The 57,671-nt window shown below is 40.6% G+C and carries 58 protein-coding genes (2 of these 58 cut by a window edge); 43 read left to right on the plus strand and 15 right to left on the minus strand.

Annotation, left to right across the window (positions count from 1 at the left end; translation table 11 throughout):
- The 15 genes from fabV to cyoE all read left to right on the plus strand — a co-directional run.
- Positions 1 to 565, plus strand: the 3' end of a protein-coding gene (gene fabV / locus FLM47_RS04205; RefSeq protein ID WP_010391087.1) for an enoyl-ACP reductase FabV. 629 nt of this gene lie to the left of the window's left edge; only the last 565 of its 1,194 coding nucleotides appear in the window; its start codon lies off the left edge, out of view; it ends in the stop codon at positions 563 to 565.
- Positions 566 to 919: 354 nt separating this feature from the next.
- Positions 920 to 2,263 carry a Na(+)-translocating NADH-quinone reductase subunit A gene (locus FLM47_RS04210; RefSeq protein ID WP_054202028.1) on the plus strand — a complete coding sequence of 448 codons (1,344 nt, stop codon included), beginning with the start codon at positions 920 to 922 and terminating at the stop codon, positions 2,261 to 2,263.
- A 1-nt stretch (position 2,264) separates the two neighbouring features.
- The gene (locus tag FLM47_RS04215) at positions 2,265 to 3,470 is read left to right on the plus strand and encodes an NADH:ubiquinone reductase (Na(+)-transporting) subunit B (protein ID WP_008111893.1); all 1,206 of its coding nucleotides are present in this window, start codon (positions 2,265 to 2,267) and stop codon (positions 3,468 to 3,470) included.
- Positions 3,463 to 4,212, plus strand: coding sequence for a Na(+)-translocating NADH-quinone reductase subunit C (locus tag FLM47_RS04220; protein ID WP_024601889.1), 750 nt, complete (start codon positions 3,463 to 3,465; stop codon positions 4,210 to 4,212). The genes FLM47_RS04215 and FLM47_RS04220 overlap by 8 nt, the downstream gene beginning before the upstream one ends.
- Positions 4,212 to 4,844 carry an NADH:ubiquinone reductase (Na(+)-transporting) subunit D gene (locus tag FLM47_RS04225; RefSeq protein WP_006791491.1) on the plus strand — a complete coding sequence of 211 codons (633 nt, stop codon included), beginning with the start codon at positions 4,212 to 4,214 and terminating at the stop codon, positions 4,842 to 4,844. The genes FLM47_RS04220 and FLM47_RS04225 overlap by 1 nt, the downstream gene beginning before the upstream one ends.
- A 10-nt stretch (positions 4,845 to 4,854) precedes the next feature.
- The gene (gene nqrE / locus FLM47_RS04230; protein WP_006791490.1) at positions 4,855 to 5,463 is read left to right on the plus strand and encodes an NADH:ubiquinone reductase (Na(+)-transporting) subunit E; all 609 of its coding nucleotides are present in this window, start codon (positions 4,855 to 4,857) and stop codon (positions 5,461 to 5,463) included.
- 17 nt (positions 5,464 to 5,480) lie between these two features.
- Positions 5,481 to 6,704, plus strand: coding sequence for an NADH:ubiquinone reductase (Na(+)-transporting) subunit F (gene nqrF / locus FLM47_RS04235; protein WP_008111899.1), 1,224 nt, complete (start codon positions 5,481 to 5,483; stop codon positions 6,702 to 6,704).
- A 99-nt stretch (positions 6,705 to 6,803) separates the two neighbouring features.
- Positions 6,804 to 7,826 (plus strand): FAD:protein FMN transferase, encoded by a 1,023-nt coding sequence (locus FLM47_RS04240; protein WP_055011636.1) that lies wholly within the window; start codon positions 6,804 to 6,806, stop codon positions 7,824 to 7,826.
- A gap of 97 nt (positions 7,827 to 7,923) precedes the next feature.
- Positions 7,924 to 8,136, plus strand: coding sequence for a (Na+)-NQR maturation NqrM (gene nqrM, locus FLM47_RS04245; RefSeq protein ID WP_010391098.1), 213 nt, complete (start codon positions 7,924 to 7,926; stop codon positions 8,134 to 8,136).
- A gap of 320 nt (positions 8,137 to 8,456) precedes the next feature.
- Entirely contained in the window at positions 8,457 to 8,891 is a 435-nt protein-coding gene (locus FLM47_RS04250) for a hypothetical protein (RefSeq protein ID WP_372239237.1), read from the plus strand.
- A gap of 328 nt (positions 8,892 to 9,219) precedes the next feature.
- The gene (cyoA, locus tag FLM47_RS04255; RefSeq protein ID WP_178955361.1) at positions 9,220 to 10,173 is read left to right on the plus strand and encodes a ubiquinol oxidase subunit II; all 954 of its coding nucleotides are present in this window, start codon (positions 9,220 to 9,222) and stop codon (positions 10,171 to 10,173) included.
- A 2-nt stretch (positions 10,174 to 10,175) separates the two neighbouring features.
- Positions 10,176 to 12,164 carry a cytochrome o ubiquinol oxidase subunit I gene (gene cyoB / locus FLM47_RS04260; protein WP_178955363.1) on the plus strand — a complete coding sequence of 663 codons (1,989 nt, stop codon included), beginning with the start codon at positions 10,176 to 10,178 and terminating at the stop codon, positions 12,162 to 12,164.
- The gene (gene cyoC, locus FLM47_RS04265; RefSeq protein ID WP_008111916.1) at positions 12,161 to 12,793 is read left to right on the plus strand and encodes a cytochrome o ubiquinol oxidase subunit III; all 633 of its coding nucleotides are present in this window, start codon (positions 12,161 to 12,163) and stop codon (positions 12,791 to 12,793) included. The genes cyoB and cyoC overlap by 4 nt, the downstream gene beginning before the upstream one ends.
- Complete coding sequence (gene cyoD, locus FLM47_RS04270; protein ID WP_008111918.1) at positions 12,793 to 13,149, plus strand: cytochrome o ubiquinol oxidase subunit IV; 357 nt, start codon at positions 12,793 to 12,795, stop codon at positions 13,147 to 13,149. Before cyoC ends, cyoD begins: the two co-directional genes overlap by 1 nt.
- A gap of 9 nt (positions 13,150 to 13,158) precedes the next feature.
- Positions 13,159 to 14,043, plus strand: a complete 885-nt coding sequence (gene cyoE / locus FLM47_RS04275) for a heme o synthase (RefSeq protein WP_178955365.1) — start codon at positions 13,159 to 13,161, stop codon at positions 14,041 to 14,043.
- 79 nt (positions 14,044 to 14,122) lie between these two features.
- Here the strand turns inward: cyoE and FLM47_RS04280 are convergent, their stop codons facing one another.
- Complete coding sequence (locus FLM47_RS04280; protein WP_178955367.1) at positions 14,123 to 14,710, minus strand: FMN-binding negative transcriptional regulator; 588 nt, start codon at positions 14,708 to 14,710, stop codon at positions 14,123 to 14,125.
- Positions 14,710 to 15,285, minus strand: a complete 576-nt coding sequence (locus FLM47_RS04285; RefSeq protein WP_010391105.1) for a GNAT family N-acetyltransferase — start codon at positions 15,283 to 15,285, stop codon at positions 14,710 to 14,712. The genes FLM47_RS04280 and FLM47_RS04285 overlap by 1 nt, the downstream gene beginning before the upstream one ends.
- Before the next feature lie 106 nt (positions 15,286 to 15,391).
- Between FLM47_RS04285 and FLM47_RS04290 the strand changes: the two genes are divergently transcribed.
- Positions 15,392 to 16,855: a PLP-dependent aminotransferase family protein gene (locus FLM47_RS04290; protein WP_178955369.1), complete on the plus strand. Its 1,464-nt coding sequence runs from the start codon at positions 15,392 to 15,394 to the stop codon at positions 16,853 to 16,855.
- A gap of 3 nt (positions 16,856 to 16,858) precedes the next feature.
- Here the strand turns inward: FLM47_RS04290 and FLM47_RS04295 are convergent, their stop codons facing one another.
- The 4 genes from FLM47_RS04295 to FLM47_RS04310 all read right to left on the minus strand — a co-directional run bounded on the left by FLM47_RS04295 (position 16,859) and on the right by FLM47_RS04310 (position 22,981).
- The gene (locus FLM47_RS04295) at positions 16,859 to 17,536 is read right to left on the minus strand and encodes a hypothetical protein (protein ID WP_041709101.1); all 678 of its coding nucleotides are present in this window, start codon (positions 17,534 to 17,536) and stop codon (positions 16,859 to 16,861) included.
- A 135-nt stretch (positions 17,537 to 17,671) separates the two neighbouring features.
- Positions 17,672 to 19,624, minus strand: coding sequence for a phytase (locus tag FLM47_RS04300; RefSeq protein WP_178955371.1), 1,953 nt, complete (start codon positions 19,622 to 19,624; stop codon positions 17,672 to 17,674).
- Positions 19,625 to 19,635: 11 nt separating this feature from the next.
- The gene (locus FLM47_RS04305; RefSeq protein ID WP_178955373.1) at positions 19,636 to 20,610 is read right to left on the minus strand and encodes a metallophosphoesterase; all 975 of its coding nucleotides are present in this window, start codon (positions 20,608 to 20,610) and stop codon (positions 19,636 to 19,638) included.
- Positions 20,611 to 20,674: 64 nt separating this feature from the next.
- The gene (locus FLM47_RS04310; RefSeq protein WP_178955375.1) at positions 20,675 to 22,981 is read right to left on the minus strand and encodes a TonB-dependent siderophore receptor; all 2,307 of its coding nucleotides are present in this window, start codon (positions 22,979 to 22,981) and stop codon (positions 20,675 to 20,677) included.
- A 286-nt stretch (positions 22,982 to 23,267) separates the two neighbouring features.
- Here FLM47_RS04310 and FLM47_RS04315 point away from each other — a divergent pair, with 286 nt between their 5' ends.
- Entirely contained in the window at positions 23,268 to 24,176 is a 909-nt protein-coding gene (locus tag FLM47_RS04315; protein WP_109875604.1) for a GGDEF domain-containing protein, read from the plus strand.
- On the plus strand, positions 24,160 to 25,158 hold the full coding sequence (locus tag FLM47_RS04320) for an AraC family transcriptional regulator ligand-binding domain-containing protein (RefSeq protein ID WP_178955377.1): 999 nt from the start codon (positions 24,160 to 24,162) through the stop codon (positions 25,156 to 25,158). Before FLM47_RS04315 ends, FLM47_RS04320 begins: the two co-directional genes overlap by 17 nt.
- Here the strand turns inward: FLM47_RS04320 and FLM47_RS04325 are convergent, their stop codons facing one another.
- From FLM47_RS04325 to ettA, 3 genes are all read right to left on the minus strand, one after another.
- A complete protein-coding gene (locus FLM47_RS04325; protein ID WP_178955379.1) occupies positions 25,159 to 26,067 on the minus strand; it encodes a histone deacetylase in 909 nt (302 codons plus the stop codon).
- Positions 26,068 to 26,124: 57 nt separating this feature from the next.
- Positions 26,125 to 26,487, minus strand: coding sequence for a PilZ domain-containing protein (locus FLM47_RS04330; RefSeq protein WP_054202042.1), 363 nt, complete (start codon positions 26,485 to 26,487; stop codon positions 26,125 to 26,127).
- A gap of 137 nt (positions 26,488 to 26,624) precedes the next feature.
- Entirely contained in the window at positions 26,625 to 28,298 is a 1,674-nt protein-coding gene (gene ettA, locus FLM47_RS04335; protein WP_178955381.1) for an energy-dependent translational throttle protein EttA, read from the minus strand.
- A 377-nt stretch (positions 28,299 to 28,675) separates the two neighbouring features.
- Here ettA and FLM47_RS04340 point away from each other — a divergent pair, with 377 nt between their 5' ends.
- From FLM47_RS04340 to metH, 4 genes are all read left to right on the plus strand, one after another.
- Positions 28,676 to 29,326 (plus strand): outer membrane beta-barrel protein, encoded by a 651-nt coding sequence (locus FLM47_RS04340; RefSeq protein ID WP_178955383.1) that lies wholly within the window; start codon positions 28,676 to 28,678, stop codon positions 29,324 to 29,326.
- A gap of 193 nt (positions 29,327 to 29,519) precedes the next feature.
- Positions 29,520 to 30,467 carry a homoserine O-succinyltransferase gene (gene metA / locus FLM47_RS04345; RefSeq protein WP_008111930.1) on the plus strand — a complete coding sequence of 316 codons (948 nt, stop codon included), beginning with the start codon at positions 29,520 to 29,522 and terminating at the stop codon, positions 30,465 to 30,467.
- Positions 30,457 to 31,527, plus strand: coding sequence for a homocysteine S-methyltransferase family protein (locus FLM47_RS04350; protein WP_178955385.1), 1,071 nt, complete (start codon positions 30,457 to 30,459; stop codon positions 31,525 to 31,527). Before metA ends, FLM47_RS04350 begins: the two co-directional genes overlap by 11 nt.
- Positions 31,528 to 31,537: 10 nt before the next feature.
- Positions 31,538 to 34,168: a methionine synthase gene (gene metH, locus FLM47_RS04355; protein WP_178955386.1), complete on the plus strand. Its 2,631-nt coding sequence runs from the start codon at positions 31,538 to 31,540 to the stop codon at positions 34,166 to 34,168.
- A 107-nt stretch (positions 34,169 to 34,275) separates the two neighbouring features.
- Here the strand turns inward: metH and FLM47_RS04360 are convergent, their stop codons facing one another.
- Positions 34,276 to 34,824 carry a hypothetical protein gene (locus FLM47_RS04360; RefSeq protein WP_178955388.1) on the minus strand — a complete coding sequence of 183 codons (549 nt, stop codon included), beginning with the start codon at positions 34,822 to 34,824 and terminating at the stop codon, positions 34,276 to 34,278.
- 778 nt (positions 34,825 to 35,602) lie between these two features.
- Here FLM47_RS04360 and FLM47_RS04365 point away from each other — a divergent pair.
- From FLM47_RS04365 to FLM47_RS04385, 5 genes are all read left to right on the plus strand, one after another.
- A complete protein-coding gene (locus FLM47_RS04365) occupies positions 35,603 to 35,983 on the plus strand; it encodes a hypothetical protein (protein WP_178955390.1) in 381 nt (126 codons plus the stop codon).
- Positions 35,984 to 36,052: 69 nt separating this feature from the next.
- Entirely contained in the window at positions 36,053 to 36,808 is a 756-nt protein-coding gene (locus FLM47_RS04370; RefSeq protein ID WP_178955392.1) for a hypothetical protein, read from the plus strand.
- A gap of 57 nt (positions 36,809 to 36,865) precedes the next feature.
- The gene (locus FLM47_RS04375) at positions 36,866 to 37,309 is read left to right on the plus strand and encodes a hypothetical protein (RefSeq protein ID WP_178955394.1); all 444 of its coding nucleotides are present in this window, start codon (positions 36,866 to 36,868) and stop codon (positions 37,307 to 37,309) included.
- A gap of 115 nt (positions 37,310 to 37,424) precedes the next feature.
- The gene (locus FLM47_RS04380) at positions 37,425 to 38,120 is read left to right on the plus strand and encodes an aspartate/glutamate racemase family protein (RefSeq protein ID WP_178955396.1); all 696 of its coding nucleotides are present in this window, start codon (positions 37,425 to 37,427) and stop codon (positions 38,118 to 38,120) included.
- Positions 38,121 to 38,207: 87 nt separating this feature from the next.
- Positions 38,208 to 38,738: an ankyrin repeat domain-containing protein gene (locus tag FLM47_RS04385; protein WP_178955398.1), complete on the plus strand. Its 531-nt coding sequence runs from the start codon at positions 38,208 to 38,210 to the stop codon at positions 38,736 to 38,738.
- A 110-nt stretch (positions 38,739 to 38,848) separates the two neighbouring features.
- On the opposite strand, the gene FLM47_RS04390 is transcribed toward FLM47_RS04385, so the two are convergent.
- The 5 genes from FLM47_RS04390 to flgA all read right to left on the minus strand — a co-directional run bounded on the left by FLM47_RS04390 (position 38,849) and on the right by flgA (position 42,957).
- Positions 38,849 to 39,046, minus strand: coding sequence for a CsbD family protein (locus FLM47_RS04390; RefSeq protein WP_008111942.1), 198 nt, complete (start codon positions 39,044 to 39,046; stop codon positions 38,849 to 38,851).
- Between the two features lie 321 nt (positions 39,047 to 39,367).
- A complete protein-coding gene (locus FLM47_RS04395) occupies positions 39,368 to 40,885 on the minus strand; it encodes a DUF3360 family protein (RefSeq protein WP_008464416.1) in 1,518 nt (505 codons plus the stop codon).
- 507 nt (positions 40,886 to 41,392) lie between these two features.
- Complete coding sequence (gene flgN / locus FLM47_RS04400; protein ID WP_178955400.1) at positions 41,393 to 41,815, minus strand: flagellar export chaperone FlgN; 423 nt, start codon at positions 41,813 to 41,815, stop codon at positions 41,393 to 41,395.
- The gene (flgM, locus tag FLM47_RS04405; protein ID WP_010391138.1) at positions 41,812 to 42,102 is read right to left on the minus strand and encodes a flagellar biosynthesis anti-sigma factor FlgM; all 291 of its coding nucleotides are present in this window, start codon (positions 42,100 to 42,102) and stop codon (positions 41,812 to 41,814) included. Before flgM ends, flgN begins: the two co-directional genes overlap by 4 nt.
- Positions 42,103 to 42,195: 93 nt before the next feature.
- Positions 42,196 to 42,957, minus strand: a complete 762-nt coding sequence (gene flgA, locus FLM47_RS04410) for a flagellar basal body P-ring formation chaperone FlgA (protein ID WP_178955402.1) — start codon at positions 42,955 to 42,957, stop codon at positions 42,196 to 42,198.
- Positions 42,958 to 43,016: 59 nt separating this feature from the next.
- Between flgA and flgB the strand changes: the two genes are divergently transcribed.
- From flgB to fliD, 16 genes are all read left to right on the plus strand, one after another.
- Positions 43,017 to 43,436, plus strand: coding sequence for a flagellar basal body rod protein FlgB (gene flgB, locus FLM47_RS04415; protein ID WP_010391142.1), 420 nt, complete (start codon positions 43,017 to 43,019; stop codon positions 43,434 to 43,436).
- Positions 43,436 to 43,852, plus strand: a complete 417-nt coding sequence (gene flgC, locus FLM47_RS04420) for a flagellar basal body rod protein FlgC (RefSeq protein ID WP_010391144.1) — start codon at positions 43,436 to 43,438, stop codon at positions 43,850 to 43,852. The genes flgB and flgC overlap by 1 nt, the downstream gene beginning before the upstream one ends.
- A 4-nt stretch (positions 43,853 to 43,856) precedes the next feature.
- The gene (locus FLM47_RS04425) at positions 43,857 to 44,510 is read left to right on the plus strand and encodes a flagellar hook assembly protein FlgD (RefSeq protein ID WP_178955404.1); all 654 of its coding nucleotides are present in this window, start codon (positions 43,857 to 43,859) and stop codon (positions 44,508 to 44,510) included.
- Between the two features lie 18 nt (positions 44,511 to 44,528).
- Positions 44,529 to 45,857, plus strand: coding sequence for a flagellar hook protein FlgE (locus FLM47_RS04430; protein WP_178955406.1), 1,329 nt, complete (start codon positions 44,529 to 44,531; stop codon positions 45,855 to 45,857).
- 11 nt (positions 45,858 to 45,868) lie between these two features.
- The gene (locus FLM47_RS04435; protein WP_010391152.1) at positions 45,869 to 46,600 is read left to right on the plus strand and encodes a flagellar basal body rod protein FlgF; all 732 of its coding nucleotides are present in this window, start codon (positions 45,869 to 45,871) and stop codon (positions 46,598 to 46,600) included.
- Between the two features lie 14 nt (positions 46,601 to 46,614).
- Positions 46,615 to 47,400 carry a flagellar basal-body rod protein FlgG gene (gene flgG / locus FLM47_RS04440; protein ID WP_010391154.1) on the plus strand — a complete coding sequence of 262 codons (786 nt, stop codon included), beginning with the start codon at positions 46,615 to 46,617 and terminating at the stop codon, positions 47,398 to 47,400.
- Between the two features lie 2 nt (positions 47,401 to 47,402).
- Positions 47,403 to 48,125: a flagellar basal body L-ring protein FlgH gene (locus FLM47_RS04445; protein ID WP_256729652.1), complete on the plus strand. Its 723-nt coding sequence runs from the start codon at positions 47,403 to 47,405 to the stop codon at positions 48,123 to 48,125.
- An 18-nt stretch (positions 48,126 to 48,143) separates the two neighbouring features.
- Positions 48,144 to 49,253, plus strand: a complete 1,110-nt coding sequence (locus FLM47_RS04450) for a flagellar basal body P-ring protein FlgI (RefSeq protein WP_010391158.1) — start codon at positions 48,144 to 48,146, stop codon at positions 49,251 to 49,253.
- Between the two features lie 11 nt (positions 49,254 to 49,264).
- Positions 49,265 to 49,726 carry a rod-binding protein gene (locus tag FLM47_RS04455; RefSeq protein ID WP_055011657.1) on the plus strand — a complete coding sequence of 154 codons (462 nt, stop codon included), beginning with the start codon at positions 49,265 to 49,267 and terminating at the stop codon, positions 49,724 to 49,726.
- A 6-nt stretch (positions 49,727 to 49,732) separates the two neighbouring features.
- Positions 49,733 to 51,040, plus strand: coding sequence for a flagellar hook-associated protein FlgK (flgK, locus tag FLM47_RS04460; RefSeq protein ID WP_178955410.1), 1,308 nt, complete (start codon positions 49,733 to 49,735; stop codon positions 51,038 to 51,040).
- A gap of 11 nt (positions 51,041 to 51,051) precedes the next feature.
- Positions 51,052 to 51,948, plus strand: a complete 897-nt coding sequence (gene flgL / locus FLM47_RS04465) for a flagellar hook-associated protein FlgL (protein WP_178955412.1) — start codon at positions 51,052 to 51,054, stop codon at positions 51,946 to 51,948.
- 27 nt (positions 51,949 to 51,975) lie between these two features.
- Entirely contained in the window at positions 51,976 to 53,001 is a 1,026-nt protein-coding gene (locus FLM47_RS04470; protein ID WP_178955414.1) for a flagellin, read from the plus strand.
- A 175-nt stretch (positions 53,002 to 53,176) separates the two neighbouring features.
- The gene (locus FLM47_RS04475; RefSeq protein WP_178955416.1) at positions 53,177 to 54,094 is read left to right on the plus strand and encodes a flagellin; all 918 of its coding nucleotides are present in this window, start codon (positions 53,177 to 53,179) and stop codon (positions 54,092 to 54,094) included.
- Between the two features lie 291 nt (positions 54,095 to 54,385).
- Positions 54,386 to 55,234: a flagellin gene (locus tag FLM47_RS04480; protein ID WP_178955418.1), complete on the plus strand. Its 849-nt coding sequence runs from the start codon at positions 54,386 to 54,388 to the stop codon at positions 55,232 to 55,234.
- 292 nt (positions 55,235 to 55,526) lie between these two features.
- Positions 55,527 to 56,453, plus strand: coding sequence for a flagellin (locus FLM47_RS04485; protein ID WP_178955420.1), 927 nt, complete (start codon positions 55,527 to 55,529; stop codon positions 56,451 to 56,453).
- Positions 56,454 to 56,576: 123 nt separating this feature from the next.
- Positions 56,577 to 57,671, plus strand: partial view of a flagellar filament capping protein FliD gene (gene fliD / locus FLM47_RS04490; protein ID WP_178955422.1) — the 5' portion only. The gene runs 204 nt beyond the window's last position; 1,095 of the gene's 1,299 nt are visible here — the first part of the coding sequence; the start codon lies at positions 56,577 to 56,579; its stop codon lies beyond the right edge, outside the window.

The following is a 57,671-nucleotide window of genomic DNA, read 5'->3' on the forward strand; positions in this document are numbered from 1 at the left end:
CGCTGATGTACTAGCAGATAACTTTAAAACAACGGCTTACACATACATTGGTAAAGAACTAACTTGGCCAATATATGGACATGCAACCATAGGTAAGGCAAAAGAAGATCTAGACCGTGCCACTGCAGCTATTAAAGCCGCTACCCAAGATTTAAATGGCGAAGCTTACGTTTCTTCACTTAATGCGGTTGTTACCCAAGCAAGCTCGGCAATCCCAATAATGCCGCTTTACATTTCGGCACTATTTAAAGTGATGAAGGCTGATGGCACTTACGAGGGCACAATTGAGCAAATTCATGCGTTATTTAATGAAAACCTATACGGTGATTCACCTCGTTTTGATGAGGGCGGACATTTATTCCAAAACTACAAAGAGCTGGAAGATGACGTTCAAGCACGTGTTCAAACTATTTGGGATAGTGTAGACACAAGTTCAATTGATGAGTTAACGGATTACGTGGGCTACCATAATGAGTTTTTACGCCTATTTGGTTTTGGCATTGATACGGTTGATTACGAGCAAGATGTTAATCCTGTTGCGCCAATTGCAAATATGATTGATTAATCTGTAGCTAGTAATGCAATTTTGAAAAAGTCGCCTAGTGCGACTTTTTTGTTTTTTAACCTTGATTTGAAAAAAAATTTGCTATTTGTTGGTTTATTTACCACTTTGGTCTAGCTTGTATTTTATTAATTGTTAATTACAAAACTAAATAAACGTTTCTCTCGTATAATTTTCATAAATACACTCGCATAGTCAGTCACAATAATGTTAAAATCAAAGCAATATGTGAGGAGTTTTTACTGCGCTGCTTGTTTGGTATCTATAGCGAGTCATTTTATAGCTTGCAATAATACAAATAGCGGCGTGGTTGGTACGATTTTTCAGTTTCTTTCCGTTAATGTAGTGCAAGTGCGTATGATCAATATAAAAAAAGGTCTGGATTTACCCTTAGAGGGCGCACCTCAGCAAGTTATTCATGATGGTTCTGCCGTCAAACGTGTAGCTGTGCTAGGTGAAGAGTTTATCGGTATGCGTCCAACCATGCATGTTCGTGTGGATGACCAAGTCAAAAAAGGCCAGGTACTTTTTGAAGATAAAAAGAACCCCGGCGTATTATTTACTGCACCAGCTTCTGGTACAGTAAAAGAAATTAATCGCGGTGCTAAACGTGTTCTGCAATCTGTTGTTATTGAAGTAAACGGCAGTGAGCAAATCACCTTTGGTTCTTTCTCGGAAACTGAGCTTAACAGCTTAGACCGTGAAAAAGCTAAAGAAGTACTAGTTCAATCGGGTCAATGGACAGCACTTCGTGCTCGCCCATTTAGTAAAATAGCGGCGTTGGATGCAAATCCTAGCTCTATTTTTGTGACAGCTATCGATACCAATCCACTTGCTGCAGATCCTGCAGTAGTTATTGCTGAAAATGCGAAAGCGTTTGAAGCAGGTTTGGCTGTTGTGTCACGTTTAACCGATGGCAAAGTATTTGTTTGTAAGCAAGCAGGCAGTCAAGTTCCTAGTTCACCTATTGCTCAAGTAGAAGTACATGAGTTTGGTGGCGTGCACCCAGCTGGCCTTGTTGGCACTCATATCCATCACCTTGACCCAGTATCTGCTAGTAAGCAAGTTTGGCACATTGGTTACCAAGACGTTATTGCGTATGGTCACCTTTTCCTTACTGGTGAAATTTACACAGACCGTGTGATTTCGCTTGCAGGTCCGCGTGTTAAGAATCCTCGTTTAGTGAAAACACAATTAGGTGCTTCATTAGATGACTTAGTAGCAGGTGAATTAGAAGACGGTGATAACCGTGTTATTTCTGGTTCTGTACTTGCAGGTGCTACGTCGTCTGGTGTTCATGCATTCTTAGGCCGTTACCACGTTCAAGTATCTGTATTACTTGAAGGTCGCGAAAAAGAATTGTTTGGCTGGATTGCACCAGGTAGTGATAAATTCTCTGTAACGCGTACATTCTTGTCTCACCTTACACCGAGTCGTTTATTTAAAATGACAACGTCTACAGGCGGTTCAAAACGTGCCATGGTTCCACTTGGAAGCTATGAGCGTGTTATGCCACTTGATATTTTGCCAACGCTTTTATTACGTGACTTATTGTCTCGTGATTTAGACAGTGCAATTTCATTAGGTGCGCTTGAATTAGATGAAGAAGATTTAGCGTTATGCACCTTCGTTTGTCCTGGCAAATACGAGTACGGCGCAGCCCTACGCGATTGCTTAACTACGATCGAGAAGGAAGGCTAAAATGGGCTTAAAAACTTTCTTAGAAGATATCGAACCACATTTTGAACCAGGTGGTAAACATGAGAAATGGTACGCGCTGTATGAAGCTGCTGCGACTATTTTTTACACGCCAGGTTACGTAAATAAAGGTTCAACTCACGTTCGTGATAACATCGACCTAAAACGCATGATGATTTTAGTGTGGATGGCGACGTTCCCTGCCATGTTCTTTGGTATGTTCAATATTGGCCATCAAGCTGCAATTGCACTTGGTAATGGCTTTGAGCTAGCGAATATTTGGCAAGTAGGTTTATTCCAGTTACTTGGCGGTGAATTAACCGTTGATGCAGGCTGGGGGGCGAAAATGTTCTACGGAGCCTGTTTCTTCCTACCTATTTATGCAACTACCTTTATTGTTGGTGGTTTCTGGGAAGTGTTATTTGCTTCTGTGCGTAAGCATGAAGTTAATGAAGGTTTCTTCGTAACTTCTGTATTGTTTGCATTAATTCTGCCTGCAACGATTCCTTTATGGCAAGTTGCGCTAGGTATTACTTTTGGTGTAGTTATCGCAAAAGAAATATTTGGTGGTACAGGCCGTAACTTCTTAAACCCTGCGCTTGCTGGTCGTGCGTTTTTATTCTTCGCATACCCTGCACAAATTTCAGGTGACACAGTATGGACTGCCGTAGATTCATTCTCTGGCGCGACTATGCTTGGTCAAGCGTTTGCTGGTACGTTAAATTACGCGACTGATATTGAGCTTTGGTGGAATGCGTTTTACGGATTCATTCAAGGTTCTATGGGTGAAACGTCTACACTAGCTGTACTAATTGGTGGTTTATTCCTAATTTACGTGCGCATTGCGTCTTGGCGTATCGTGCTAGGTGTATTCCTAGGTATGGTAGTAACCTCATCAATACTGAACACCATTGGTTCTGAAACCAATGCAATGTTTGCTATGCCTTGGTACTGGCACATGGTATTAGGTGGTTTTGCATTCGGTATGTTCTTTATGGCAACTGACCCTGTATCTGCTGCATTTACTGATAAAGGTAAATTAGCATACGGTGCGCTTATTGGCTTTATGGTTATCATGATCCGTGTTGTTAACCCTGCATACCCAGAGGGCATCATGCTAGCAATCTTATTTGCTAACTTGTTTGCACCTTTATTCGATCACTTTGTAGTGCAAGCTAATATCAAGCGGAGGTTGGCACGTAATGTCTAGTAATAACGAATCAATTGGCAAAACGCTAGCTGTTGTTGTCTCATTATGTTTAGTGTGTGCAGTTATTGTATCGCTAACATCTGTACAACTACGCCCTCTGCAAAAAGCAAATAAAGCAAAAGATATTCAAAGCAATATCTTAGCTGCTGCTGGTATTGGCAAAGTTGATAACGTTGCAGAAACGTTTGAAGCTAAAATCGAAACCCGCTTTGTTGATATGCAAAGTGGTGAGTTTGCTGAGCCGGTAGAAGATTTTGACTTTGAAAAAAGCAAATACGATGCTGATTTAAGTAAATCTTTAAAAGAGAATGGTATTAAAGACATCGCCGGTATTCAACGTATTACCAAGCGTGCGCCTGTTTATATCTCTAAAAAAGACGATGGCTCTACTGATGCAATCATCCTTCCTATTCAGGGTTATGGTTTATGGGGTTTAATGTACGGTTTTATCTCGCTTGAAAGCGATGGTGAAACTATTAAAGACATTATTTTCTACAAACATAACGAAACACCTGGTCTAGGTGGTGAAATTCAAAACCCACAGTGGACTGCAACGTGGGAAGGTAAAGAGTTACCAATCCAAATCGTTAAAGGGACTGCAGCCGGTGATGAGCATAAGATCGACGGTCTTTCAGGTGCTACATTAACGTCTAATGGTGTTGACCATGCAGTTGATTTTTGGACTGGCGAAAATGGCTTTGGCCCTTTCCTTGCGAAAGTACGTAAAGGAGCATTGAACTAATGGCTGATACTAAAGAAATGAAGGCGGTCCTATTTGGTCCAGTTTTCGCTAACAACCCAATCGCATTACAAGTACTTGGTATTTGTTCTGCGCTAGCGGTAACGTCTAGCTTAAAAAATGCATTAATCATGTCAATTGCATTGACCTTGGTAACTGCATTCTCTAGCCTTTTTATCTCGACTATTCGTAACCATATCCCATCATCAGTACGTATCATCGTACAGATGACGATTATTGCATCATTAGTAATCGTGGTTGACCAAGTACTACAAGCTTTCTCTTACGCTACGGCAAAAGAGTTATCAGTATTCGTTGGTCTAATCATTACTAACTGTATCGTAATGGGTCGCGCTGAAGCTTATGCAATGAAGTCGCCGCCATTAATGTCTTTCCTTGATGGTATTGGTAATGGCTTAGGTTACTCTGTAGTGCTACTTACTGTTGGCTTTATTCGTGAGTTATTCGGTAAAGGTTCACTATTCGGTGTTGATATTATTCCATTAGTACAAAATGGTGGTTGGTACCAACCTATGGGTCTATTGATCTTACCACCGAGTGCATTCTTCATCATTGGTTTATTCATTTGGGTACTTCGTACTTATAAGAAAGACCAAGTAGAAGCTAAAGCGTAAGGGGCGATAAGTGGAACATTATATTAGTTTATTTGTAAAAGCCGTTTTTATTGAAAACTTAGCGTTAGCATTCTTCCTAGGTATGTGTACTTTCTTAGCCGTGTCTAAAAAAGTAACTACATCAATTGGCCTAGGTGTAGCGGTTATTGTTGTATTAGGTATTTCAGTACCGGTTAACAACTTGGTTTACCATGCGGTATTAGCACCAGGTTCACTAGAGTGGCTTGGTTACCCAGAAGCAGATCTTAGCTTTTTACGTTTCTTAACTTTCATTGGTGTTATTGCAGCACTAGTGCAAATTCTTGAAATGGCATTAGATAAGTTCTTCCCACCGCTTTACAACGCATTAGGTATTTTCTTACCACTAATCACAGTTAACTGTGCAATTTTTGGTGCGGTAGCCTTCATGGTTGAGCGTAACTATAACTTCGGCGAGTCTGTTGTTTATGGTATTGGCGCTGGTGTGGGTTGGGCGCTTGCAATTACATTACTTGCAGGTATCCGTGAGAAAATGAAGTATTCAGACGTACCAGATGGTTTACGTGGTTTAGGTATTACCTTCATCACTGTTGGCTTGATGGGTCTTGGCTTTATGTCATTCTCTGGTATTTCACTGTAATAATAGCGAGGTCAATCATGGATATTTTCTTAGGCGTTGGTGTTTTTATCGCTATCGTTGTAATACTAGTTTTAATCATCATTGGTGCTAAATCTAAGCTAGTTGCAAGCGGTGATATCATCATCGGCATTAATGGCGATGCAGACAAAGCCATTAAAACATCAGCAGGTAGTAAGCTATTAGGTGCACTATCTGAGTCAGGTATTTTCGTATCTTCTGCATGTGGTGGCGGTGGCTCTTGTGGCCAGTGTCGCGTACACATTAAAGAAGGCGGCGGTGATATTCTGCCAACTGAACTTGACCACATCTCTAAAGGTGAAGCACGTGAAGGTTGTCGCCTAGCGTGTCAGGTTAATGTTAAAAACGACATGGAAATTGAACTTGAAGAGTCAATTTTCGGTGTTAAAAAATGGGATTGTGAAGTTATCTCTAACGATAACAAAGCGACGTTCATTAAAGAACTTAAGCTACAAATTCCTGATGGCGAGTCAGTGCCGTTCCGTGCGGGTGGTTACATCCAGATCGAAGCGCCAGCTCACCATGTTAAATATGCAGATTTCGATATTCCTGAAGAGTATCGTGGCGATTGGAACCATTTTGGTTTCTTCGATCTGGAGTCAAAAGTAGACGAAGAAACAATTCGTGCTTACTCAATGGCTAACTACCCAGAAGAAGAAGGCATCATCATGCTTAACGTGCGTATCGCTACGCCGCCGCCAAGAAACCTAAGCCTACCATGTGGTAAAATGTCTTCGTACATTTGGTCACTTAAAGAAGGTGATAAAGTAACTATTTCTGGTCCATTTGGTGAGTTCTTCGCTAAAGACACAGACGCTGAAATGGTATTCGTAGGTGGTGGTGCAGGTATGGCACCAATGCGTTCACATATCTTTGACCAACTTAAGCGTTTAAACTCTAAGCGTAAAATTAGTTTCTGGTATGGTGCGCGTTCTAAACGTGAAATGTTCTATGTTGAAGATTTTGACGGCCTAGCTGAGCAAAACGAAAACTTCGTTTGGCACACTGCGCTTTCAGATCCGCAACCAGAAGATAACTGGGAAGGCTACACTGGCTTTATCCATAACGTGTTATTTGAGAACTATCTTAAAGATCACGAAGCGCCTGAAGATTGTGAGTTCTACATGTGTGGTCCTCCAATGATGAATGCGGCTGTTATCACTATGCTTAAAGACTTAGGTGTTGAAGAAGAAAACATCTTACTAGATGATTTCGGTGGCTAATACCCAAACTGATTAAATTTAGTTAAAATACCAGCCTCGTCGCATTTTATGTGACGAGGCTTTTTTATATTAATTTTTAACCTATTAAGTAGGGTTGTTATGAACAAAGTAAATACTCCCCAGGGCATAATCGCCTTATTTATAATCACGCTGACTTTACTATTATCTGGATGTGGAAAATCAGTCCCAGAGGAAACCTACTTAGAAGGTAAAACGATGGGTACAACTTACCACATTAAGTTTTACGCTGAGCAAGTTGACCCTCAAGCAGTACAAGCAGAAATCGATGCGGTTTTAGTTGATATCAACCAGTCTATGTCGACCTATATTAAAGATTCTGAAATAAACACCTTTAACCGTTTAGATGCCAACGAAGTAATGCCAATCAGTGATGATTTCAGGGCAGTTATTAGTGAATCTATGCGTATAGGTAATTCAACTAAGACCCTAGATGTGACTATGGGGCCGTTGATAGATTTATGGGGGTTTGGCCCAGATAAAAAACCAACAAAGCGCCCAACGAATGAAGCTCTGGCAAATATGATCAATAACATTGGTATAGATAAGCTGGTCCTTAACGAGCAAGGCTTAGCAAAAACGATGGCTGATTTAGAATTGTCGTTTTCAGCTACAGCAAAAGGCTATGGTATTGATAAAGTGGCTGAGCTATTACAAAGCAAAGGCATTACAGATTACATGGTTGAGATTGGCGGGGAGTTACGTATTGCTGGTACAAAACCAGACAATCAAGCATGGCGAATAGCAATTGAACAACCTGATGCTAACCCAGGTGAGCGAAAAGTACACCGTGTACTTGCACCAGGTAATAACGGTATTGCCACCTCGGGTGATTATCGAATCTTTTATACAATGGATGGCGAAACCTATACTCACCTTATTGATCCTATGACAGGGATGCCAATTAAGCATGACTTAGTTTCTGTTACAGTTTTACACCCTAGCGCTATGACGGCCGACGGTTTAGCGACTGCTTTAACGGTTATGGGAATGGAAAAAGCACAACGTTATGCGCAGCAGCATGATTTACCAGTGTATTTAATTGCTAAATCGCCTGATGGTTTAGTCACTTATTCAAGTCCTGCGTTTAAGCCTTATTTATAGTCTTTAGGTTTATATCCTTAGCATGAGGGTATATAATGTAAGGAGCTCAAATACGCTATTTGAGCTCATTTTATTGCTGAACAATAGGGGCTAAGCAATGTCACTTTTTTTTCTAACCTTTGGCTTACTTATTTTAATTGTCGCTGCGATGGCGATAGGCATGATAGTTCAAAGAAAATCGATGGCGAGTAGCTGCGGAGGCTTAGGCTCTGTAGGTATTGATAAAGCATGTGATTGCGATGATCCATGCGATAAACGCAAAAAGCGTCTAGCCAAAGAGCAAGTATGGAAAGAAAACCAAATTCTTTAAATAGATTTATTTCTGTTTAAACAAAAAACCTCTCGTAGCTCACTACGGGAGGTTTTTTATTTATATCGCCATAAATAAATCATCAGCTGATAAAATAATCGTGTTTTTATCTTGAACAGAAAACTCTCTTTGTTATACTCATGCCCGAACTTTCAGTAAGTTTTGAAAGTTCTATTGATGCTGATCAAAACTAGCTTAGCCAAATAGTGCTAATGCGTTGAGACTGTATTTCATGTCACTGTATAAGGCTTTACGGCTGCAACCTGTTTTTGTTGCCACGGTGTATGCCAAATTTTGTTATTAGTCATTTTAATAGGTTAATGTTTTTGAACTCATTTTTTTTGTTTCATACCAGCGCTTTGCTTACCTTAGATAAGTCAGTGTTGCATGAGCGCTTTAATAAAGCGAAAAGAGGCGTGAGTGTGGCTATAACATTATTAGTTTTTAATGCCGTTATGTTGCTTAGTGGCGCTATTGAGGATGCCTTTAGGCTTGAAGCATTGATCAGTGATGGCTTTTTTATAGAGCCATTATTACTGACTATTGCCGAATTCTTAGCTCATCCTATCTTATCGTGTCAGTTACTTATTGGCCTTTGTTGGCTATTGTTCCACATGTTTCCAGCGCGTCGTGCTGGAATAATCCTCCGTAAAGCAGCCTTTGCTTTTAGCGAGGCTAAAGTTCAGCAACCCGTGCAAGCTGCACATGGTTGTCGTGCTCCACCTAGCTTTACAGGTTGTCTGTTTACCCATTAATTTTTATGGGTATAGGTTACACCTGTGGTATCTAATTATTTATTCTTGCTGTAAATAACGATTACTTTCAATGTAGCTTAGTGTTTTACTCACTCTCAGCCAACCACACCTCACCCAAGTTAATTTTTATTGCGTTATATTAATGTGTTTAAAAAAGCTGGGTTGGTTCTGCTAGGTGTTTTTTATTAAGCCAGTGGTCAATACTTTATGCTTGCATGCGCTCTGCATTATTTGTAATTCAATTTTAATTAACTTGGGTTTTTATCAAATATCGTTGCTAACTATTTTTGGCAGCTAATAAAAACTCTTTAGGTTTTAGGATAGTCCCTTGTTAATTCGTAACCTTTTTAATATTGCTTTAGCTAGTATGGCGCTGATTTTATCAGGCTGTAATGGCGGGGTACTCGACCCAAAAGGGCAGATAGGTATTGATGAGAAAAATCTGATCATCATCGCCACTGTGCTTATGTTGTTAGTTGTGATCCCCGTTATTGTGATGACTTTATATTTTGCTTGGAAATACAGAGACACACAAAACCATGAAATTTACGCACCAAAATGGGCTCACTCTAATAAGATTGAGGCTGTTGTATGGGCGGTTCCTATTGTTATTGTTGTTATTTTAGGTGTGATCACCTGGCAGTCAACTCAAGAGCTTGACCCTTATAAACCGATAGAGGGTAAAGGTGAACACTTAACTGTTGAAGTGGTGTCACTTAATTGGAAATGGTTATTTATTTACCCTAAACAAGGTATTGCCACGGTAAACGAATTGGTATTTCCTGCTAATGTTCCGGTTGAATACAAAATCACGTCAGAAAGTACCATGAACTCGTTTTTCATTCCCCAGTTAGGTAGTCAAATTTACTCAATGGCGGGCATGGAAACTAAGCTGCATTTAATCGCTAATGAGCCAGGCACGTTTAAAGGCTTTTCGGCTAATTACAGTGGTGCGGGTTTTACTGGTATGAAATTTAATGCCATCGCAACGCCAACAAAAGCTGACTTTAACCAGTGGGTTGAACAGGTTAAAACCAACGCTAATAGCCTTACTCATGCCAATTATGTTGAGCTTGCCAAAGCGAGTGAAAACAATCCTGTCGCTTATTATGGCAAGGTTGATGACGGTTTATTCCATACCATAGTGATGAAATACATGCAGGCGCATGGCGATATGAACAAAAAACACCACTCGATGGGTAAACATCAGCAGATGAGTAATGAGCATCAGGCAATGGGTAATCATACAATGCCATCATCACACAGCCAGGGCGAGGAATAATCATGTCGTTTTTAGGTAAATTATCTATAGATGCAATTCCGTTTCATGAACCTATTATCATGGTGACCATGGCGGTGATTGCTATAGTCGGGCTTATTATAGCTGGATTAATAACAAAATATAAAAAATGGGGTGTGCTTTGGCGCGACTGGATCACCTCGGTTGATCATAAACGCTTAGGCGTTATGTACATTCTATTAGCGCTAATAATGCTGTTTCGTGGTTTTTCTGATGCTATTATGATGCGTGCGCAGTTAGCGCTTGCTACCAGTGGCGCGCCAGGTTATCTGCCACCAGAACATTACGACCAAATATTCACCGCTCATGGCGTTATTATGATCATATTTATGGCGATGCCATTTATGATTGGTTTAATGAATATTGTTGTACCACTGCAAATTGGTGCTCGCGATGTGGCTTTTCCATTTTTAAATAATTTAAGTTTTTGGTTTACTGCCAGTGGCGCCATTTTAATAAATTTATCACTTATATTTGGTGAGTTTGCTAAAACAGGCTGGGTTGCTTACCCACCGTTGTCGGAGTTGACCTTTAGCCCTGGGGTGGGGGTCGATTATTATATTTGGGCCTTGCAAATATCGGGGCTCGGTACGCTATTAACCGCTGTTAACTTCCTAGTGACAGTATTTAAAATGCGTGCCCCTGGTATGACACTGATGAAAATGCCAATTTTCACATGGGCATGTACATGGGCAAATATCTTAATTGCAGCATCATTTCCAATTTTAACCGCAGTGCTGGCCATGCTAACGCTAGACCGTTATTTAGATTTCCACTTCTTCACTAATGAAGCCGGCGGTAACGCCATGATGTATATCAACCTGTTTTGGGCATGGGGTCACCCAGAGGTATACATTTTAGTATTACCAGCTTTTGGTATCTTCTCTGAAATAGTGTCGACCTTCACTGGTAAACGTTTATTTGGTTATAAATCGATGGTATATGCCAGCGGTGCCATTTCTATTCTTGGTTTTATTGTATGGTTACATCACTTCTTTACTATGGGCTCAAGCGCTAATGTAAATGCTTTCTTTGGGGTGATGACCATGGTCATAGCTGTGCCTACTGGGGTTAAGTTATTTAGTTGGTTGTTTACTATTTACCGTGGCCGTTTGCGCATTACTGTTCCCGTACTGTGGACGCTTGGTTTTATGGTTACCTTTAGTATTGGTGGTATGACGGGAGTATTACTGGCAATCCCTGGTGCCGATTATGTATTGCATAACAGCTTATTTTTAATCGCTCATTTCCATAACACCATCATTGGTGGCGCAGTATTTGGCTACTTAGCCGGGTTTGTTTTTTGGTTTCCAAAAGCAATGGGCTTTAAGCTTGATGAGCGTTGGGGTAAAGCGTCATTTTGGTGTTGGTTAATCGGTTTCTTCGTAGCCTTTATGCCATTGTACGTACTCGGCTTTTTAGGCATGACGCGTCGCTTAAACCACTCTAATAATCCTGATTGGAATATCTGGCTTTATATTGCTGCGGTGGGTGCCGTGATTATTATGTTCGGTATTATTTGCCAAGTTATTCAGCTATATGTGAGCTTTAAAAACCGCGAAGCGCTTGATGATACCACTGGCGATCCTTGGAACGGTCACACCCTTGAATGGTCAACGTCATCACCACCGCAGTACTATAACTTTGCTGAAATCCCGCATGTTGATGATATTGATACATGGACTGACATGAAAGAAAAAGGCCTAGCTTATCAAGGTAAATCTAGCTATAGCCCAATTCATATACCAAAAAATACCGCATCGGGTGTGTTTATTGCTGCGAGTTTAACGGCGTTTTGTTTTGCCATGATCTGGCATATTTGGTGGCTAGCAGGGCTTGGTTTTATTGGCGCGATTGCGCTGTTTATTAACCGTGCTTACACCAGTGATGTAGATTACTACGTGCAAAACGATGAAATATTACAAATTGAAGGCGCGCATATTGCCAGTAACACGAAGGAGGTAAGCGCATGAGTACGTTATCTGCAACTCAAGGCCATGTAAATTTAGAGCCTCATAGCGTAAGTCATACGCATGAACATCACGATACCTCAGGCGATACAATCTTTGGCTTTTGGCTTTATTTAATGACCGATTGCCTTTTATTTGCCTCATTTTTTGCAACCTACGCAGTGCTTTATATGAACACCGCAGGCGGTGTATCGGGCAAAGATATTTTTGAGCTTGATTTTGTTGCCGTTGAAACTGCGGCGCTACTTATAAGTAGTATTACTTTTGGTTTTGCCATGATTGCCGCTCAAGGGCAAAAAAAGGCGCTGACGCTTGGTTGGCTCGCGGTCACTTTTTGTTTAGGCGCGGTGTTTATTGGTATGGAAATTTATGAGTTTCATCATTTAATTGTTCATGGCAATGGCCCACAGCAAAGTGCTTTTTTAACATCGTTTTTCTCATTAGTGGGCTTGCATGGTTTACATGTAACTGCAGGCCTTATCTGGATGAGCATAATGATGATTGAGGTGATTAAGCGCGGTTTAGGTAAACAAACCGTCACGCGCTTAAGTTGCTTAAGCTTATTTTGGCACTTTTTAGATATTGTGTGGATTTGTGTATTTACCGTTGTTTATTTAATGGGGGCAATGTAATGAGCCATAGCGAAACACATGCTTTAGAGCAAATGCAAAGCCAACATCATGATCAGTCACATGGTAGTGTTAAAACATACCTGATTGGCTTTGTCTTATCTGTGATTTTAACGGCCATTCCATTTTGGATGGTGATGGAGGGCGACTTTTCAAAGGTCACCACACTCTGGAGTATCGTTACTTTAGCAATCGTGCAAATTTGGGTGCATTTAAAATACTTTTTACACCTTAATTTCACCACTGATGAAGGTAAAGCAAATACCTTTACCTTCTTGTTTAGCGCGTTGATCATCGTCATGGTGGTTGGACTGTCTGTTTGGATCATTTATGAATCAAACGCAATGATGATGTATTAGAGGTTTCAGATGTTTCGTCGTTATTTAGCTGTTACTAAGCCAGGTATTATTATGGGGAATTTGATCAGCGTTGCCGGTGGTTTTTTACTCGCCGCCCGCGGTGATATAGACCCATGGTTAATGTTGGTTACCTTGGTTGGTTTATCGCTTGTTGTTGCATCGGGATGTGCCATAAACAATGTTATTGATAGAGACATTGATGTTGCCATGGCGCGTACTCGCTCACGTGTGACTGTAACGGGCGAAATGTCTGCAAAAGCCGCTTTAAGCCATGGCGTGTTATTAGGGCTAATTGGCTTTGGCTTATTAATTGCCTTTACCACTCAAGCGGCGGTATTTTTTGCCGTCTTTGGCTATGTCATCTATGTAGGGGTTTACAGCCTCTACATGAAACGCAACTCTGTTTACGGTACCTTTATTGGTAGTCTGTCGGGCGCAGTTCCACCTGTTGTTGGCTATTGCGCCGTTACGGGTGTGTTCGATATGGGCGCATTAATACTGCTGGTGATGTTTAGTTTGTGGCAAATGCCGCACTCATATGCAATTGCTATTTTTCGCTTTAAAGATTACCAAGCCGCTAATATTCCAGTATTGCCCGTGGCACAAGGTGTTAATAAAGCTAAGCGCCATATTGTGCTTTATATTGCCGTATATGCTTTAGTGGTGATGCTATTGCCAATTAGTGGTTATACCGGTGCTGCCTTTATGGCCGTTGCCTGTATCACCAGTTTTTGGTGGTTACTTATGGCACTTAGAGGGTATCGCTACAACATAGACACCACCCGTTGGGCACGCCAAGTGTTTGCGTTTTCAATTATTAATATTACCGCTTTGAGTATTGCCATGGCGGTAGACTATCAAACAATTGCGCCACAGTTAGTGGCGCTAAACTGATCTAAAACGATCAATGAACCGAGTTAATTCCCAAAGTTAACCAAAGGCTCTGAGCATTGCGAGGAGCCTTTTTTCATTCCTAAAATAAGGCCGCTATTGAGTGCTTATTGGCATCTACCAGACTTTGTTTTATTTTATTTCTTATAGCGGCTGATTTATTTTGACTGAGTTTGAAGTTACCTTGCCAGTGAGTTGGCGTAAGCTCTATAAAACTCAGGTGTTGATACATTGTATTGCGATGCTGCTCAGGCACTTCATCAATTTTCCACTCAGGCTCAAATGTTTTCTCAAAATGACTAGTAAGGGTTCGCATTACGAGATCTTTTTTTAGCTCATCTTTAATAATATGTACTTTTGCAGTCACTAACACCGATGCGTAAAGCCAGCTAGGCAATGTTTGATTATCCGCATAGGAGGGTGATAAATAGCAATTGTCACTATTAAAGAGTAAATTCACCTGTTTATTATCAAGCTTTGATAGTGGATTATGCTTTGCTACATGTGCAATAAACATATTTTCTAAAGAGTTGAATAACATAGGTACATGACAAATGTTATTTAATTGACTATTTGAGCAGGGCATAAAAATTGTTGCTAATGGAAAATTATTAATAAGCGCATGCAATTGCTCGGTATTTTTTTGCATAAAGTGCTCGGGTGGGTACATTATAATAGCTCCTCAAGTCGTAACTTTATAGCTGGCCATTGCTCGTCAATAATGCTGAATTTTGCGGTGTTGCGATATGAACCATCTTCTAGACGTCGGTCTTTTTGGGCTATTCCTTCATACTTAGCGCCTAAACGGGCAATGGCATTGCGTGATTGTTGATTGTGCTCATGGGTATTAAAACTAATCCGTACTAAATTAAGTTGATTAAATGCATATCTCAGAAGTAAATATTTTGCATGCGTATTTACGTATGTTCGCTGTGCAGTGAAGCTAATAAAAGTATGGCCAATTTCAGCGCTTAAGTTGTTACTGTCTAACCTAAATAAACGGGTTGTGCCAACAACTTGCTGTGAATGTTTATCAATAATGGCAAAAACCACTTGCTCGTTTTGATTAAACTGCGCGCTATGTGTAAACCATTGCTCCAACTTAACTTGGGTTTGTGTGTAATTACTTAATACCCACTGCCAAACTTGTGGGTGTTTACCTGCTTGATATAGACCCTCGAGATGTTTGAGTTTAAGTGGCTCTAAGGCAACCTTGTTGGTTTGATGAATTTGCGTTGTGAACATTATAAGCCCCATATTTTGCTATTTATTCATAACAAATGTACGCTTTATTGGTTTGTTAAAAACAACCAAAATTTAATTTTTACCTATACCAGTTTGGAAGGTGTTTATGCAGCCACTTAATATAAAGCTCACTAGCCAGAGTAAAGCTAAATACCTGCAAATAGCAGATGCACTTAGGGAGTCGATTATAAAAGGGGACATTCTCGCTGGCAGCAAACTCAGCTCTGCACGCGATATGGCACAAGCGTACGGATTAAACCGTCATACAATAATGAATGCCCTACAACTTCTTGTCGCAGAAGGATGGTTGGAATCCTATGAACGATCAGGCTACAGCGTTACCAATACATTGCCTATTCAAAACAGTATAAACACTGCCCAGTCTCAAGCATTGGCTCCTAAGCCGTATCGATTTGCTACCACGCTTACGGTGTCAGAACCTACAATGGACTTAAATCACTATGCTTATAACTTTGCTGGAGGCTTACCCGATTTAACACGCTTTCCCTATAAAGAATTTAAACGCTCTGTAAGTCATGTGTTTAATCATTTAGATACCAGCCAATTTCACTATGGCAATGTGGCTGGGGAGCCTAATTTAAAATTGCAAATTAGTCATTATTTACACAAAGCACGAAACCTAAAAACAGCCGACATTCTTATGTGTAATGGCTCTCAAGAAGCGCTTTTTTTAGTATCAAAAGCCTTTATTAATAAAGGCGATTATGTTGCAACCGAAACCTTAGGTTACCCGCCTGCTCGTAAAGCATTTGCAGCATGTCGCGCGCAGCTTATAGATATAAAACAAGATGATGAAGGGTTGTGTGTTGATGATTTTAAAACTCAGCTTGAACGCTATCCCATTAAACTTCTGTATTTAACGCCACTGCATCAATACCCAACGACGGTGACCTTATCACCCACCCGGCGCTTACAAATTTATCAGCTGTGTTATGCCCATAATGTGATGATTATTGAAGATGACTACGACCATGAATTTCACTACCGTTGCCAGCCTTTGCAACCCATGGCTGCCGATGACCCCGCAGGCATTGTGATATATCTATCAACGTTTTCAAAAATTATGTTTTCAGCAGCAAGGATTGGCTATATCTGTGCAGCGCCTGGGGTAATCGCACAATTAACCGCATGGAAGCAGCTAACGAACCATAAAAATGATGTGGTTATGCAATTAGCTGTCGCACACTGGATGAAAGAAGGTGGTTTTGAACGCCATTTAAAGCGTATGACAAAGCTCTATAAGCAGCGCTATGAAGCGATGGGTGATTATCTAACGCAGCTGCAATTATCAGGCTATCCAATTGAATATATAAAACCCGACGGTGGCATGGCGATGTGGGTTAATTTAAATAAACCGGTGGACCAATTAAAGCAAGTACTGCAAAGTAAAGGCGTGTATGTACAGGTTGAGCCTGAATTTTACTTTAAAGACTCAGAACGTAGCTTAATACCTAAGCAACACAGTTATGTACGTTTAGGATTTGCTGGGCAATCAACTTTGGCGATGCAAGCTGGACTTGAATTGATTGCTGAACACGTTTTCAAATAAAGCTTATTTGCTTAAGCTTTCAGCATCATAAAACATCGGTTTCAATGTGCCACAATTTATAAACTTATAATTGAGCTCACCAGCAGAGGGCACTTCAGTTGAGGTGCGAAACTTTTGTAAACAGGCACCACTTAAATCAACAAACATAATATGATGATAGCTTGGTGGCTGAGTTATTTGGTGAATGTAAATGCGCTCGTTATTTTTTAGCGTAACCATGTCGTACTGTTGCCATTTCGAGGCTGGACTTAAATCAGTTAGCTCACGAGTAAATAACTGCTCGCTAAGCTCTATTAATTTATCACTGTAAACTAAGCTACCTCCTTGTCTATAATCTCCAAGATACACATCTGCGGTAATTGCGACTTCTTCGCCTCGCATTAAGCGTTGAATATTAAACGGCTTTGATTTTACGGTAACTAACTCAGCATCACGTACTAAATCTAAAAATGGAATATCAGATACATCTACCTTGTACATAACATGCATATCAAAGGGAAGCTCAAAGCTTGGAATGTTAATGGCGTATACACTTGAACCTTTATTAACCAATACCATGGCATGCTCTGCTTCATATTTGGGGTTTAATGGCGGAAGTTCTGGTGGCTCTTCGGCACTAGCAAGCGAGCTGGTACAAAATACAATGCTGATAAATAAAGATACGAAGTAGGGTAGCCGCATAATAACCTCAATTAATTTATAGATATAAAGTGTAGTATACATTTATAAAAAATTATCTTTAGTTAAATTTTAGTAAGGCTTAAACGTGATACACACTAAAACTTTAGTGTGTATCAGTATATTTAGAGTTAGCTATTATTTAATTGCTTTTTTCACTTCGCGCCAGTCAATAACTTTAAAGTTTTGTGGTTGTAATGGCATGCGGTTGTAGCCGTCTTGCACTATAAGCATGCCCTCAGGGTAACCTGGTAAAGCTTTTGCTGTAACGGTTAAGCCGTCCGTTTCACCTACGCCATCAATGCCTTTATCTAGGTTAGCAATTACATTAAATTTACCTGCAAAGCTTAGATTAGGCTGTGTGTCATCTGATATGTTGTAAAGCACATAGCTATTATCGCCTTGGCTTGAGACTACTAAATAGCGCCCATCATTAGCATGATAAATTTCCATACCTTCTACATCTGCCACCAGTTGCTCATTAACACTTTGTAGCTTTACTGCTTTGTTACCAGCGGTAGGCTCTGCACCGATATACCAAATACCTGCATCTTCTTCACCTGCAAATAATTGGCCTAGTTTATCATCAGCACTACAGCCTTCAGGTTGGCTTGGTAGGGTAAACTCTCTAACCAGTTCACCGCTTAGGTTATCTTGATCACCAGTGAGTTTATACTGCTGGAATAAACCTGATTTATCATTAACAAACACGTAATGGCCAGAATCAGACGAATACATACACATACCGTAAATCTCAGGTAGGTTAGTGGCTATTTCTGTTACATGGTTTACTTTGTTTTCTCCATCAACAGTAAATACGCTAATACTGTTAAGCGTACGGTTGCTGGCAGTGATCCACGTATGGGTTTCGTTGTTTATACCTTGATGTTGGCGCACATCAACATTATTTAAACGCCCTATATTGAGCGACTGTACTTTGTTGCCAGCAAGGTTATAAACCATCAAGCCGCGGCGTTTATCTGTGCCTAAAATTAAGCTGTTTTTAGCATCTTGCTCATTTATCCAAATTGCTGGGTCATCTGCTGCATCACCAAACGCTGCAACCGGTGTGGTTTGTGCGCTGGCATGGAGATGAGTCATAGCAACTTTGCTATTTGAGACAGAAGTTTGCGCTGCGTAGTTAACGTTTGCTTGAATGTAAGCGCCTGTTTCATCATCAATTAATACCAGCTGGGCTTGACTGTCATTGATAAAGCTCGCTGCAACAGACTCAATAGTGTGCTCACCTGCCAGTGACCATTGGCTAAGCGTGTCTGTTTGAGCTTGGTAAGCATAAACCACATTACCATCAGTGGCACTCAGCCATAAAGTACCATCTTGTGATACTGATAGGGCACCAATCTCACTGTTTAATTCGCCGTATGGCTGTACTAAAGCCACAGGCTGCTTATTGGCATCTGATTCTGCATCAGCATTAATGGCCCACACTCCGAGCTCTGCCTCACCCACATACAGGGTTTTTGTGTCATCATTAACAGCACAGCCTGAAGCCTCAGTGACCGCAGAGAATTCACGTACTGCGATATTTTTAGCTTGGTTAGTGGCTAAATCATATATAACCGTTTCGCTGATCAAGCCGCGAACATCTGGCACAAACGCTGATACAGTCTCGGTATTGCTGTTTTTAAATAAACACACAGCATCAGGTTGAGCTTGAGGCGGACTAATACGAGTGAGTTCATTTAGCTGCCAAGTTTGGCCATTTTTTGTAAGCTTAAAAATGGCTACGTTGTCTTGGCTTTTATCAAGGCTGGCGAGTAAAAACTGCTGCGCTGATAATTGCTTTAGTGAAATTGACTCAAAGTTACCGGCTAACAACACACTGCTTTTCTCGTTATCGGTAAGTAATAAGCCCTGGCTTTCGCTCGCCATTAGCCATTGATTATTACCTAGCGCTGCTGCTTGTGAGCCTTGCATGTTTTGTTGTGGGCCAAATAACTTAGCCTCAACAGCCAGCTTTGCTATTTCTGTCGTGTTTTGGTTATCGTCATTACTTGTACAACCGCTAAGCGCAGTTACAAGCACAGCACTTGATAGTACCGCTGAAATTGTATTTAGTTTAAAGTTCATTATTTTATCCTTTACTTATCTATGTGCTTTTCAGTGTTAAAACGTACTTCACCAAGGTGATTAATCGCGCTTACACTGAGAGTTTCGCCATTGATAGAGATACTTAAAAAACCAGGTGTTGCTTCTGCGTAGCGGGTAAATTCACGTTGTTTTACAAACCGCGCTTCGCTGCCACCACCAGAGACAAAGTGAGCCACCTTGCTATTTTTTGGTTGGTTGTATTGCAAGTCGTGCTCGTGCCCTGCGATATAAGCGTGCACGTTATGACGCTCCAAAATAGGTTCTAAAATGTCGCGAAGCCCTTGGTTGCGGCCAAAGCGTTTACCACTTGAATAAAGCGGGTGATGGCCTACCACAATTTTCCATTTTGCGTTACTGCCAGCAAGTTGGGTTTCAAGCCAAGTAAGTTGGGTTTTATAGTCTTGTCCTTGGGTTGAACGGTATTTATCACGGTCTTTATATTCAGGCTGAATTGGGTTGGTATCTAAAAACACCATTAACACTTGCTCGTTGTTTTCAAGCGAAAATGTTTTACTGTAGTACCTTGCAGGTAACTGCCAACGTTGACTTTTTTCGGTGTAGTCAATTTGTGCTTGGGCATTACCCAAGTAATCGTGATTACCTAAAACAACATACCAATCTTCAAATGTGTGCGGGCCATGGTATATGTTCTCAAAGGCTGATTGCCAAAGAGGATCGTTCACACTTGCCACGCCATTTGGGTAAAAGTTATCGCCAGTCGAGACAATAAAATCGGCATCGGTTTGATACATAGCAATTTCTAGCTGATGAGCGACTTCTTTTTGGTAAAAGTGGCCGTTGTGTCCCCAATCACCAATAACCATAAAGTTAAGGCTATTAGGCAACGTAGTTAACTTAGCTATTTTTTGTTGTTGGTATAGCGCATCTTTATAAACAACAGGCTCGTCTGCACTAAGCGCTGATGAGCACAGTATCGCGGCCATTATGAAAGACAATTTAAACATGTTTTAACTCCAAAAAAGCACGCGATGGTTTGCCATTACGTGCTTAAAATGACAATACGTGTGATTAGAATGCGTAACGCAGCATTACTTGAATCACAGGGCCTGCTTCTTCCGATTCAAGCTCGTACTCATCAAAGGCGCGATTGTTTTGATCATCAAGCGAGTCAAACTTATTGAAAACTTCGTCTTTGCTGGCATCCAGTAAGTTTGAACCGACAAGGCGTAGAGTGATGTCATCCCAGCGCTTTTCAACGAAAAGCTCTAAATCAGCACCGTAAGAGGTTGTCACTTCTTCACCCACGAAGCGTCCGTATGCATCACCTTGGTTACGATACGTTGCCCCAAATGATGCGCGTAGTGTTGGTAAATCTTGGATAAAGCCAACGTTATAAACATAATCCGATTGGTCATTAAATTTGCGCTTACCAAAACTGTCTTCAACTTCACTGTCGAGCCAAGAGTAATTTAAGAAGATACCTGTGTTAGGCATGTTTAAGGCGCTCAGTGGGGTTGATAAATCAAATTCAACACCTTGTACTGTGCCATCACCAGTATTTTGTGGTTGCAGTACAAATGTGCCTTCGCCTTCTGAGCCTTCAACACCTGTACTGGCAATTTCAATAAGGTCGCTAACGTCACGGTAAAATACGTTTACACCGACAACGCCACTTTTACCTAAACGGTATTCGTAACCTAAATCGATACCCCAAGATGATTCTGGTTTAAGGCTTGGGTTGCCTAAAAAGTCATTATCAGCGAGCTCTTCTTCAAGTAGGGCGGGTGTCATGTAGTCAAAGTCAGGGCGACGTAAGCTGCGAGCAACAGAGGCGCTGACTCGTCCGTTATCACTGACGCTGTAACGAAAGTGAGCCGACGGTAAGAAAAAGTCATAATCGTTTTCGGCAGTAACGCCTTCATTTGTATCGGTAATGCTTGAGTCAGTTGACTCCCAGCGCACACCCATCTCCCACGAGAACACATCCGCTTCGTGTTTGATTAGCGCAAATAAATCAAAACGGTCTTCTTCAAGTTTATTAACCCCGCCGTCTACTGGTTCAAATTCGTTATTAAAACCGGCAAGAGTCAGTGGATTCTGAGAGAATTGATCCCAATTGGTAAAGTCTTTTTCCAGCTCATCTTCAGCGACAAAAATGGCGGTATCGCGCTCTTTACCTTGCACAAAAGCACCAAACTGAACTTCTTTCGAGTCACCTACCAGTAAGCTGTGCTGCCATTGTAATGACCACTCTTTATCATCAATATCAACGGTTTCTTCAGCTTCTTCAAACACCATTGGGAGCTCTGACGTATCAAGTTCAACCTCTTGCTCATACACTGATTCTTCAAAGCTGGCATAACCTAACTTAAATTTGCTGGTACCGCCCAGTAGTGGTAATTCATAGCCAGAATTAATGTTGTAGTTGGTTTGATCAATAAACGAAACGTTTGCGTTATCTGAGATTAAATTACCACCCTCAACGACAGAGCCTGAGGTTGCAGATGCGTCGTCGTATTCAAAAGAGCGCTCATCTTCGGTACGGTCGGTATCAACCCACATGGCGCTAATATCAAACTTGCCACCGTTATCAAACACCTTTTCAAAGCTGGCATTTAAAGAGGTGTCATCGCCATCACGGATATCAGATTGATCTTCACGGTTATCAAAATCGTCTGTAGCGTAATTAGGGTTATTTTCAGGGCTATCGCCATAACGTCTGCTTGATTTTTGTTTTGGGTTATAACGACCTTGTAAATTGGCACCTACGAGTAAACGGCCACCTGCAAATTCAGTACCGTAAACGCCCGCAAAGCTTTCTTTTAGTTCGCCGTCATCGTAACGTAAGCCACCAGCGCGAATATAACCACCGTCTAAGCTGTAGCCATCGCGAAGTACAATATTAAGTGTGCCTGCTATGGCATCGGCAGAGCGGTTGGCACTAGATGAACGAATAATTTCTACACGCTCAATTAATTCTGCTGGGATACGGTCCACAAAAAATGAACGGTCAGCACCGGCACCCGGAACTTCTTCGCCATTAATAAGTACTTTTGTGTAAGCAGGGCTTAAGCCGCGCATACGAGCGCCGTCTGATTCAAGTACGTCAGATAAAAAAGTAACACTAGGAACACGCTTTAGTGCATCACCGGCGGTGAGTGGTTCAAAACGTTGAAAGTATTCTTGTGAATATTCAAGCGTTGGCGCTAGTTCTTGCGAGCGGTTGCGATAACCAATCTCACCATAGACCACAAGTTCTTCAGAAACCTTTACTTCAGGTTCTCTTGGTGGTGTTTGTTCTTGTGCATTCACGATAATACTAAATTGGCTCAGTGCTAATGCCGCCACAACAGCATTTAACTTAAATTGTTTCATTGATTTGCTCCGGTTGTCCTTGGTTTGGTGAGCAAACTAAAAAAAGTTAATGACGCTAATGTGACAGTTTTACAGTTAATTCCTGACAAAACGCCAACTTAGCGCTTTTTAAACAGACATTTGAGCTGTTTAAACACGGCTCCAGCGCACTAAAAATGGTTATTACTAGGTTAAATACCTAAAAACTTTAATCTCAATGTCATATCAATGAGCCAAAATGACTCTGCCTAATAAATCAGTACCGCGCTAGCATACGTAATAGTGTAAATCTTAGAAGACTTAAACAATGCGATATAACCCATTTACCAGCCATGCAAAATTAACCAACACCATAATTTTATTATTGGTTATTGCTGTAGCAATATGCGCTTACTTTGGCGAACTTAAGCAATGGCAAGAAATTGCGTGGCTCGATATTGTTGGTGAGGGCGGTATAGTGTTGATGACCCTCAGCTGGATAGTTGCGTTACTAATTTCACGCCCGTCAGGCAAAGTAACTACCTTATTAGTATTAGGTTTAGGTTTGTTTATGTTCTCAGCCACACTCGATTTACTTGATGAGTGGTTAAAACAACCTTCACAATTATGGCTCACCTGGTTTGAGTCACTACCAGCGCCGTTTGGTATGTCGCTTACCAGCGCAGGGCTTTATTATTGGCATCAAGAGCAATTTGTTTTAAATCGTCAATTGCGTCGTCGTGAAGCGCATCTTCGAGAGCATGAAAAAGTCTGTCCGGTAACAGGGTTATACCGAGTTAACTACTTACATTCACTCATGCAGCAACAACAAACAGAGCAACAAGGCGGCACTTTAGGTGTTATTGATATTCGTGATTTTGCAAAGTTTAATGCGCAGTTTGGTTTTAGTGAAGGTGATAGGTTACTAAGAGAGATTAGTGATTTATTAGTAATGAATTGCCGGTTAAATGATGTGCTTTGTCGCTATGCTGGCGATTGCTTTATTGTGCTTATGCCGAATACCAGCCAAAGCCAAGCCAAAGAATTACTAGCGCAAATGAAAGCGGCGCTTAACCATTGTGCGTTTAAAGTCGCAAAAAGCAAAGGCGCACAGTTTCAGCATATTTTAACCGCCACCATGGCAATGGATTTAGCGCAAGATCCAGTGCAGCAAACCAGCCTGTTACATCAACAATTACAACAAGAAAAGGCGCTTGTAGGTGCAGCAGTATATTAGCCTAGATGATAAATACCTCAGCGCGGAGGGAATGATCACTGCGCTGGTGGAACTTGCTCAAGGGCGAGGGATCCCGCTGCATAAATTGCTGCGTGGTACGGGTATTTTTGAGCAAGATTTATATGATCTATCACAGCGCTTTAGTTTATCGCAGTTATTGGCTTTAATTAGCCAGTTTAAAGCCTTAATGAAGAGTAATGATAGTGGCTTTTTACTGGGTCATCAATTGGTTAATGACGTTAGCCCAGCAGTGCAAAGTGTGCGTTTAAGCCCCAGTTTAGGTATGGCTTTGAAGCAATTACAACAAATTAGTACCGTTATTGCCCCTTTATTATTTACCCGTAGGCATATATTTAAAGACGATTTATATCTGTACTTGCAACCGAGTATCGGTATTGACGAGTCATTAAAAAATTATTGTTTTGAAATATACAGCGCTGCGTTAATGAGCTTACTAAAACGAGTATGTAATGTGTATCCACATTGTTATTTTGACTTTACCTGTAAACGCCCTCGGCATATTCAAGAATATGAGCAGCACTTAGGCTTACGAATACGGTTTGAACAACCCTATACCCGTTGGCATTTTAATAAACAACTACTTAAGTGCACAAACCCAGAGGCTAGTCAGCTTAGGTGGCTGCAGTGCATAGCGCAAAGTGAGTTACATAAGAATGTATCACAGTCTTTTGTTGAGGCTGTGTGCCAGCGCATTTACCGTGATAAAAACAACAGCCTTGCTAACAGTGCTGAGCATTTTGCCATGAGCTCTGCTACGTTTAAACGTAAGTTAAAACAACACGGTGTCAGTTACTCTCAATTACAAGATGAGCAAAATAAACTTAAAGCTCTGCATTTACTGGGGGTGTGCCAGCAAGGTAATGAACGAGTGGCTGATCGGCTTGCATTTTATGATATTCCTAACTTTCGCCGAGCATTTAAGCGTTGGACCGGCATTACGCCAAGTCAGTTAAAAATATAATTAAAAACTAGCCGCTTGCTCTATAACAATGCCATGGCGCTTTGCTAGGCGCTGATGATCTCTGTCATAGCCTCCACCAATCACAGTGGCAACAGGAGTATTATTTGCAAGGCAGCGTTTAAGCACTAAGTGATCGCGCTTTTCTATCCCTTGCCAACTAATATCCAGTTTGCCTAAGCCATCCTCTTGCCAAATATCAACGCCAGCATCGTATAAAACAAGATCCGGGTTAAGCTCGTTTAATAAAAATTGCAGTGTATCGTCAACAATACCTAAATATTCAGCGTCTTGCATATTATTAGCTAAACCAATATCTAAATCGCTAGGGGACTTTCTAAATGGGAAGTTTTTTTCACAGTGTATTGAACAGGTAAACGCATATGGTTGATGAGCCAGCATAGCTGCGGTGCCATCGCCTTGGTGAACATCTAAATCAAAAATCAGTACGTTGGTAACTTCCCGGTTTTGAATTAACGTTTGTGCGGTAAAAGCTAAATCGTTAACCATACAAAAACCCGAGCCAAAATCACTGTGGGCATGATGAGTGCCGCCTGCTAAGTGGCACGCAAGTCCAGTTTCAAGTGCTAAACGCGCGGTTTGCAGTGTTCCCAACGGAGCGGTAAATGTGCGGTTCATTAGTGCTTGTGACCAAGGCAAGCCAATACGGCGCATGGCTTTTTCATCTAGGCGGTTATGCCATAAATCGTGAATGTAGTTTTCACAATGTACTATTTCTAGCTCTTCTACACTACCATGTGGTGGTTCTGTGATATTACTGCCAGCAAGTCCAAGGGTTTTAACATGCTGGTGTAGCTGAGCAAATTTACTCATTACAAAGCGATGCTTGGGATCAAAACTAAACGAGTAGTTAGGATGATAAACTAAAGGTAGATTGGGGTTCAAACTCATATCTGCGTCGTTTAATTATTTTTGGTTATGGTAATCAACTTCACGCAGTGCGTCTATTTATGTTTGGTGAATAAGCGTTTCAAGCTCGCGGTGTAATAATGTTTCATCGGCAAGGTTTAGCTCAACTAAACGCTTTAAATGCGTGATACTGTCTATATCAATACTGTGGCATTTAAGACCAATATGATTTTCTTCTATGTGACGAATAACCACCGGCATTTTTATTTCAATATCGCTTTGTGGCAAAGTAAAACGTAGTACTGCTTCGTCATTTTTGTTCCCAGTAAATGTATCGCTTTTAGTAATAAGCGCACCATGTAAAGAGATATCTAATAGAGTGCATTCATACTGGCTGCTAGCCATAACTAATTGCGCTGCAGTAGAGAACATAATACGAGAAAATTGCCGACGGTTTTGCATAATAATCTTATAAAGCTGTTATTTATAATAAGCATAGCTGGTAATGCCCAACACGCCAATTTGCTTAAAGATAAAAATAGCTCGTATAAAAAAGCCCCGCATTAAATGCAGGGCTTTTAACTTATTCACTGTGGCTGTTAGCCAATTTTTTTATACTTTATGCGCTTAGGCTGTGCAGCTTCTGCTCCAAGAGTCTTTTTAAGCCACTCTTCGTATTCAGTGTAGTTACCATCAAAGAAGTTAATTTGGCCTTCGTCGCGGTAATCTAAAATGTGTGTAGCAATACGGTCAAGGAACCAACGGTCATGCGATATACACATTACACAACCTGGGAATTCTAAAATAGCATTCTCAAGAGCACGTAATGTTTCAACGTCCAAGTCATTAGTTGGCTCATCCAGAAGCACTACGTTGCCGCCTGCTTTTAACAGTTTAGCTAGGTGTAAACGGTTGCGCTCACCACCAGATAAGTCTTTAACAAACTTTTGCTGATCGTTGCCTTTAAAGTTAAAACGGCTAACGTAAGCACGGCTTGGGAACTCAAAGTTACCAATTTTTAGTACATCTTGGCCGTCAGAGATTTCTTGGAATACTGTTTTGCTTTCGTCCATGTTGCCACGGAACTGATCAACTGTTGCCAGTTCCACTGTTTCACCAATGCTGATATTACCGCTATCTGGCTGTTCTTCACCGCTTAACATTTTAAATAGCGTTGATTTACCTGCACCATTGGCACCAATAATACCCACAATAGCGCCCTTAGGCATGCTAAAGCTTAAGTCATCAATTAAAACGCGGTCGCCAAAGCTTTTATGTAAGTTGTTTACTTCTAATACTTGGTCACCTAAACGAGGCCCAGGTGGAATAAATAATTCGTTGGTTTCGTTACGTTTTTGGTAATCAGACTGTTGTAGCTCGCTAAACTGCGCCATACGTGCTTTTGACTTAGCTTGACGACCTTTAGGGTTTGAACGCACCCACTCAAGTTCTTGTGCAATTGATTTTTGACGTGCTTTTTCAGATTTTTGCTCTTGTTGTAAGCGGGCATCTTTTTGCTCAAGCCAAGAAGAGTAGTTACCTTCCCACGGAATACCTTCACCACGGTCAAGCTCTAAAATCCAACCTGCTACATTATCAAGGAAGTAACGGTCATGCGTTACTGCCACAACAGTGCCTTCGTAGTCATGTAAGAAGCGCTCTAACCATGCAACCGACTCAGCATCTAAGTGGTTAGTTGGTTCATCGAGAATCAGCATGTCTGGTTTTTCAAGTAACAAACGACAAATAGCAACACGACGGCGCTCACCACCCGATAGGTGCTCAATTTTAGCATCCCACTCAGGTAAACGAAGTGCATCGGCAGCACGCTCTAAAACGTTATCGATATTATGACCATCGTGGGCTTGAATAACCGCTTCTAATTCACCTTGCTCTTTAGCCAGTGCGTCAAAGTCAGCACCTTCCATTGCGTATTCGTTATACACTTCGTCAAGGCGGTTAAGGGCATGTTTTACTTCACCTACAGCTTCTTCAACAATTTCACGAACTGTTTTGCTTTCGTCTAAAACAGGCTCTTGCGGTAAGTAACCAATTTTAGTGCCTGGTTGAGGGCGAGCTTCACCTTCAAACTCTTCATCAACACCCGCCATAATGCGAAGTAGTGATGATTTACCAGAACCATTTAAACCTAGCACACCAATTTTTGCGCCTGGGAAAAAATGCAACGAAATATCTTTTAAGATAGTGCGTTTTGGTGGCACAACCTTAGATACTCGACTCATCGAGAATATAAACTTATCAGGTAAAACCATGGAAGAAGCCTTCAAATAATAATAAAAATTTCAATGCTGTATTGTAGTGGCTCACAGGTGAAACAGTCAACGAATGGCGTAGCTTTTCAAAAATAAGTAGGCTGTAAGAAAGTGTAGTAAATTGTTTTATATTGTATTGATCAATTGTATGGGTATTTAAATAACTGCATAGTGTTAACAGTTGTTTAGAAGAAAAATATAATGAATAAGTTTAAGTCTAACTTGATTTGCGTTTTCTTAAAAGCGCACATCTTAATTTTAGAGCTGTAATTTGGTTTCACTTTTGTCGTAACACAACTTGAATTTTTATATTGAGCGTTTAGGCGTTTATAAAAGGTATTTAAAACATCACCAGATACTAAACTAAAGGAATAATTATGAAATTAAAATGGCTTGTATCCCTAAGCGCAATAATTTTGGGAGGGTACTCAGTTGCGAGTAACGCTGAGATAATGCGAGTGAATGGACCTTATCAAGGGTTCGGCTTAGGCTCTACCGAATTCGATGTTTATGAAGGGGATAGCCTGCAGTTTACAACGTTTTATACTCAAGTAGGTTATCAGTTTTCACCATATTTTGCACTAGAAGGGCGTTTGGGTATTGGTTTAAATGAGGAGCCAACGCCATTAAATGGGGATGTTTATACTCAAGAACCATTGACAGGAAAAATTACTTCCGAACCTGTACATACTCAAGTTGGTTCCGGCTTACAATTACAAACAAGCATATTTTTAAAAGCTAATTACCCAGTTTCTTCCCGAGTTGGTGTATTTTTATTTGCGGGATACGCTAGAAATAAGTTGAGCTATAACGATGACTACAGCCGTTTTGCAAAAGAAGTTATTGGCTCAAACACAAATCAGTTTCTCATTACAGAGGAAAATTACGATAAGGATGGCAAAACATTTGGGGCGGGGGTTGATTACATGTTAAGCCAACGCTGGCAGGCAATTGCAGAATACCAGTATTTTGATGCAATTCAAGGTAATATCTATGCTCTTAACTTTTCTATAAATTATCGTTTTTAAAACCGCATGCGCTACTGACTCTGGTAGCGCAACTCAAAAAATATTACTTAATAATTCTAAGTGCTTCTATAAATTTCGTTTACTATCCTAAATTTCATTTAGACATCCATACATCTAGAGGTTGATATTTTTGGCATTCTGTTCATAATGAGAGCGTATTAACTCTCGGTTTTTATGAGCAGGAGCTTTAAGAATGCCAATTACAGTAGAAGACGAATTGCCAGCTATTGCACGTTTACGTCATGAAAACGTGTTTGTAATGCCAAAAACGCGTGCAAAAACCCAAGAAATACGCCCTATGCGTTTGGCTATTCTTAATCTGATGCCTAATAAAGTAGAAACCGAAGTACAGTTTATTCGCTTGTTGGCTAACTCTCCGCTGCAAGTAAATGTTGAGCTATTGCGCCTTGATACGCACCGCAGTAGTAGCAACTCAGAGCAACACTTAGATACTTTTTATCGTTATTTCTCAGAAGTAAAAAACAACAACTACGATGCACTGTTAATTACCGGTGCACCGCTCGCACATCTAGAGTATGAAGAAGTAGCGTATTGGGAAGAGCTCAAAGTAATTATTGATTGGGCCGAGCAACATGTAACTTCTACCTTGTTTTCGTGCTGGGCTGCCCACGCGGCCTTATACCACCGTTATAATTTAAAGCGCGATTTAAAAGACAATAAACTCTGCGGGGTGTTTACCCATCAATGTTACTTTGCCCATGGTGCACTTACCCGCGGCTTTGACGATACCTTTTTAGTACCCCACTCACGCTATGGCCACATAGATATTAATAAAATAAACGCCTGTGAAGAGCTGGTGGTATTAGCGGGCTCTGAACGAGTAGGGGCGTATTTGCTTAAAAATAAATCGGGCAGCCAAGTGTTTATTACCGGCCACCCCGAATACGATGCCGACAGTTTAAAAGCCGAATATGAGCGCGATTTACAAAAAAGTCCCGATGCGCCAAAGCCTGAAAACTATTTTCCTGATGACGATGCCAGCAAACAACCGTCTAAAACATGGCAAAGCCACGCGTTTTTACTGTTTTCAAACTGGTTAAATTATTACGTTTACCAAACCACACCCTATGATATTAACTTAGTTAGCCAAGACGTAAGGACTAACAACTATGCCGAATAATCCTCAAAACAATAAGCATGAACAGCTAAGCGCTGCGCTCAAACAGCGTATTTTAATTTTAGATGGTGCAATGGGAACCATGATCCAAGCGCATAAGCTTGAAGAGCAAGACTACCGTGGTGAACGTTTTAAAGATTGGCACGTGCTTATTAAAGGTAATAACGATTTATTAAGCCTAACCAAGCCTGAAATAATTACTGATATACACCGCAGCTTTTTAGCCGCCGGTGCCGATATTATCGAAACCAACACCTTTAACTCGACCACTATTTCGATGGAAGATTACGACATGGCGAGCATAAGCCGTGAAGTTAATTTAGAGTCAGCTAAGTTAGCCCGTACTGTATGTGATGAATTTAGCGCTAAAACCCCAGAAAAACCGCGCTATGTAGCGGGTGTGTTAGGGCCAACATCTAAAACCTGTTCGTTATCGCCGGATGTAAACGACCCTGGCTATCGTAATATCACCTTTGATAAGTTAGTGACTGCGTATGTGGAGTCTACTCTTGCATTAATGGAAGGCGGCGCTGATTTAATACTTATCGAAACCATATTTGACACCCTAAATGCAAAAGCCGCCTCATTCGCGGTAGAAGAGGCGTTTGAACAAGCAGGGCGTACATTACCAGTGATGATATCAGGCACTATCACCGACGCCTCAGGCCGCACGCTTTCAGGGCAAACCACCGAAGCATTTTATAACTCTATTCGCCATATTAAGCCGCTTTCAATTGGCTTAAATTGCGCTCTTGGGCCAGATTTACTGCGCCAATACGTTGAAGAGCTATCACGCGTGTGCGAAACCTTTGTCTCTGTTCACCCTAATGCGGGCTTACCTAATGAGTTTGGAGAATACGATTTAGAAGCAGATGACATGGCAAAAGAGATTATAGATTGGGGTAAATCGGGCTTTATTAATATTGTTGGCGGTTGCTGCGGCACTACGCCTGCGCACATTCGTGCCTTTGCCAAAGGGCTTGAAGGCGCAGCACCACGAAAATTACCAGAGCTTGAAGTGCGCATGCGTCTGTCAGGCCTAGAAGCCTGTAACTTAAATTAAGGAGCCGCCAATGACCCAACAAATTGCAGTATTTACCAATGTCGGCGAGCGTACTAACGTAACTGGCTCGGCCATGTTTAAACGTTTGATCATGGAAGAAGACTACGAGACCGCCCTTAATGTGGCCCGCGAACAAGTAGAAAATGGCGCCCAGGTTATTGATATCAACATGGACGAAGCCATGCTGGACTCAAAAGCGGCCATGGTGAAGTTTTTAAACTTAATTGCCTCAGAGCCTGATATTTCTAAAGTACCTATTATGGTCGACTCCTCAAAGTGGGAAGTCATCGAAGCAGGCTTAAAGTGTATTCAAGGCAAGGCCATTGTTAACTCCATTTCACTTAAAGAGGGTGAAGAGCCGTTTATTCGCCAAGCTAAAATTATAAAACGCTTTGGCGCCGCCGCTGTTGTGATGGCGTTTGATACCGACGGCCAAGCCGATACCGCCGATCGTAAGTTTGAAATTTGTGAGCGCAGCTACCGTATTTTGGTTGACGAAATTGGTTTTCCGCCAGAAGACATTATATTCGACCCCAACATATTTGCCGTTGCCACCGGCATAGAAGAGCACGACAATTACGCCGTAGAATTTATTGAAGGCACCCGCCGTATTAAGCAAAATTTACCGCACTGTAAAGTGTCGGGTGGGGTGTCAAACGTATCGTTCTCGTTTAGAGGTAATAACCCAGTACGTGAAGCGATTCACTCGGTATTTTTATACCATGCGATAAAAGCGGGTATGGATATGGGCATAGTAAACGCAGGGCAACTTGCGGTTTACGACGACATCCCCGAAGAACTTCGTAAAGCCGTAGAAGACGTAATTCTTAACACCGACCCAGGTGCAGGTGAGCGCCTTGTTGAACTTGCACCTAAATATTCAGGCATGGCGCAAGCTGAGCGCGTAGAAGATTTAGAATGGCGCACTTGGTCGGTTGAAAAACGCCTAGAGCATGCCCTAGTAAAAGGCATAACCACCTTTATAGATGAAGACACAGAAGAGTGCCGTGCTGGCGCAGATAAACCTATTCACGTCATTGAAGGGCCACTTATGGACGGCATGAACGTGGTTGGGGATTTATTTGGCGCGGGTAAAATGTTTTTACCCCAAGTGGTTAAGTCGGCTCGGGTAATGAAACGCGCGGTCGCTTACCTTGACCCATTCATTGAAGCCGAAAAAGAAGAGGGCGCGACCAACGGTAAAATTGTTATGGCTACCGTAAAAGGTGACGTGCACGATATAGGTAAAAACATTGTAGGCGTAGTACTGCAATGTAATAACTACGAAGTAATCGACTTAGGCGTAATGGTACCTGCCGATAAAATACTGCAAACAGCAATTGACGAAAAAGCCGATATTATAGGCCTTTCGGGCTTAATTACCCCATCGCTTGATGAAATGGTACATGTTGCCAAAGAAATGAAGCGTCGTGGCTTTGAGCTGCCGCTAATGATTGGCGGGGCAACCACCTCAAAAGCGCATACCGCAGTAAAAATAGAGCCGCAGTACGACAAAGGCGTGGTGTATGTAAATAATGCCAGCCGCGCCGTGGGTGTGGTGTCTAATTTATTATCAAAAGAGCATAAAGCAGAGTTTTTAGCTAAAACCAGCGCCGAGTACGACAAAGTACGCGAACAACAAGCACGCAAAAAGCCGCGCTCAAAACCAGTTACCATACAGCGCGCCCGCGATAATGCTGCAAAACTCGATTGGGATAACTATACGCCACCCGTGCCTAAAAAGCTGGGCGTGACTGAGTTTAAAAATGTATCAATCGCGACTTTACGCAAATACATAGACTGGACGCCGTACTTTATGACCTGGTCAATCGCCGGTAAATATCCGCGCATAATAACCGACGAAGTAGTGGGCGAACAAGCACAAAGTCTATTTAAAGACGCCAACGATATGCTCGATGAGCTTGAAAAGTCAGGCACTTTGCAACCATTAGGTGTTATTGGTTTATTCCCAGCAAACCGTGTGGGCGATGATATAGAAATTTACACCGACGAAACCCGCAAAGAGCTATTAACTACCTCATGTCATTTACGCCAGCAAACCGAAAAGACCGACTTTGCTAACTACTGCCTAGCCGATTACATTGCGCCAAAAGGCACACCCGATTACTTTGGTGCGTTTGCGGTAACAGGCGGTTTAGAAGAAGACGACCTCGCCAATGCGTTCGATGCCAAGCAAGATGACTATAATAAAATAATGGTAAAAGCGGTTGCTGATAGGCTTGCCGAGGCCTTTGCTGAATACTTGCACGAGCAGGTGCGTAAAGAGTATTGGGGTTATGCACCGGATGAAAACCTAGGTAACGATGAGCTAATACGCGAAAACTACCAAGGTATTCGCCCAGCGCCTGGTTACCCAGCGTGCCCTGAGCACACCGAGAAAAAGAAAATTTGGCAACTACTCGATACTGAAAAACGCATTGGTATGCAGCTCACCAGCTCGTACGCCATGTGGCCAGGTGCTGCGGTGTCGGGTTGGTACTTCTCACACCCACAAGCGAAATACTACGCTGTAGCGGCTGTGCAAAAGGATCAGGTAGAAGACTACGCTAAGCGAACTAATATGACGATCGCAGAGGCTGAAAGGTGGTTATCGCCTAACTTGGGGTATGAGCCAGAGTAAAAGAGCAGCGGTCAAAAGTTGAAGCGGTCAGTTTTTAGCTGTCAGCTATCAGTAAAACAAAAACGAGCCGATTTAGGCTCGTTTTTTAAATTACACATAAAAAATCTTTAAGGGTTATTGGCGAGTAGCTCATCTACTTTTTTTATAACATCTTCTGGTGTTGGTTCTGTCGTTTGTTGTTTTAACCAATCTGTTATTTCTTCGCTGACTCTGTAACCTTTTTCAATGCAGTAGTGTTGAGAGGTAACCCAAATATCTGCCCTCCTAGAAGTGCTATACGAATTACAAACCGTATAGCCTTCACTTTTAATTTTACTTTCAATAAAGTAAGTATAAGTAGGAACTGAAATTAATAGTAAAATTAAAGTAATCCCACAGAGCTTATACCATTTAATTAGAAGCTCTGGTTTTATTTCAATATTTCTTACTTTTAAGAATATCATTCGAGTAAGCATTGCAAATGCTGGCGTATATAAAATTAAACACGCACTAAAACTTTTCTCATTAAAAATCAGCGGGTGCTTATTTAACGCCTCAAAGACAAATACTAATTCATTATATGACGCAATCGGTAAAACTATGGTGATGATAAAGAATAAAACAAATAAAAATACACTCTTTATATTTTCACTTAACGTTATTCTTTCGTGTTTCATTAAATTCCCTTTAATCAACATTTAAATAAGGCATACAATTAAATTACGATTAAACTTTATACGGTTTTCGTCATATGCATTATTAGCAATTCTTAGACTAGCTATAATTTTTTAGTTATCCTATTGGTATAAATTAAACACATAGCTGTTCCTCTAACAAGAGTGCCTACAAGAATAAATAAACTAGACTCCACTTTAAGTCTTTCACTGTGAAAAACGAAGTAGCAGGCTTTGTTTAGGTTAAAAAAGTAAGGTGTCTTATGTCAATTTTACAAAAGCATAAAGCAGGTTTAGTTCATATAAAAATATTATCATCGTATCAATTTTTAAGAGTAGAAAAACTAAATGCAAGGATCGCGGACTATTAAAACTTATGAAGTTAGCTTCTTAAAACGTACTTTAAATTTAGTTTTACTATTTACCCATATAATTTTTTTATTTGCAGTAGCTGCCATAGCATTCGATCGTGAGAGTTTTGAGGCGATAAGTAACGCAAGATATGGCAATAGCGCTCCCTTAATGCAATCTAAATTAGCAGATATATTTGTATCCTCTTGGTTTGCTTATTTGTGCTTAGCTTTGATCCCCATAACTTTAATAAAAGAGCGCTTTATGAAAAGCTATAACGTTCGAATTTATTCAAATGTACTAGCTTCGTTTATATGCGGATTAATAATCTATATATTCATTAATAAACTGTATAGTTTATAAGGTTTATTTAATGTGACTTTTAGCTTCTTTAATCGGAAATTTATAACTTAAAAGGAAAAAATATCTAATGGAAAATATTTTTTGTGGGTATTATGATGAGGAAACGGAGCAGGATGTTCCATTACAACCAAACATTAGTGAAGCTATAACCTTTTTCAAAAGTTTTATTTGGGAGAATGAGAATTCAGAATCCGCCATGAAAATTTTATTTTTTCAAGCTTTAGGGGATAATGAGGCTTCATTACAAATAAGTTGCCTAGAAAAAAGTTTATGGTGCATTTCTACCAGTGTTTCCATCCGAAGGCGCTTTCTTGGACCTTTTTTTAAGCGTAACACCTTCAAAATCTTTATAGATAAAAATGAAGATGAAACAGAAAGTATAATACGTTTATTTTATGATAGTTCGCCTCACAAATTTGCTGCCTTTTTAAAAAATAGTAAAGGCTAAGCCTTAAGAGGAGTTACACATTTAATCTCTTTATAAATCTATTCTATTACTTTGAATAAAGGACTATCAATGAAGTATCTAAATTACATATTACTTTGCCTATCTCTATTTTTCACATCGAACACATTTGCGCTTGAGCAAAAGTATCACGAGAGTGTTTTACCTGTTATTGCTGCTTTTAAAACGCATGATAAAACTGCGATTGCTGCGCATATTCGCTACCCTCTAAAAAGGCAGTATCCACTTCCTGATATTAAAAATGAAGCTGAGTTTATTAACCGCTTTGATGAAGTGTTTGATGAGGAACTTGTTGCCGTTATTGGCAGCTCTAATATCAATACCGATTGGGATAACGTAGGTTGGCGCGGCATTATGCTAAATAACGGCGTAATGTGGGTAGACACAGACGGCAAAGTTATTGCTGTGAATACACAAAATACCACTGAGCAAGCACATGCAGAAAAGTTAATCGCTCAAGATAAACAATCACTCCATTCAAGTATTAAAACCTTTCAAAAACCAATACTTGATTGGAAAACAGCTAACTATCGTGTTCGCATTGATGATTTAGGCGATGGAAACTTCCGCTATGCGTCGTGGAGCATTGATAAAAGCCCAAGCGACAAGCCTGATATCGTTTTAATTAATGGTGATATTACCTTTGAGGGTAGTGGCGGCAATCATCACTATACGTTTAAAAATGGACGTTACAGTTACGTGTTACATGTCACTATTATTGGTTGCGATACATCTTCACTTGGTTGGCTTGAAGTATATAAAAACGATAAGCAATTGTTATTTGAAGGCGCTGTAAGTAAAGGTTAATACAGTAGCGAAAAGAGTACATAGTTACTAATGATTAAACAGAATTAGATATAAAATATGAAAATAGAAGATATAAAACTTAAAATTGAAAGATCTGAATTTTATAAAAACTATAATGTTAAACAGTTGATTAAACTGGTTATTGATTTATATGAAAGCTACCGAATTGAAAATACTAATTTAGAGTATGACGGCGATATGCTTCTTTTTCAGTGCAGGGAAGATAGCCTTAGTAAAGACTACTTTATTGTTGATATTACACGCCAAATTATTCCTGATTTAGACGACATAGATGAAGCTACAGATGCTATGCAGCAACTTAGTACGACTTTTAAATTTTTACCAAGCGAGGCTGCATTTGCGCTTTCAACAACGAGTCAGTGGTGTTCTGCGTTAAATGAGGTTGATAGTCTTAGGGCGTTTATTGAAAATAGTGAAGCTTTTCAATGGGCTATTAAAAATGATGTGGTAAAAGTAGATATTGAATTATCTTATATATAAATATTAAAACAATAACTGTAGTCGCATGAGTTGCATCTTACTTCTTTGCTTACTGTCAATGTAAAAAATTATTTAGCAATTTGCTGCTCTTAACCACTTTAAACAAGGCAATTTTATGAAAACGATTGGCATGCTCGGAGGTATGAGTTGGGAGTCTACAACCAGCTATTACAAAGCCTTAAACGAAGGCGTTAAAAACTCATTGGGTGGACTACATTCAGCCAAAATTTGTATGGTGAGCGTCGATTTTGCAAAAATTGAAGCACTACAGCATCAAGGCGATTGGCAACAAACAGCTAAGTTACTCACCAAGGCGGCTAAATCTGTTGAGGCTGGTGGTGCCGACTTTTTACTTATTTGTACCAACACTATGCATAAAGTGGCCGATGAGATTGCCAGTAATATTACCATTCCTATTTTGCACATAGCCGATGCCACCGCCGAGCAACTAAAGCACGATAACATTACGCGAGTAGGGTTGTTGGGAACGCAATTTACAATGGAGCAAAACTTTTACAAAGAGCGTTTAACCGATAAGCATAACATTGAGGTATTAATACCTGAGCCTAATGAGCGAAAGCGTGTGCACGAGGTTATTTATTCGCAGTTATGCCAAGGGATTATTGATGACGATTCGCGAGCCGATTATGTGCGTATTATAGAGCGATTATTTGAGCAAGGCGCGCAGGCCATCATTTTAGGCTGTACTGAAATCGCCTTGTTGGTAAAGCCACAACATACGCAGGTTCCGCTTTACGATACTACCAAAATACATGCCGAAGCAGCAGTAAAACTAGCGCTGGCAAAATAAATAAGGTTGAGCTTAATTCTGTAAATAATTACTTCGTTATGCTTGCATACACTGATGCTAATAGTTAAGGAATCTGGGGGGGGGGAGGTGAAAAAGCTTACTATTTATTTGTTACTTTTATTATCTGTTGGATATTCTACAGTTGCTTTATATTCGCTCATCAATAGTGATATTGAAGATGTTATTATTTGCAGCACTGATGAGAATACTCATTACATCCCAAGTGATGCTTGTGAATATTACTTACTTAATTATAGAGCCGATAAGAGTGATATTGAATCACTTGAATCAGGCGCTGGTCTAGCATTTTTATTTGAGATTAAAGATATAGATAAGCGCGATGCTTATATCGAATACTTTATTTCTAAAGGAATCAAAGTAAATACGTTAAGTGACATAGATGGTTTATCACCTCTACACTCGGCTATTTTGCTTAATGACTTTGGTTTAGTGCAACTTTTAATTGATAAAGGCGCGAGTATTACTATTAAAGAAAAATCACATGGGCTTATACCTTTAGAGTTTATTCATAAACTGAGTGAAAGAAATGCTCAGATAGATAGGCAGCTGATATCTGAACTTTTGACGTCGATTTCAAATAATAAACAGGCTGGTTAATTCAAAGAATTACCGAATATGTTAAATCTAGTGATTTTATTATTTACCAACAAAAAAACCGCCAATTGGCGGTTTTTTATTAGCAAGTAAAGCTGTTAACACGCTTTATATTAATGACCTTTCTCAAAGTCATTTACTTCGCGCTCGGCCTCATCTTTGGATTTACCGTATTTTTGCTGAATTTTACCAACAAGCTCGGTACGGCTACCTTCAATTTTATCTAAATCATCGTTGGTAAGATCGCCCCATTTTTGTTGCGCTTTACCTTTAAGTTCTTTCCAATTTCCTTCGATACGATCGCTATTCATAATTAGCTCCTTATTAAGAGTGATGATTTTTCATTTTAAAAGCGTTACTAATAAAATGATTTTTAACGTTCACTCATAAAGGTGCAAAGCCTATACCAGAAAGTGAAATGTTAAGTTTTTAATATATATCAATTGGTTATGGTTTTTTGATGCGTAAGGTTTTTTTCTGGTGGCGAGCTTTATAAAAATTCTGCAGGGTGGCTTGTAATTATTTCAGGGACTGTCACTTCAGGGGTTATTATTGCAGGAACACTGTGCTGGTTTTTTATAAGTACAAAAAAAGCAAGCTATTAAAGCTCGCTTTGCTGTTTAATAAAGGAATTAATGTCTAAAGCTTGGCATTAGCGCAGGAATGCCTGGCAGCATACCTACCAGTGCCATTACACCGGTTAATAACACAAACATTATAAGTGGGATGACCCAGCGACTCATTCGCGATAAATCAGCACTTCTTTCTTTACAGCCAATAAGGCCCAAGTTATCAAGTAGCATAGTTAATGACCAACCAAATGCAGGGTTTACTAGGCTTGATGCAAACACCACAATGGCGGCTGATTGGGTGGTTTTACCTTCACGGGTCATTTCCATACCCGCTTCAAGTAGTGGAATGAACACCCCTACAATTAATGCAACACACAATACTGGCTGCCAAATAGCTAAGTCCATTGGATAGCCCCAAACACCCGCGATAATACAAAATAACGCAGTTAAAATTGCGCCTGCAGGAATAGGGCGTTTTGCAATAGCAGCAGGAACAATGTAAGTGCCCCAAGATGACGCAAAGTTAGCACCGCCTAAAAGCGAGCCAAAGGTTTGTCTTGTTGATGCGCTAAGCATGGTATCGTCAATATTCATTTGTACTTTTTCAGTACGCTCAGGGTAACTAATTTTTTGAAATACTTGATGGCCTAAAAAGTCAGGAGACCACATAGCAACCGCTAAAACTGCAAAAGGAAGTACAACTACAAAGCTTTCAGCTGTTGGTAAGCCAAGCATCCAGCCGGTGTTTTCGCCCCACCAGTACATAGGGTTCATGTTTGGTAAGCCCGGTGCAGTATGAAACTCAAACGGTGCACCCAATGCAAAAGCAGTAAAACCACCAATTAAACAGCTCAGTGGCACGGCTAACCAGCGTTTTTTGTAATGCTCCAATAAAGCATAAAGTAAAATTGTGGCTAAGATTACGATAAAGGCAATATGGGTCATTTGAATTTCTTCAGCCCATGCAAACAGCTTTTTAACTTGTGAAATGGTACCCACAAAGCCCAAATAAAGAAGTAGGCCACCACACACTCCTTTACTGGTGAGCTTGGCCATGAGACTGCCGCCTTTACTAAATGCTAATATCAATCCAAAGGCTCCTATGAGCAAACCAAAGGCCATAGGGTGTCCGCCTGCGGCAACCACAATAGGAATTAATGGAATGAGTGGGCCATGAGTACCCGCTAAGTTAGCGGTCGGTAAAATAAAGCCAGAAAATAGTAAAATAAATAGCGAAACAATTAAAAGTTCGTAGCGTACGTTTTCAAGTACAAAGCCATCACTTAAACCCAAAGGGCCTGCAAACGTGGCAGCAATGGCTGCTACCATTACTACTTTACCTATAGTAGCGGCCATTGCTGGAATGGTGTCTTCAAATTCAAAGCGATAATCTCTAAACGGTAAATTTGGACGCCAGCGTTTTGGCTGCATAATTTGCAGTTCGTGCTCTAGATAAGCGTCGCGGCTTTCAAACTCAGAGCTGGGTTTATGAAGATTTTCATAGCTATCGGACACGGTTTGAGTATCCGCTCCTGGTATAGCATCAGATGAATTATCATCTAGCGGCTTGGTGGTCATGACTTCTCCTGCAACTTTGTTGCTAACTCAAAATAAAAATACAGCTTTTACAAAGCAAATGAACGTTGAGTGCGCAGGGTAAAACAGCTTGCTACAGATTGTAATTAGGCAAAAGGTCGTGCATAGCCCAGTTTAACGCTTTGTAAGTGTTAACAAAAATAGCAAAGGGATGTGTTGTAACTGGCTTGTTAAATTTAAAAGATCTTTAAATTCAGTGGTTTATTGTTCTGTTTTTACAGTGTGATCTTGTCATGCAGAATAGCGAAAAGGTCATAAAATCAGCAGATTCAGCAGCAATCATTCTTTAGTCTAATAAAGGTGACGTTAGCCGCTATTTGCTTATTATAAATACAATTAGCCGCAAAGTTGCACAAAAGCTAATAATACTTAGTTTTAGCGGAATAACTATTTTTGGACTCAAGATAGGGTTTTAAAAGGTAATAATAGGAGTAAAGTAAAAACATAGCGCAAAGTGACTAAACAAGAAAATGCCTTTATGTAACGTATTTATAAAGGCATTTCTGGGTAAGCTTGTTTGTTTTCACCGCCAGTTAAACGCTGTAACAACCGACGCTGGCTTGAGAGTAATTGCCCTGAGCGTTCATTCATTATTTTGCAGGTTTTAGTTTTTAGCTCAAGCTGATGCAATAGCTTAGTAGTAAGGGTGTTTATATCAACAGGTAGAAGCGCGGTTAATTGTGCTAAACCTTCTTTGCCACCTTGTAAGCCTAAACTCACCAAAAAGCCATCGCGCTGGTTGTGCGATTCATTTAAGCTTTCTAAAAAGCCGAGCATTTTTTTATTATGTGTTTCTAGCTGCACATTACGTTGGCTTAGCAATTCGTATTGCGTTTCAAGTAATTCAATTAACGCGCCTAGCTTAGTAATGTCTTGTTGCAGACTTACAATATACTCTTTTACAGTTTTCATTTTTTATGAAGTTCAACCATAGCGTTAACGGTTTCATCAATATTAATTTTAAATTCACCACTGGCAATTGCCGCTTTCATCATGGCTACTTTATCCATATCAACGTCTGGCTTTGCAGCTAAATCTTGAAATGTTGAGTCTATTGATTTACTTAATGCACTCACTGAGTTTGCTTGCTCTTGTTTAGTCGCTACAGGTTGTTGTTCTGGTTTTGCATCCAGTGAAGAACGCTGGTTTGTTTTTTGGCTTTGATCAACCGCAGTGGTTGTTATTGCACTTATATTCATTGTTTATTACCTAATTCGTTTATCGAATTTATATTGCTTAGTTTATATCAGCGACCAAGTACAAGCATTACTTAACTTTTATTTCGACATTTTTTAAAATGTCGCCTCTGCCACGCCTTGCGCAATTACTCTACCTTGAACTACTTTTTTTGATGATAAATTTTTTACATTAATAACCTCACCAAGCTGGCCATCTTCAAGAGCAATGGCTTTAACATTGGCTGAGAAAGTTGCGGTATTTATTTGCAGTGAAATATGCTCATTTTTATTGATTAAATACTGCTTTTCTAGGTATCGGGTGGAGATCACCGTGCCTTTATCAATCTCGCGTTTAACGGTAAGTCCAACTAGCTGGTCAATACCGGTTTCGCCTTGGTGGCGGTGCTTACCTAAATCCACGCTTTTATATTCTAAGTCTTGCTTATTAAGCACTTTACCTCGGTTTAAAGTGTGCTTGGCAGCTACTAGGTTTATCCACACACTTACTTTGGCACTGGCTCTAAAACGCCAAGCAGGCGATGGGCAAGATACAGAAATACTCACCCTGCCTGCAGGTGGCGTGTGATTTTGTGAGCGAGTGATTTGCAATTCATCACAGCTTAAATTTTCGCTGCCTTTAGGAATAAATAATTCTATATCTTGTCGCTGACTTTGCGAATTAACTGAGCGCAAATAGCTCTTAATTTCACTGTGCAAAAACTGCCGAATTTCTTTATCAAAATTAATGGGGATGGCCATAGCATGAGCTGGCAGAAGTCCAATAGTTAAAAGTAAGCGGAAAAACCAACGCTTCCCTTGGGGAAGTTTAGCTTCCGTGTGCTGGGCTGTTTTTTGCTCTTTTTTTATGTAAGTCATTGAAAAAGTATACTTTTAAAAGTTGGCATAAAGGTTGTTATACACAAGGTAGAAAGTGTATGCGAAGCGCGAAAGCATACAAGAAACAAAAATTAGAGGCAACAATGGAACTATTTGATAAAGCGTTAGGTGTTCACCCTTTTTCAATGAAATTAAGGTTAGACAGAGCAGAAGTCATTGCCAGTAACTTGGCTAATGTTGACACGCCTGGGTTTAAATCTCGAGATGTAGATTACCGTCAAATTATGCAAAGTGTCTCATCCAGTTTTTCGCAAAACAGAGATGTTGATTTTGCTGGTGTACAAACGGATGAACTTAAATATCGCGTTCCTTATCAACCATCAAGTGATGGCAACACTGTTGAGTTAAATATTGAGCAAGCAAAATTTGCCAGCAACAGTATGGATTTTCAAACCAGTTTGACCTTTTTAAATATGAAAATAAATGGCTTACATAAAGTTATTTCAGGGAAATCATAATGTCTTTTAATTCAATTTATGACGCTAGCGGCAGCGCCATGCGCGCTCAAGTTATTCGCCTCGACACCATTGCATCTAACCTAGCCAATGCCGATACCGCAGCCGGTTCAGAAGCCGACGCTTACAAGGCACTTAAACCAGTATTTTCTGCTTTGTACAAACAAACACAAGACAGCCAATCAATTTCAGCCTCGGTTGATGTATTAGGGATCACTGAGTCAAACCGTGCGGTAGAGCAGCGCTACGAGCCAAATAACCCAATTGCTAACAACGATGGTTATGTATTTTACTCCAACGTAAATGCACTTGAAGAAATGGCAGATATGATGTCTGCAAGTCGCAGCTACCAAACATCTGTTGAAGTTATGGGGCGTGTAAATAGCATGCAGCAAAGTATTCTTAAGTTAGGACAATAATATTATGCAAGTTAATTCAGCCGTTCCAAGCGCAGCCGACGGGGCAAAAAACACCACGAATATTGCCGGTAATAGTTCAGCAGATGAAATGTCGACCATGTTTTTAGAGTTACTTGTTGCGCAAATTAGTAATCAAAATCCATTACAACCTATGGACGGCACTCAATATGTGAGCCAGCTTGCGGAGTTTTCTAATGTTGAGTCGTTACAAAGCATTCGCCAAAACACCGCCGATGGTTTGGATTATGTGAGCAGCTTAGCGGTGCTTGAAGCCACTAATATGGTTGGCCAAACGGTTGATGTACAAGCAAGCAGTATTGCCCTTGAACAAGATGGCAGTGTCTCTGGCATGGTTAATTTAGGGGAAGCCGCAGACTCTGTCACTGTGCAACTTTATAACCAAGAAGGTGAGCTAGTTGAAGAAAAACAACTGCCTTATTCTGGAGTCGGTTCGCTGCGTTTTGAATTTGAAAACCAAGAAGCCGGTGCGTATGCAGTGAGAGCGTATGCCACTACAGCAGAGGTACCAAAGCAGCTTGATACTTGGCTAAGCGGTGAGGTTGAGCGTGTTTCTGTAGGTAAATCGTTAGAAGATATTTTATTACAAGTCGATGGTTTGGGTAATTTTGGTATCACTGAAATTAATCAAGTGGCATAAATAAGAGGAATAAATAATATGTCTATGTTCAATATAGGATTAAGTGGTCTTAAAAGTACCCAAACAGGATTAGAAGTAACCAGTAATAATATTGCTAACTCGGGTACTGCTGGTTATAAAAATAACACCGCAGAATTTGCCGCAGTGTATAACGGCAGTCAACGCGGCGGCGTTAAAGTTGCCAATGTTAAAGAAGATTTTGTCACCGGTGGTGAAATTGTGCGCACCGGTAATGCGCTGGATATTGCTATTGATGGCCAAGGTTTTTTTGCCATATCAGAAAACGGCCGAACAGCTTACACCCAAGCAGGCCAGTTTCAGTTAGATAACGACTTAAATATTGTTAATGCCAACGGCGGCAAACTGCAAGGTTTTGGCGTGTCTCAGGTTGATGGTGGTGATCCGACAATTGTACCAGGTGTATTAACCGATTTAAAAATTGAAGCCTCAAACATAGAAGCACAAGCCAGTACCAATATTAACTTTAACGGTAACTTAAGTTCTTCTAGCGACGTGATTGCTTATCCAACAGCTCCTGCGGTATTTGATCCTAAAGATGGTAGTCAATATAACTTTTCTCAATCTACCGAAGTATTCGACTCCTTAGGTAACAGCCATGTAATGACCCAGTATTTTAACCATACGGGTAGCAACGAATGGCAAGCGATGTTTTTCTTAGATGGTAAACCCCTTACTCAAGCTCAGCTTTCAGCGCTTGGTTCGACGACAGGTACTCAAGCTATTGATGATGGTGCGAGTGGTTCAATTAACGCCGGTACCATTACACTTAACTTTGATACCGATGGCCAAATGGTGCCGTTTTCAGGCGACTTAACGTCGGTTGATTTAGAGGTGCCTATTACTTCAACGCCAGGTAATGCAGAAATAACCAGTGGCGCAGCAGCATTAAATATCGCGCTTAAATTCGATGGTACAACGCAGTTTGGTTCAAGTTTCAGTGTTAACGAAAACGATGCCAACGGCTATACCTCAGGGGCGTTTTCTGGTGTAAAAGTTGAAGACGACGGCCGTGTATTTGCAACATTTACTAACGGTGAATCTAAATTACAAGGTCAGGTTGTACTTGCCTCGTTTGCGAATGTTGATGGTTTAGAGCAAGGCAGTAATACCGTGTGGTATCAAACTGAAGAGTCAGGCTCTGCACTTTATGGCGAGCCAGAAAGTGGCTCACTGGGTAAATTACTGTCGGGTTCATTTATGGGCTCAAATGTTGATATTAGTGAACAGCTGGTTGGCTTAATGTCATTTCAACAAAATTACCAAGCCAATGCTAAAACCATCAGCAGTGCTGATGAAATGATGCAAATTTTATTTAGTAACACCTAAGGAAGCTGAGCGTGGAAAAGTTAATTTATACCGCCGTTTCGGGTGCTGAACTTAATAATACCGCCTTACGCGTTGCTGCAAATAACTTAGCAAATGTTAGCACCGTAGGCTTTAAGGCCGACTTAGAGCAAGCGCAATCTATGATGGTACAAGGCGAGGGCTTTCGTACTCGTTACCACGCGCAACTAACACCAGTAACTACTGACTTATCGTCAGGGCCAATCATGGATACTGGCCGTAATCTTGATTTAGCACTGAGCAATGGCGGTTATCTAGAGGTGATGGATGACAATGGCGAACCGGCTTATACCCGTGCGGGTAATTTAGTGGTTGATGCCGACGGCTTTATTACTGTTAATGGCCGACGTGTGCAAGGTGACGGTGGCGATATTCAACTTCCTGAGTTTGGTGATATTGAAATTGGCTCAAACGGCATGATCAACCTCACCCCCATTGGCGGCGGTGTAATTGCAGAAGATGCGCAAATTAAATTAGCCAGTACCGATGCAAACTTAATTAAAGGTGCTGATGGCTTACTCAGAGCTAACGATTTACAGCCGCTTGAAGCCGACGAAACAATTACAGTAAGAACCGGTGCTTTAGAAGGTTCTAATGTGAATGCCGTGGCTGAAATGATCAAAACCATGAATATTAGCCGCCAATTTGAGATGAATGTAAAAATGATGAAGTCTGCTGACGAATTAGCGACCAGCGGTAATAAACTCATCAGCGGACGTGGATAAACAGGAAGCCAAACATGAATTCAGCATTATGGGTGAGTAAAACCGGTCTTGCAGCGCAAGATTTAAGAATGACAACAATATCTAATAACCTAGCGAACGTAAGCACTGCCGGTTTTAAAAAGGACAGAGCGGTATTTGAAGATTTATTTTACCAAGTACAAAAACAGCCTGGCGCGCAGGTAGATGAGCTTAATCAGCTGCCATCTGGGATTCAGGTCGGAACCGGTGTTCGTATTAACGGTACGCAAAAGCAATTTACCGAAGGTAGCTTTGAAACAACCAGCAATCAATTAGATGTAGCCATTGCTGGGCAAGGTTTCTTTCAAATTGAAAGTCCTGATGGCGAGTTATTGTTTACTCGTAACGGCCAGTTTCAGCTTAACTCTGAGTCATTACTGGTAAACAGCAACGGCTTACCTTTGGCGCAAAATATTGCGCTACCAGAGGGCACCACTAAAGTGAGTATTGGCACCGACGGCACCGTTACTGCGGTAGTAGGTAAGGATGCGCAAGCGGTTGAGTTAGGTCAAATGTTAACGGTTAACTTTGCAAATCCTGCAGGCCTACAAAGCTTAGGTGGCAATTTGTACCGCGAAACAGCAGCATCCGGTGAACCTGTTGAGGGGATCCCCGGTGAAGATGCTTTTGGTGGCTTGCAACAATTTACTATTGAAGGCTCAAACGTGAGCGTTGTTGATGAAATGGTCAGCATGATTGCCGTACAGCGCGCTTACGAGATGAACGCTAAAGTGGTCTCTGCAGCAGATGAAATGCTGCGCTTTATAAATCAAAACGTATGATTATGATGAATAAGTTAACATTATTTTTGCTGCTTTTGGGTGTTGCTGGCTGTAGCAATACCCCGTCAAAAACCCAAATGGTGGAATGCGAAGTGGTGTATGGGGAAGTTAAATGTCCGCAAAACACCACTCAAAAATCAGTTCAAGACTATGAAATAAGCCAAGATGCCTATGCACAGGGTTTGAATCAGCAAGATGGGAGCTTATTTCAAGATAACTATATGTTTTCTTTGTATGCAGATAAACGTGCTTACCGAGTTGGCGATATTTTAACTGTGGTGCTTAACGAGCGCACGCAATCAAGTAAAAGTGCCGATTCGAGTTTAGATAAAAGCACCGACTTTGATGTTGCTGTGCCAGTTGCTGGTGCACTCAATGTAGCTGATTTTAATTTGGGTATAGGCTCGAGTGCCAAGTTTGACGGTGAAAGCAGCGCCAGCCAACAAAACTTCCTGAGTGGCGCTATTACCGTGCGGGTGAATCATGTTTTATCTAATGGGTCGCTGGTTATTAAAGGGCGTAAGCAAATTAAACTTAACCAAGGCGATGAATACATTGAAATTGAAGGGCTAGTTCGCCCTGGCGATATTGATGTAAGTAACCGTGTTTCGTCGCTTCGTATTGCTGAAGCGCAAATAAGCTATACCGGCAAAGGCACATTGGCTGATGCGAATCGTCCAGGTTGGTTTACCACTTTATTTACCCGATTCTTAAACCCGTTCTAAGGGATTACTGAGGTTTTAATGAAATATTTACTATTAATGCTAGTGTGCTTTTTTAGCCTATTAGCGCCTGCAACTGTGACCGCCAAAGCACGTCCATTATTAGATATTGTTGATGTGCTAGGCGTGCGAGAAAACCAACTCGTGGGTTACGGTTTAGTAGTGGGCTTGCCGGGGTCTGGTGATAAAGCCCAAGTAAAATTTGCCGGCCAATCGCTAAGTAATATGCTAAAGCAATTTGGTGTCTCTGTAGATGAAGAGCGATTACCAAAATCAAAAAATATAGCGGCTGTTGCTGTCCATGCTACGTTGCCGCCTATGGGAAGCCCAGGCCAAGCGATTGATGTAACTGTGAACTCATTGGGTGATGCAAAAAGCTTACATGGTGGCAGCTTAATGTTGACCCCGTTAAAAGGGGTTGATGGCAAAGTGTATGCGCTAGCACAAGGTAATTTAGTGGTGGGCGGCATTAATGCTAGCGGTAAAAGTGGCTCCTCGGTGACTGTTAATGTGCCTACTTCAGGGCTTATTCCTAATGGTGCAATTATTGAGCGCAGTGTTATGGCTATGTATGAAAGTCAAAGCGATGTAATTCTTAATTTAAAAGATCCAAATTATCAAACTGCCCGCAATGTTGTACGTGCTATCAATAAAGTATTTGGGCCTGATGTAGCTACTGCTGAAAACTGGGCGCGCTTAGTGGTTAGTGCGCCAAGCGATGCCAATAGTCGCAACACGTTTATGTCGATGCTACAAGATATTACTGTAGAGCAAGGTTCTGAGCGCCCAAAAATTGTATTTAATAGCCGCACAGGTACTGTCGTAATGAACAATACAGTGCGAGTTAATCAGGCTGCGGTTAACCATGGCAATTTAACCATTACCATAAGTGAACAAGAGCAAGTGTCGCAACCAGGGCCGTTTTCAAATGGCCAAACTACGACCACGCAATCAAGTGATATCACGGTAGATCAACAACAAAAAAATATGCTGTTGTGGCCTGAAGGCACCTCATTAGATGAAATTGTAAAAGCGGTAAATGCACTTGGCGCAACGCCAGCCGAGCTTATGTCGATATTAATTGCACTTGATAATGCTGGGGCTCTAGAAGCCGAGCTATTAGTTATTTAAAGGAAATAGCCATGAAAATAGAGTCATCAACCCAATTATCTCAGTCATTAGCGATAGACCCCACTCATCTAGAAAATATTACCGGCAACAGTGAAGCTGGCGTTAAACAGGCAGCAGAGCAGTTTGAAGCCATTTTTTTACAGCTGGTATTAAAAAGTATGGATAGCACCACCAAAACTATGGCCGGTGACAATGGTTTTTTTAATAGTAACGAGCAAGCGCAATTTAGAGATATGCATAATGCTCAAACCGCGCAGCATTTAGCGTCAACTCATCAACTGGGTCTAGCCGAAGCGATTGTTAAGCAGTTTGATGAGAAAATTGCCCCCATAGAAAATACATTTAAGAATAGCCAAAGCTTGGTCGCTAATGATCAACATAAAGGTGCTGAAAGCGTTGAGCCAACCCAAAGCTATGATATTTATGCGGGGTCGGCATTTGTTCAGCCATTGAATGCTAATACGATTAGGTAGTTAATTATGTCTATGTTAAATAACGCGTTAAGCGGTCTCAATGCGGCTAATATTGCGCTGACTGTGTCAGGGCAAAATGTGGCGAATGCAGCCGTTGAAGGTTACTCGCGTCAGCAAGCTCAATTTAAAACCTCTAATGTATATTTAGGTGGGGTTGAGGTGGCATCGGTTGATCGGGTTGTTGACGCCTTTTTAAATGACGATATTTGGCGTACTAATTCCGATACCAATTTTTATGAAAACAAACAGTCATACCTAGGCTTTATTGAGCAAATAATTGGTACCGACTCGTTAAACTTAAATAACTCCCTTGCAAGCCTTACCAATGCATTAAATGCAGCGACGACCAAGCCAGACTCACAGGCTTTTAGACAGCAGTTTTTGTCCTCAGTTGAAGGGCTTATGCAAGATTTTGCGCAGATTAATGGCGCACTGGCTGGCCAAGAAACTAAACTCAATGCGCAAATGAGCAATGTGGCACTAAGTGTGTCATCGATTACGAAACAGATAGCCGAAATCAACAGCAGTATTGGGGTAGCAACAGCGAATAATCAATCAACCGCAGAGCAAAAAGACAATCGCGAGCGCTTAGTAAACCAGTTATCAGGGCATATTGGTGTATCTATTGTTGAACGAAATAATGGCTTTATTGATATTAGTACCTCAAGTGGTGCCCCGTTAGTAGTAGGCAGTAAAGCTGCATCAATCTCGGTCAGTGGTACAACAGTCACCAGTGAATTTATTGGCCAGAAATTTACTCTTGATAAAAATGTTGGTGGCCAATTTGGTGGCTTAATAAGCGTTGATAATGATGTAATAAAACCAACTCTTGCAACCTTAAACAGCTTAGTTTCCGACCTTGCTGATGATATGAATGGTGCATTACAAAGCGGTTTTGATTTAAATAACGACCCTGGTGAAGCATTGTTTACTTACAACCCATTAAACCCATTAGGGACGATCGAGATAAACCCTGTTATCACTTCCGATAAGCTTGGTTTTAAAGACAGTAGTACTTCCGGGCCTGGTGATAATTCAAACATTGCTAATATCGTTACCTCAATGGCAGGAAAAGGCGATAAATTTACGTTATTAGTGGGTGAACTGGCAATTACTAGTAAGCAAAATTTAAGTAGTATCTCTACCGCTACGAGTTTAAGTGAAAATGCCATCGCAGCGCGTGATAGCTTTAGTGGTGTAAACCTTGATGAAGAGGCGGCAAGCTTAATGCATTTTCAGCAAATGTATAGTGCCAATGCCAAAGTGATCAGCACTGCCGATCAAATGTTTAAATCTTTACTGCAAATGTTTTAAGGGGCAATGTTATGCGAGTAAGTAGTCATCAGCTTCATTTAAATTCAATAAAAAACATCCAAATTAATACTGAAAATTTTAACGAAAAGTCGACTCAATTAGCAACCAATAAGCGTATTCTTAAGCCGTCTGATGATCCACTTGGCACTGTGATGATTATGAATTTAGGTTCAGAAATTAAATCGCTAGAGCAATACAAAACCAATATGGACGCAGTTAACTTTTCACTGGGTCAACAAGAAGTACAATTGACTGGTATTGTTAACCAAATATATTCCTTACAGAGTTTACTTACTACCGCAGCTGATGATTCGATGGGTGAGGCAGAAATTAAAGCGCTTGGTCAAGAAATGAGAGTGGCTTTTCCTGCGATTGTTGATTTACTTAATGCAACAGATAGCGACGGAAAGTATTACTTTTCGGGCAGCAAAACGGATGAACAACCATTTCAAATCGATGCCACGGGTAATTACGTTTATACCGGTGACGATATTGTCAGAGAAGTTGCTGTATCTGATGACTCAAGTGTAAAAAATAATATTGTGGGTGATGATTTAGACCCAGGTGCCGGCTTTTTAAATGCCATGCAAGACTATCTTGTTGATGTAAATAATCCACCGGCAGGTGGCGTTGGCAATCAATCACGGGTGATGATAGATAAATTAGCAGACTTTCTAGGTACTATTAGTAGCCAAGTGACTACAATTGGTTCTACTATGGCGTCGCTTGATTCTATTACTACCAGTAATCAAGATATCACTACGTTTACGGTGAATTTACAGGATGATTTAAGTGCTGTAGATTACCCTGAAGCGTTTATCTCGATGAAAGAGTCAATGGCGGCGTATGAGTCATCGATGCAGGTTTACTCAACAGTAAGCAAACTTTCATTGTTTTCATACATTTAAAAATTATAATATTTTCAGGAACTAACTATGCTGGTTAAAAGTAGCGAAAAGGCACAAGCAATTGACTTGGTTAATACCAATAAATCGGATGCACTCGTTACATCAACAAAAGATTCTGCTAACAATTTGTGGAAAAACAAAATTGTTGCCAGAGAGGAGCAAGTTAAAGTACTGACTGATTGGGCACAGCGTGGGGCGCTTAGTCAAGCCTTGGCTAGAGCCGAGCAAAGTGAAAGCACAATACGAAATTTGTATATGGGACTTGAAAAGTTAGCACAACAATTAAACACTCAGGCAGCTAACTCTCAGCCACAACCTATGCAACAACAAAAGATTAAAGTTCAAATAGCGTCATTACAAAATGTCGCAAGTAAAAAAGGCTCAGGGCTTGATTCTCAACTAAAAATAACCGACCCAAATCGTGCTATTAGCAAACAGCTTAATGCCAATATAGACCTGCTTAGCGCGCGTCCACATGAAGAAAGTATCCAGTTAGTAATGGGGCGTTCGGGTAAATCATTAAGTTTAAAACTACCTGCCTATCAAGACGAAAAAACCAATTTAACTGCTATTCAAAATGCGTTTGCACCACATCATATAAACGTTGAGCTCAACCGTGAAAACCGCCTGCTTTTTAGTGCGCAAAAAGATAATGCGGCTCCACTTTTAGAACCTTGGGTAATGAGTGGTCAAGGTGTACGTGTTGCGGCGGGTAACCCGATTTCGTTGCAGCTTAATGATTTAGATAATCCACTAAATGAACTTGCTAAAGTAGCAGACAAAAATGCCAGTATTGCACAGCACCGCGAACAAATTCAAAGTGCACAGCGCCATTTAAAGGCCAACTTAATAAAAATTCAGGCACAAAAGCAACAGTTGCAAAGCCAGCTAGATCAACTCGATGCTGCTCGTACCTTAGCCAATACAGATGAATTGCTTGCTGTAAGTTTAGGGGTTAAACAGCACATGCAAAGCCCAGGGGTAAATAGTGTGGCTGCAATTATGTCACAAGCAAACATAACTCGTAACATGGTGCAATACTCACTAAATTAACGGTCAGTTAATTTAAATTTAATGTCATCTTTTTCATTATCGCCTGTAATTTAAGGGCTAACTTTAATAATTAGAAAAATGTTTATCTTTTCTCATAATTGGTCGCTCTTAGTTATTAGAAAGTGATTTAGCTCCACTAATTACTTTAACTACAACTTCAAAGAGGAAACTAAACATGGCTCTATCAATTCAATCGAATATGGCTTCAATGTCAATTCAAAACCAGCTTGGTCGCAGCAACAACGATTTATCAACAGCGCTTGAGCGTTTAGGTTCTGGTTTTAAAATTAACTCTGCAAAAGATGACGCAGCGGGTCTGCAAATCGCATCACGCTTAAACGCACAAGTACGCGGCCAAGAAGCAGCACTTTATAATTCAAACAATGCCATGTCGATGATGCAAACAGCGGAAGGCGCGTTTGATGAAATGACTAATATTGCTTACCGCATGAAAGAGCTAGCAACACAGGCTGCCAATGGTACAAATGGTGATGATGAATATACAGCGATAAGTTCTGAGTATGTTGCTTTGACTGCTGAATTAAATAGTATTATGGATAATACGTCATTTGGTGGAACAGCATTATTTAATGCAGACGCAGCATTGGCAGCAGATAAAGGTAAATTTGCTACAGCAGTTACGTTTCAAGTAGGTTCAAGTACAGCAGAAACATTGTCAGTTGATATCGGTGCTACTTTGTATGTTGATGGTACGGCTACAGATAAATCAGTTCAAGGAACTATTAATCAGTTGGGGGCTAGGGCCTCAACAGGAGCTACGCCATCAGGTAATGGTCGTATTGATAACCAAGCAGATGCAAAGGCTCAGCTTGATTTTGTTGATACGTTAGTTGATTCAATTGGCACGGCCCGCTCAGCCCTAGGTGCATCAATGAATCGTCTTGATCATACCATGAATAACGTAACGAACATGAAAGAAAATACTCAAGCGGCAGCGTCTACACTGATGGATGCTGATTTTGCTGCTGAAACATCTAATATGACTAAGCAACAGTTGCTTATGAACTCAGGTATTTCTGTACTTAGTACTGCTAACAGCACAACACAAATGATTGGTTCACTTCTTCGTTAATAGCTTAACGATAGGTTACATAAACCGAGTAATCGATTAAAAAATACCAAAACAGCTGCATCTTTGATGCGGCTGTTTTTGTTTAGATAGAGCTCGGATAAAAATAAAAAAGGTTACTCAGCCTTTTTAAAAGCTGCATCTAGTTTGGTAGCTATGTAATTATTTCGGCTGTATTAATAAATAAAATCAAAATAAAGTTTAGTTTTTTCTTAATGTGGTCGCTCTTAATGATTAGTCACTTCTATTTATACTTTGTGTGTAAATAGGTTTAAAACATAAAGGAAATTAAGCATGGCTTTATCAATTCAATCAAATATGGCTTCAATGTCAATTCAAAACCAGCTTGGTCGTAGCAACAACGATTTATCAACAGCGCTTGAGCGTTTAGGGTCTGGTTTTAAAATTAACTCTGCAAAAGATGACGCAGCGGGTCTACAAATCGCATCACGCTTAAACGCACAAGTACGCGGCCAAGAAGCAGCGCTTTATAATTCAAATAATGCAATGTCTATGCTGCAAACAGCGGAAGGTGCGTTTGATGAAATGACTAACATTGCTTACCGCATGAAAGAGTTAGCGACCCAAGGTGCCAATGGTACAAATGGTGCGGATGAGTACACAGCAATGAAGTCTGAGTTTGTTGCTTTAGAAGCTGAGCTTAAAAGTATTATGGACAACACTAGCTTTGGTGGTACTAAATTACTAGATGCTACTGCAGGTAAATTTGATGTTGGCGCTGTATCGTTCCAAGTAGGTTCATCAACAGCTGAAACACTTTCAGTTGATGTTAGTACAGCAGTACAGGATATTAACACAAGTGTTGCTACTGCAGGCACCATCGGTGACCTAGATGATGCGACGAATTCATCAGCAGCAATTACTGGTATTGATACTTTTATTAAAAATATTGGTACTGCGCGCTCAGCACTAGGTGCATCAATGAACCGCCTTGAACATACTATGAACAACGTAACCAACATGAAAGAAAACACCCAAGCAGCGGCTTCTACACTGATGGATGCTGATTTTGCTGCTGAAACATCTAATATGACTAAGCAACAGTTGCTTATGAACTCAGGTATTTCTGTACTTAGTACTGCTAACAGCACAACACAAATGATTGGTTCACTTCTTCGTTAATAGCTTAACGATAGGTTACATAAACCGAGTAATCGATTAAAAAATACCAAAACAGCTGCATCTTTGATGCGGCTGTTTTTGTTTAGATAGAGCTCGGATAAAAATAAAAAAGGTTACTCAGCCTTTTTTTAAAGCTGCATCTAGTTTGGTAGCTATGTAATTATTTCGGCTGTATTAATAAATAAAATCAAAATAAAGTTTAGTTTTTTTTAGGCATGGTCGCTCTTAATGATTAGTCACTTCTATTTATACTTTGTGTGTAAATAGGTTTAAAACATAAAGGAAATTAAGCATGGCTTTATCAATTCAATCAAATATGGCTTCAATGTCAATTCAAAACCAGCTTGGTCGTAGCAACAACGATTTATCAACAGCGCTTGAGCGTTTAGGGTCTGGTTTTAAAATTAACTCTGCAAAAGATGACGCAGCGGGTCTGCAAATCGCATCACGCTTAAACGCACAAGTACGTGGCCAAGAAGCAGCGCTTTATAACTCAAATAATGCAATGTCGATGATGCAAACAGCGGAAGGCGCGTTTGATGAAATGACTAACATTGCCTACCGCATGAAAGAGCTAGCAACACAAGCTGCCAATGGTACAAATGGTGCGGATGAATTTACAGCTATGAATTCGGAATATGTAGCACTAGGTGATGAGCTTGCGAGTATTATGCAAAACACCAGCTTTGGTGGGACTGCTTTATTCGCAATCGCTGCTACTGCAAATGATGGTACAGCAGCCGATAAACGTGTTACCGCAGAGGTTATTGCCGCTGATACAGGGAAATTTGAAGCCGCAGCAGGCGTAACTTTTCAAGTGGGCTCGTCAACTGCTGAAACGTTAAGTGTCGGTATTGCAACAGAAATTGCAAGTTTGCATGCATCTGTTGGTACTGCTGCTGCAGATCAGACGGCTCTAGGTGTACTTGATACTCAGGCAAATGCCCTGTTAGCTATGGCTGAAGTGGATACACTTGTTGAAAATATCGGCACAGCACGTTCAGCACTAGGTGCGTCAATGAATCGTCTTGACCATACTATGAATAACGTAACCAACATGAAAGAAAATACTCAAGCGGCAGCGTCTACACTGATGGATGCTGATTTTGCGGCAGAAACGTCTAACATGACTAAGCAACAGTTACTTATGAACTCAGGTATTTCCGTATTGAGTACTGCTAACAGTACAACACAAATGATTGGTTCACTACTTCGTTAATAGTGATAGATCAATTAAGTATGCATAGCTACATCTAAGATGTAGCTATTATTGTTTATAGTCATAAGTAAAAATGTTTAACCTAGATTTTTTTGCTTATAACTAAAATGCCTGGAGAATAAAATGAGTGCTGCATTAGGGATTAATCCTGGTCAACTAGCTAGTCAATATACGCAAATTGAGCGAGCTTCAAAAGATCAGCTTTTAAATACTAAAAATGCTGATTTCACTAACAAAATAAAAGCGTTAGATGGGCTAAAAAGCAGTATAACTAGCTTTCACAGTGATTTAAAAGCGAGTTTAAAATCAGAAACGAGTTTGTTTACTAACAGTACTGCCGTTAGTGATGAAACAACATTGAATGTAGTCGCAAATGGTGATGCTGCTAGCGGAAATTATGATATTTTTGTTGAGCAGCTAGCACAAGCGCATCAAGTTGCACTCAGTTTCGATCCTACAAAAGCATTGAGCACTGATGGCGAATTAAATATTGATTTAGCTGGAGAGTCCTTTTCGGTTGATTTATCTACTTTAGACGCAGATGCTAAACTCAGTGATTTAGCCAATGCCATTAATAGCCATGCAGATAATAGTGGTGTAAAAGCAACATTAATGCGCTCTGGTAGTGAAACATTTTTAGTCATGACGAGTGAAGATTCAGGTGTTGCAAATCAGATATCGTTAAATTATATGCCTGGCTTAGATGCTAATGGTACAGATATAACAAATGCTATAGCTAACCAAACAGAGCTAACTAATGGCCAAGACTCAATTATTAAGCTTGGTGCAAGTTCAGCTTTAACGATTACCTCTACAACGAACACGCTTGAGGATGTTATTGATGGAGTAACATTAACATTGACAAAGGCGCAAAATATTGGGGATACACCGATTCGTGTTGGGGTTGCACAAGATCAGGAAGCAAGTAAGTCTAATATTCAGGGTTTTGTAGATAAGTTTAATAGTTTAGTCAATGGCATTACTTCTAACGATAATTTAAAGCGCGATAGCTTAGCAAGTGGGCTTGCTCGCTCAATGCGAAACGACTTTCAAGGCACCTTTGAGGGAAAGACGCTCTATTCTGTTGGAATTGAGTTTGATCGTAACGGTAGCTTAAAAATTAATAGCGAACGTTTAGAAGCAGCAATGACCAATGATCCTGAAAAATTAACTAGAATGTTAACAGGTGAAGATGGGTTAATGGCTAAATTAGAAAAA

The sequence above is a fragment of the Pseudoalteromonas sp. Scap06 genome (genome assembly GCF_013394165.1).
Lineage (GTDB): Bacteria > Pseudomonadota > Gammaproteobacteria > Enterobacterales > Alteromonadaceae > Pseudoalteromonas.

Excerpts from the sequence above, each read along its gene's own strand:
- flgM (WP_010391138.1), bottom strand. The coding sequence starts at position 42,102 with ATGAATATAAGTGCAATAACAACCACTGCGGTTGATCAAAGCCAAAAA.
- FLM47_RS04310 (WP_178955375.1), bottom strand. The coding sequence starts at position 22,981 with ATGAAACAATTTAAGTTAAATGCTGTTGTGGCGGCATTAGCACTGAGC.
- FLM47_RS04315 (WP_109875604.1), top strand. The coding sequence starts at position 23,268 with ATGCGATATAACCCATTTACCAGCCATGCAAAATTAACCAACACCATA.
- FLM47_RS04340 (WP_178955383.1), top strand. The coding sequence starts at position 28,676 with ATGAAATTAAAATGGCTTGTATCCCTAAGCGCAATAATTTTGGGAGGG.
- nqrF (WP_008111899.1), top strand. The coding sequence starts at position 5,481 with ATGGATATTTTCTTAGGCGTTGGTGTTTTTATCGCTATCGTTGTAATA.
- FLM47_RS04215 (WP_008111893.1), top strand. The coding sequence starts at position 2,265 with ATGGGCTTAAAAACTTTCTTAGAAGATATCGAACCACATTTTGAACCA.
- flgN (WP_178955400.1), bottom strand. The coding sequence starts at position 41,815 with ATGAAAACTGTAAAAGAGTATATTGTAAGTCTGCAACAAGACATTACT.
- flgG (WP_010391154.1), top strand. The coding sequence starts at position 46,615 with ATGAATTCAGCATTATGGGTGAGTAAAACCGGTCTTGCAGCGCAAGAT.
- FLM47_RS04360 (WP_178955388.1), bottom strand. The coding sequence starts at position 34,824 with ATGAAACACGAAAGAATAACGTTAAGTGAAAATATAAAGAGTGTATTT.
- cyoD (WP_008111918.1), top strand. The coding sequence starts at position 12,793 with ATGAGCCATAGCGAAACACATGCTTTAGAGCAAATGCAAAGCCAACAT.
- cyoC (WP_008111916.1), top strand. The coding sequence starts at position 12,161 with ATGAGTACGTTATCTGCAACTCAAGGCCATGTAAATTTAGAGCCTCAT.
- FLM47_RS04220 (WP_024601889.1), top strand. The coding sequence starts at position 3,463 with ATGTCTAGTAATAACGAATCAATTGGCAAAACGCTAGCTGTTGTTGTC.
- FLM47_RS04480 (WP_178955418.1), top strand. The coding sequence starts at position 54,386 with ATGGCTTTATCAATTCAATCAAATATGGCTTCAATGTCAATTCAAAAC.
- FLM47_RS04370 (WP_178955392.1), top strand. The coding sequence starts at position 36,053 with ATGAAGTATCTAAATTACATATTACTTTGCCTATCTCTATTTTTCACA.
- metA (WP_008111930.1), top strand. The coding sequence starts at position 29,520 with ATGCCAATTACAGTAGAAGACGAATTGCCAGCTATTGCACGTTTACGT.
- FLM47_RS04250 (WP_372239237.1), top strand. The coding sequence starts at position 8,457 with ATGTTTTTGAACTCATTTTTTTTGTTTCATACCAGCGCTTTGCTTACC.
- FLM47_RS04295 (WP_041709101.1), bottom strand. The coding sequence starts at position 17,536 with ATGCGGCTACCCTACTTCGTATCTTTATTTATCAGCATTGTATTTTGT.
- cyoE (WP_178955365.1), top strand. The coding sequence starts at position 13,159 with ATGTTTCGTCGTTATTTAGCTGTTACTAAGCCAGGTATTATTATGGGG.
- FLM47_RS04350 (WP_178955385.1), top strand. The coding sequence starts at position 30,457 with ATGCCGAATAATCCTCAAAACAATAAGCATGAACAGCTAAGCGCTGCG.
- metH (WP_178955386.1), top strand. The coding sequence starts at position 31,538 with ATGACCCAACAAATTGCAGTATTTACCAATGTCGGCGAGCGTACTAAC.
- FLM47_RS04210 (WP_054202028.1), top strand. The coding sequence starts at position 920 with ATGATCAATATAAAAAAAGGTCTGGATTTACCCTTAGAGGGCGCACCT.
- cyoB (WP_178955363.1), top strand. The coding sequence starts at position 10,176 with ATGTCGTTTTTAGGTAAATTATCTATAGATGCAATTCCGTTTCATGAA.
- flgA (WP_178955402.1), bottom strand. The coding sequence starts at position 42,957 with ATGACTTACATAAAAAAAGAGCAAAAAACAGCCCAGCACACGGAAGCT.
- FLM47_RS04450 (WP_010391158.1), top strand. The coding sequence starts at position 48,144 with ATGAAATATTTACTATTAATGCTAGTGTGCTTTTTTAGCCTATTAGCG.
- FLM47_RS04395 (WP_008464416.1), bottom strand. The coding sequence starts at position 40,885 with ATGACCACCAAGCCGCTAGATGATAATTCATCTGATGCTATACCAGGA.
- FLM47_RS04280 (WP_178955367.1), bottom strand. The coding sequence starts at position 14,710 with ATGTACCCACCCGAGCACTTTATGCAAAAAAATACCGAGCAATTGCAT.
- flgB (WP_010391142.1), top strand. The coding sequence starts at position 43,017 with ATGCGAAGCGCGAAAGCATACAAGAAACAAAAATTAGAGGCAACAATG.
- FLM47_RS04470 (WP_178955414.1), top strand. The coding sequence starts at position 51,976 with ATGCTGGTTAAAAGTAGCGAAAAGGCACAAGCAATTGACTTGGTTAAT.
- FLM47_RS04375 (WP_178955394.1), top strand. The coding sequence starts at position 36,866 with ATGAAAATAGAAGATATAAAACTTAAAATTGAAAGATCTGAATTTTAT.
- FLM47_RS04300 (WP_178955371.1), bottom strand. The coding sequence starts at position 19,624 with ATGAACTTTAAACTAAATACAATTTCAGCGGTACTATCAAGTGCTGTG.
- FLM47_RS04330 (WP_054202042.1), bottom strand. The coding sequence starts at position 26,487 with ATGCAAAACCGTCGGCAATTTTCTCGTATTATGTTCTCTACTGCAGCG.
- flgC (WP_010391144.1), top strand. The coding sequence starts at position 43,436 with ATGTCTTTTAATTCAATTTATGACGCTAGCGGCAGCGCCATGCGCGCT.
- FLM47_RS04290 (WP_178955369.1), top strand. The coding sequence starts at position 15,392 with ATGCAGCCACTTAATATAAAGCTCACTAGCCAGAGTAAAGCTAAATAC.
- flgK (WP_178955410.1), top strand. The coding sequence starts at position 49,733 with ATGTCTATGTTAAATAACGCGTTAAGCGGTCTCAATGCGGCTAATATT.
- FLM47_RS04380 (WP_178955396.1), top strand. The coding sequence starts at position 37,425 with ATGAAAACGATTGGCATGCTCGGAGGTATGAGTTGGGAGTCTACAACC.
- FLM47_RS04390 (WP_008111942.1), bottom strand. The coding sequence starts at position 39,046 with ATGAATAGCGATCGTATCGAAGGAAATTGGAAAGAACTTAAAGGTAAA.
- FLM47_RS04285 (WP_010391105.1), bottom strand. The coding sequence starts at position 15,285 with ATGTTCACAACGCAAATTCATCAAACCAACAAGGTTGCCTTAGAGCCA.
- FLM47_RS04305 (WP_178955373.1), bottom strand. The coding sequence starts at position 20,610 with ATGTTTAAATTGTCTTTCATAATGGCCGCGATACTGTGCTCATCAGCG.
- flgL (WP_178955412.1), top strand. The coding sequence starts at position 51,052 with ATGCGAGTAAGTAGTCATCAGCTTCATTTAAATTCAATAAAAAACATC.
- FLM47_RS04455 (WP_055011657.1), top strand. The coding sequence starts at position 49,265 with ATGAAAATAGAGTCATCAACCCAATTATCTCAGTCATTAGCGATAGAC.
- FLM47_RS04325 (WP_178955379.1), bottom strand. The coding sequence starts at position 26,067 with ATGAGTTTGAACCCCAATCTACCTTTAGTTTATCATCCTAACTACTCG.
- ettA (WP_178955381.1), bottom strand. The coding sequence starts at position 28,298 with ATGGTTTTACCTGATAAGTTTATATTCTCGATGAGTCGAGTATCTAAG.
- FLM47_RS04225 (WP_006791491.1), top strand. The coding sequence starts at position 4,212 with ATGGCTGATACTAAAGAAATGAAGGCGGTCCTATTTGGTCCAGTTTTC.
- FLM47_RS04475 (WP_178955416.1), top strand. The coding sequence starts at position 53,177 with ATGGCTCTATCAATTCAATCGAATATGGCTTCAATGTCAATTCAAAAC.
- FLM47_RS04445 (WP_256729652.1), top strand. The coding sequence starts at position 47,403 with ATGATGAATAAGTTAACATTATTTTTGCTGCTTTTGGGTGTTGCTGGC.
- FLM47_RS04485 (WP_178955420.1), top strand. The coding sequence starts at position 55,527 with ATGGCTTTATCAATTCAATCAAATATGGCTTCAATGTCAATTCAAAAC.
- FLM47_RS04365 (WP_178955390.1), top strand. The coding sequence starts at position 35,603 with ATGGAAAATATTTTTTGTGGGTATTATGATGAGGAAACGGAGCAGGAT.
- FLM47_RS04430 (WP_178955406.1), top strand. The coding sequence starts at position 44,529 with ATGTCTATGTTCAATATAGGATTAAGTGGTCTTAAAAGTACCCAAACA.
- FLM47_RS04425 (WP_178955404.1), top strand. The coding sequence starts at position 43,857 with ATGCAAGTTAATTCAGCCGTTCCAAGCGCAGCCGACGGGGCAAAAAAC.
- nqrM (WP_010391098.1), top strand. The coding sequence starts at position 7,924 with ATGTCACTTTTTTTTCTAACCTTTGGCTTACTTATTTTAATTGTCGCT.
- FLM47_RS04240 (WP_055011636.1), top strand. The coding sequence starts at position 6,804 with ATGAACAAAGTAAATACTCCCCAGGGCATAATCGCCTTATTTATAATC.